Origin of the sequence: Vibrio fluminensis (assembly GCF_015278125.1) — a bacterium.
GTDB lineage: Bacteria > Pseudomonadota > Gammaproteobacteria > Enterobacterales > Vibrionaceae > Vibrio > Vibrio fluminensis.
Genome location: NZ_JADILO010000033.1, coordinates 1 through 47,244, shown reverse-complemented (window position 1 = coordinate 47,244; position 47,244 = coordinate 1). Strand labels below are relative to the sequence as shown.

Sequence of the window (47,244 nt, the reverse complement as noted above, 5' to 3'; positions counted from 1 at the left end):
CAATCAAGTCGACCGTGTTTTCGGAGCCACACTAATACTGTAGAACAACCTTGTATGCCGTACTTCTCTTGAGCCTGTTTATAAGTCAGTTCACCTCTTTCAACTTGGTCAACAACATCCAATTTAAAAGCGARTGAATAGTCACGTTGGGTTCGTCTAGCTGTTGATTTCATAACACTCTCCAATTTTCTGATTGGGTTGTGTCAACCTTATTTAGGACGGGTCAGGCAGATACAAAAAAGCCAGCTAAGTTAGCTGGCTTTTTTCTTCAGACTTCTTCGTCTTCAACCTCGTCGTCATCTAACTCGAGGTCAATATTGAGCGGTTCTTGAGACAGAATGACACCGGTATTGTCTGCATAAAGGTAATCTTCAGGGATAAACGTGACACCACCAAAGTTCACTGGCACATCAATCTCCCCCTCACTTTTGTTGGTTGCACCAACCGGAATAGAAGCCAAAGCTTGAATACCTATGCTCATATCTTCCAACTCATCAACTTCGCGCACACTGCCATAAACAACAATGCCTTCCCACTCATTTTCTTCTGCGAGAGCAGCAATTTCTGCATCAACGAGTGCGCGACGTAAAGAGCCACCGCCATCAACTAGTAATACTCGACCAACGCCATCTTGCTCTAGGATATCGCGGATAAGACCATTGTCCTCAAAGCACTTAACAGTGGTGATTTGCCCCGCAAAGGATGCACTACCGCCAAAATTACTAAACATAGGTTCCACAACATCGACTTGATCTAAGTAGATATCGCATAATGCTGAAGTATTGTATTCCATAGCATTTCTTCTCATAGCATTGGTCATATTAATCGAGTATATCCAGTCACTTTATCATTGCAATGACTAGCTGAAATTAACTCACTAGAGTTTGAGCTATAACCACTCCTGCGAACAATAGGTTGGTCACAAGAGAGCACTTAACGACAACGGGCATCATCGGTGCAATTTGCGCAGGCTGCTCCGCGAGCCATACCGCTTTGCCGTGTTTGTATGTCACCATCAGACTGAATAAAAACGGCAACATCACCCACATTGGCGATGGTTGCAATAACAAGTAAGCGATAAATGCCGTTACAGCACCGGCGAGTAACACAAAGTGATACTGCTTCGCACGTTTTTGCCCAAGGCGCACTGCCACAGTGCGTTTACCACAACGTTCATCATTCTCAATATCACGCATATTGTTGATATTCAGCACGGCTACCGCTAAGAGGCCGCAGCCTACTGCCGGTAAAGCAAGGGATAAGTCTACTATCCCTGTGTGTAAAAAGTAGGTACCTGCAACACCCAATAGGCCAAAGAAAGTAAATACCGATATGTCACCCAAACCTACATAACCATATGGCTTGTTGCCTACGGTATAGGCGATGGCTGCACCGATAGCCAATAAACCAAGACCAATAAAGGCGAGAATACTCTCCCAACTCGTGAGTGCATGAAGCACTAGCACTAAACCTGCAATCATCGTCAATATCACGTTGACGATAATGGCTTGCTTCATGGTTTTAGGCGTTACCGCGCCCGATTGAATTGCCCTTGTTGGACCTAAGCGTGCTTCGTTGTCGGTTCCTTTGACTGCATCTCCATAATCATTGGCCAGATTCGATAAGATCTGTAACAGAGTTGCGGTAACAAATGCCAATACCGCAACTGATAGTGAAAAATGGTGGCTTGAGAACGCCAAAACACTACCGGTCAAAATAGAGACCAGCGCCAGAGGCAAAGTTTTTGGTCGAGCGGCATCAAGCCAAATTTGCAGCGTTTGTTTCATACTCGTCAGTTTAGTGAGATATCTAATAATTGGGATTGTGTCATATCAAAGTTAGCAGAAAAATAAAAAGGCCACCGAAGTGACCTTTTTATTTTTGCATCGATTATTTTACGCGGCTTACGTATTCTGCTGAACGAGTGTCAACACGAATCACTTCACCGATAGCGATGAATAGTGGAACACGTACTACTGCGCCAGTAGATAGTGTTGCAGGCTTACCACCAGTACCTTGTGTGTCGCCTTTCAGGCCTGGATCAGTTTCAACAACTTCTAGCTCAACAAAGTTTGGTGGAGTAACAGCGATTGGGTTACCGTTCCAAAGTGTTAACATACAAGTATTGTTTTCTACTAGCCACTTAGAGTTCTCGCCTACAGCTTTCATATCTGCCGCGATTTGCTCGAACGTTTCATTGTTCATAAAGTGGTAGAATTCACCGTCGCTGTATAGGTAGTCTAGATCGATATCCATTACGTCAGCCACTTCTACAGTGTCGCCAGACTTAAATGTTTTCTCTAGAACTTTACCTGATAGCAACTTACGGATTTTAACGCGGTTGAATGCTTGACCCTTACCTGGTTTTACATACTCGTTTTCGAGAATGACACAAGGCTCGTTATCAAGCATAATTTTAAGACCGCCTTTGAATTCATTCGTGCTAACAGTAGCCATTTTTTCCTCTTACCATTCTTCGAGTTAAATTTAATGCCGCACATCATAACCCGAAATGTCGATTCTGTTGAGCAAAACTGGCTCAAACAGCTAGCGAATGGGATCTCTGATCCTGCAAAACTGCTAGAACAACTAGAGATAGATCCATCACCATGGCAACACGGATTTGAAGCGAGAACGCTTTTTGCACAGCGTGTGCCGCAAAGTTTTGTCGATAGAATGGAAAAAGGCAATCCTTTTGATCCGCTTTTACGCCAAGTTTTACCGTTATCAGAAGAATTTGCGGTACATGAAGGCTACTCGACTGATCCTCTAGAAGAACAAGATAATCAAATCCCAGGGCTACTGCACAAATACCGCAATCGAGCGTTAATGATTGTCAAGGGTGGCTGCGCGGTAAACTGTCGCTATTGTTTTCGCCGTCACTTCCCTTACCAAGACAATAAGGGCAGTAAAGCGGTATGGCAAACAAGCTTGGATTACATCGCTGCACATAGTGAGCTTAATGAAGTGATCTTTTCCGGCGGTGACCCTTTAATGGCAAAAGATGATGAACTGCGTTGGCTCATTGAACGCATTGCCGCCATTCCGCACATCAAACGTCTGCGTATTCACTCTCGCTTACCCGTGGTGATCCCGGCGCGTATTACAGAGGAACTACTGGAAATCTTCCGTTCTACCCGCTTGCAAGTGGTATTGGTTACTCACATCAACCACGCCAATGAAATAAACCAAGAGTTGACAGACAAAACCGCGGTCCTCAAAAAGGTAGGAGTGACACTGCTCAACCAAGGCGTGTTGCTCAAAGGAGTGAATGATAATGTTGGCGCGTTAGTCGCACTCAGCGAAGCGTTATTCGATGCCAATATTTTGCCTTATTACATACATGTGCTAGACAAGGTGCAAGGTGCGGCGCACTTTTGGGTGAGTGACCAAGAAGCCAAACGATTGATGGCAGGTCTCATTGAAGAGGTCTCGGGTTATCTGGTACCAACTTTGACCCGAGAAATCGGTGGTCGCCCGAGCAAAACACCACTTGATCTGCACTTGGAGTAATTTTCACACCACGCGCACAGTAAACGGGCAGCAGATGTTGTTACAATACTACAGCCTGTTTACTATCCATCATAAAACTAACCATGCTTAAAAGATCAATTGGTTTCACCCTTATCGAACTTGTTATCGTGATTGTCGTTCTTGGCATATTGGCTGTCACAGCTTTACCTCGCATGGTCAATCTACAGACGGATGCCCGTATCTCCGCACTACAAGGGTTAAAAGCGGGCATGCAAAGTGCCGCTGATATGGTGCACCCAATTGCAATACGAGAAGGATATGGCAGCGTCAGCCATGCAGAGATGACGATTGAAGGTGAAGAAATCACACTCGCTTACGGTTATCCTGCGGCTATCGCTAGTGATACTTGGGCGAAGCTGATTCAAACAACCTTTGTCGATGGTGAGCATGATGCAAACATTCCGAGCGAATGGTACTTCCATAATCCGGGAGGGAATGAGGATGGTTGGATACGTTTTATGCCAAAATCTCGTAAATCGTCCAGTGAACAGTGCTACTTCACCTACTTTGAAGCCAGCGACACTGAACCACCACACTTTGAATTTACCACTAGCGGTTGCTAGCGCTATCAACTAAATCGATCGAGAGTAAGTAAACCGGCAAATGTGATTGGTAAGTCTCAGATATAAAAAAACCACCTCAAGCGGTGGTTTTTTTATATCAATCAAAGCGGCTTAGAATAGTTCTTCAGCAACTTTGTATAGATCGTTACGTACTGGACGCTTCATGTTCTCGATCGCATCAATGATATCGTGGTGAACAAGCTGTTCTTTAACGATACCAACACAACGACCACCATGACCTTCTTGTAGTAGATGAACTGCGTAGTTACCCATACGAGATGCAAGAACACGGTCAAATGCAGTTGGACGACCACCACGTTGAATGTGACCTAGAACGGTTGCGCGAGTTTCACGACCCGTTGCCGATTCAATCTCTTTCGCCAGTTCATTCGCATCCATCATTAATTCAGTTAGAGCGATGATTGCGTGCTTTTTGCCTTTTTCGATGCCGTCTTGGATATTACCAATTAGCTTCTCTTTATCTAGGCCGGTTTCAGGAGTAATGATGTACTCACAACCACCAGCAATCGCAGACATTAGCGTTAGGTCGCCACAGTGACGGCCCATGATTTCAACGATAGAAATACGTTGGTGAGATGATGATGTATCACGAAGACGGTCGATTGCATCAATAACGGTGTTTAGCGCCGTTAGGTAACCGATAGTGTAATCAGTACCTGCGATATCGTTATCGATTGTGCCTGGTAGACCAATACATGGGTAGCCCATTTCAGTGAGCTTTTTCGCACCCATGTAAGAACCGTCACCACCGATAACAACCAGTGCATCAATATCGTGTTTCTTCAGGTTTTCGATCGCTTTTTCACGAACTTCTACGTCTCTAAATTCAGGGAAACGTGCAGAACCTAGGAAAGTACCACCTTTGTTGATCACATCAGACACGCTAGAGCGGTCTAGTTTCACGATGCGGTCTTCGTATAGACCTAAGTAACCATCTTGAACGCCGTAAACTTCCAAACCTTCAGATAACGCGGTACGTACTACGCCACGGATAGCTGCGTTCATACCAGGTGCATCACCACCACTCGTTAAAACACCGATCTTTTTAATCATGCTCACCCTCGATTTTTGGGAATCTTGTTTCAATTTTTACGTTAGAGGCTTTCAAAACAAGCCGCTAACCAGATTCTTTAGTTGTGCAATATGTTACCTTGCCTTGTAAGGAATACTACTTTTATTTGCACGAAATTATGTAAGTTTTCTACTTATGTAAGAGTATTACAGTTTTACTCGTTAACTTTGTTGATACATATCAGTATCACGTTTATTTGTCGTATCGTTGAAAAGATAGTCAATTAACTTGCGCAATCCAACCTCTGTTTTGTTACCAATCTGCGGACTTTTGTAGCCGCTCAGAAGTATGTACAACTGAGTACGGGTCTTGATGTATTAGGATATCCGCTTGGGGAAAGGCTGCCAGTAAACTTAGTTCAACCTGATCAGAAATACGATGCGCTTCTATTAATTTTAATTCATCTTCCAATTCGAGATGAAGCTGGATAAACCGCACCGGACCTGACATACGAGTTCGTAACTGATGCACCCCAAGCACCCCTTCAACTTGTAAGCAGACCTGTTTTATTTTCAGAAGCTCTTCCTCCGGGAGTTGGCGGTCAAGCAAAGTTTGAATCGCCTCAAGTACCATTTTGAACGCGCTATACAAAATATAGATGCCAATACCCACAGCAAATACGGCATCCGCCTGCCCAAGACCCGCCCAACTTAACCCCAACGCCAACATAATCGCCGCATTCATATAAAGGTCCGTTTGATAATGGAGGGAATCTGCCGCAATGGCTTGGCTACCCGTTTTGCGCACGACGCTCTTTTGGAAACGCACCAAAGCAAAAGTGACCAAGATGGCAAACAAACTCACATAAACCCCGAGCTCGGGTGACTGTAAGTCTTGTGGTCTAAAGAAGCGCTCAATACCGTTAAGGATCAAAAATACTGCGGAGCCCGAGATAAACATAGCCTGTGCTAACGCGGCAAGCGACTCCGCTTTGCCATGACCAAATCGGTGCTCTTTGTCTGCCGGTTGCAACGAAAAGCGAATCACCACTAAGTTAACGACTGATGCCGCAATATCGAGCATAGAATCAATCAGTGAAGCAAGTAAACTCACCGATCCTGTGACCCACCAAACCACTAGTTTAATAATTAATAGAAAAGTCGCGACTAGGGTCGCAGCCCATGCCGCCATAGTGACAAGCTTTGCGTAATCTTGTTTCATCGTTGTTTTTTCATCATTTGTGATGCCGCAATTATAACCAGCTTAGTCAAAAAGCAACAAGGCAGCCATTTGGCTGCCTTGGGATCATCTCTAATTTAACTAGCTGCGGTGTTTACGCTTTTCACCACATTTGTCCATGCGCTCTTTGCTCAGTTCAACAAACTTCGCTTTTTGCTCTGGCGTCAAAACACTTAGCATTTGGTGCTGCTTCTCTAGCATTTTAACTTTACGCTCAGTTTGCTGCTCAACCATTTGCTTCGCCAAGTCATTGGCAGCCGCTTGATCGAAGTTATCCGCCAATACCAATTGCTGCACTTTCTCGTGATGAGCTTGACGCTCTGCTTTACGCGCTTCAAAGTTCGCTTGATAGTGCTCTTTCATCTGCGCTTTGTTTGCTTCACGCAACTCTTTTAGCTGATCTTTTTGCGCATCGGTTAAGTCCAGTTGCTTCATGATGCCGCGATCCATGCCACCTTGACAAAGACCACCTTTATGCTCGCCTTTACCGCCAAATGCCAATGCGCTTGCTGATGCAAATACCATTGGAACAACCGCCGCAGCCAATACAATTTTCTTAACAGCTTTCATAATCTATACCCTTTAAGTGTGTTAGTGAGGCTGCGATTGCAGCGCTTGAACATAGAATAGATCTCTGGAGGTAAATTGGCGTCTAGAGAGCGTAAAGATACGTAAAGAGCAAAATTTACGCTAATGCTTAACGGCAATAATCAGTAATATAATCAAGGTAACGCTTATATTAAGGGCAACGTAATGGCGCATATCTTACTGATTGATGACGATACTGAATTAACCAGTCTTCTCAAAGAAGTTCTTAGCTTTGAAGGTTTCACTGTTTCTGAAGCCAATGACGGTGAAGCTGGCTTAGCGACACTCACCAAAGAGATCGATCTGATTCTACTGGATGTGATGATGCCGAAACTCAATGGCACAGAAACCCTCAAGCGCATCCGTGAAAAATGGGAGACCCCAGTTTTAATGCTTACCGCCAAAGGGGAAGAGATTGATCGCGTTATCGGTTTAGAGCTCGGCGCAGATGATTACTTACCCAAACCATTTAGCGATAGAGAGCTGCTTGCGCGCATTCGCGCTATTTTACGTCGCACACAGAATACCAACAGCAAATCAAGCGATTGCCTTGAGTATCAAGACATCAAAGTCTATCCAGGCAAGCAGGAAGCATACTGCCAAGAGCAACTGATTGATTTAACGACGACTGAGTTCGCTCTATTAAGTCACTTTATCGCACACCCTGGTGCGACAGTAACAAAAGAAGAACTCAGTTTAGACGTGCTCGGCAAGCGCCTCGCAGCCTTTGACCGCGCGATTGATATGCACGTGTCTAATCTGCGTAAGAAGCTGCCTGAGCGCACTGATGGTAAACCGCGAATTAAAACTCTACGTGGTCGTGGTTATTTATTAGTGGAGGAAGATTAATGCGCTTTCCGCGTTTCACCAGCCTGTATGGGCGAATCTTTGCCATTTTCTGGCTCACCATGCTTTTGGTAGTGATTGCCGTACTGGCGCTACCACATCTTGACCCACGAAAGCCTCATGCCATTCCGGCCGAAAACTACAAACAGATGCAACTTTTCGCAGCATCGGTGGAAAAACGCTATCAAGGTGAAACCAACTTCAAACGACTACTGCGCAAAATAGAGGCGGATCGCCCTGCCCCTTATCACTCGAAGTCAGATTCACGTGATGCTAAATCTCGTTCTCGAACGCCAAAACCACTCTACTTTCTCACCGATCTCGATGGCAATATCGTCAGTATTCAAAAGCAACATGACTTCAAAATTCGCGCTCTACAGAACCTAATCTCAACCATCGAGTCACCTGAGCAACCGAAACAGCGCCTATATGGTCGCTTTATGGTCGCAGGCCCAGTCCCTGTCACCCTAGCGAATCAGCCATTGCATATGTACATTTCATTCAAGTGGGATGAGCCGCCACCATTTTTACTGCGACTATTTGACCATCCACTGCAACTGCTACTGACTGTAATGCTAGTGAGCACCCCATTTTTGTTATGGCTTGCTTGGGCATTAAGCCAACCAGCTCGTAAACTAGAACGCGCGGCAAAACGAGTGGCAAAAGGTGAATTCATAGCCGATCCAAGTTTGGAAAAAGGCACCTCAGAGTTTCGTCAAGCGGGGACGGCATTTAACCAAATGGTGCAAGACGTTAATCAGATGATTTCAGGTCAGCAGCGCTTGTTATCGGATATCTCCCATGAGTTACGTTCGCCATTGACCCGCTTACGCATGGCTACCGCACTCGCTGCTCGCAAACAAGGTGAAAGCCCTGAACTTGCTCGAATTGACACTGAAGCGCAGCGCCTAGAGCAAATGATCTCTGAACTTCTAGAGCTTTCACGCACACAATTGGATAGTCATACCGATAGAGAGCCACAACCACTTTCCAGCTTATGGGAAGCCATATTAAGTGATGCGCAATTTGAAGCGGAACAGATGAGTAAAACGCTGACCTACTCACCAATTCCTGAGCGAACCATTTCGGGCAAACCCAAGCTATTAATGAGTGCGCTAGATAATATTGTGCGCAACGCGATCCATTATGGTAAAGATCAAATCGAAGTATCAATTTTCGCCGATCGAGAACAAGTCATCGTCCATGTCGATGACAATGGCGAAGGTGTACCGGAGCAAGAATTAGAAGCCATTTTCCGTCCGTTCTACCGGGTATCGACCGCACGGGATCGAGTCAGTGGTGGGACTGGATTAGGACTAGCGATTACTCAAACCGCCGTTCGTCAGCATAGTGGTAATATTGAAGCAACCCGCAGCCCGTTAGGAGGCTTACGAGTGACGATATATTTACCATTATTGGTTGAATAAATGGTGATTAATTCAATACCCTTACAAAAGTACAGTTGATAATCGATCTCATTATCATTTAAAGTAAATCCTTCAACAAGGAGGATTTACTATGTCACATTTATTTCCGGAGCTTCCTTATGCTTATGACTCATTAGAGCCATACATCGACGCTAAAACAATGGAAGTTCATTACAGCAAACACCACCGTACCTATTACGATAAATTTGTTGCCGCTATCGCAGGTAGCGATCTTGAAGCCACCAAACTAGAAGATATCTTCGCGAATATCTCTAAGCTCTCACCGGCTGTGCGCAATAATGGAGGTGGTTATTACAATCACATCCTTTATTGGAACTGTATGGCACCGAATGGTGGCGGCCAACCTAGCGGCAAGCTAGCAGAGGCGATTACCCAAACCTTCGGTAGCTTTAGCGACTTTCAAGAGCAATTCGCACAAGCCGCAGTCAATACCTTTGGTTCTGGCTTTGTATGGTTGATTGTCAAAGATGGTCAACTAGAGATTGTCTCCACCCCCAACCAAGACAATCCACTGATGGATGTGGCTTCCGCTCAAGGTGAACCCATCCTTGCTTTAGATGTGTGGGAACATGCTTATTACATCAGCTACCAAAACCGTCGCCCAGAATACATTGATGCTTGGTGGAACGTGGTCAACTGGAACGCAATTGAAGATAACTATAACCAAGCTATCGCCTAATCCGTTTACAAATAGTCTCAATCAGCGGCGTGCCTAACGTCGCTAAATTGGTCCTATCTATCCCCCACATCCTTGCATACTGTTATACTCGATACAGTTTTCTTCACTATACCGATAGATTCCATGTTTGATATCGCTCTATACGAACCGGAAATTGCGCCAAATACAGGCAACATTATTCGACTGTGTGCCAACTGTGGCGCCAACCTACACCTAATCGAGCCACTTGGTTTCGATTTAGAAGAGAAAAAAGTACGCCGCGCTGGATTGGATTACCACGATCTTGCCCGCGTGAAACGTCATAAAAACCTACAAGCATTCCTTGACTATTTACGTGATGAACATGAAGGCGATTACCGTATTTTCGCTTGTACGACCAAAACAACTGGCCACCATGTTGATGCAAAATTCCAGCAGGGTGATGTGTTGCTATTTGGTCCAGAAACACGCGGATTACCCGCTGAAGTGATCGATGGCTTGCCAATGGAACAACGAATTCGCATCCCTATGATGCCAGATGCGCGTAGCCTGAACTTGTCGAATGCAGTGGCGATCATCGCGTATGAAGCGTGGCGCCAGATGGGATTTGACGGTGCGAAATAAGCGCAGCTTTTCGATTTAACTTCGATATAGCTTCGATATAAAAGGGCGCCGAAGCGCCCTTTGTGTGAATGAATACCAAGTTTAGTTGAGCTTGTGACGATCATTGTCATCGTCATCTTTACGCTCATATTCACCTTCAAAGGTATTGCCATTATCACCACGTTGATCAAACGGATTACGCTGAAATGGATCTTGGTCGAAACCACCTTGACCACCAAATCCACTTTGGTTACCAAACCCGCCATGGAAACCACCACCGACAGATTTCACCACCATTTTGCTCATCAGATACTTAGCAATTACAGCGCGAGGCGCAGGCAGCAACACTAACATACCCAAGGCATCGGTCATAAAACCCGGAGTCAGCAGCAATACACCCGCAACGGCTAACATTACCCCTTCGAAAATTTGCTGAGCAGGCAATTCACCTTGCTGCAGACGATTTTGCACATTCATCAACGTTTGCAAACCTTGACTGCGCACTAATGATGCCCCGACAAACGCGGTGATCAACACCAGCGCAATGGTAGGCCATAAACCAAGAAACCCGCCCACTTGGATAAATAGGCCAATTTCAATAATCGGTACTAAGATAAATAGTAAAAGTAAGATAGGAAACACAGGCCCTCCTTTGTTACGCACACATTAGCGCTAACTCACCATTGCGACAACTGTTTCCCAATTCGAAATGTTAGAAATCGTGACCGTTCATCTTAAGTGTACGAAAACTGACAGATATCACATCATCAATAGAGTTAAAACTGATTGGAAAAGTCCATCACGGCCGAAAAAACATCCCAAAATAGCGGATGATATTAACAATAAAAATGCCTAGTTTTCGACTCTGCTTAACAAGCGGGGGCCACTTGATGAAGTACGTCAAAGCAATGAAATATTTTTCATTACTTTGGCGCAAATAGTGATCCAGTTACTATTTTTATGAATTCGCTCCAGTATCATGTGGCACATAAGTCAGGACGGATTTTCAGCCAACATTTCTGGCGAATGGATTCTTAATTTCAGAATTGGCATGACATTCAGCTTAATTTGATAATAATTCTTAAAGGATCCACCTATGGCTACCCTTACAGCGACTAATTCAGCTACTCGTATCGAAGAAGATCTACTGGGCGAGCGTCACGTTCCAGCAGATGCCTACTACGGTATCCACACGCTACGCGCAATCGAAAACTTCAACATTTCTAACATGACCATTTCAGATGTGCCTGAATTTGTGCGCGGTATGGTGATGACGAAGAAAGCTGCAGCACTAGCCAACAAAGAGCTAGGCGCAATTCCAAAAGAAGTGGCTGATTACATTCTTCAAGCGTGTGATTTGATCCTTGAAACAGGTAAGTGCATGGATCAATTCCCATCAGACGTCTTCCAAGGCGGCGCGGGCACTTCGGTAAACATGAACACCAACGAAGTGATTGCTAACGTTGCGCTTGAACTGATGGGTAAAGAGAAAGGTGAATACCACTTCATCAACCCAAATGATCACGTAAACAAGAGCCAATCAACCAACTGTGCTTACCCAACCGGTTTCCGTATCGCAGTTTACAACAGCGTACATAAACTAATGGACGCAATTGAGTACCTAAAAGGCGCATTTGAACTGAAAGCTCAAGAGTTTAAAGGCGTGCTTAAAATGGGCCGTACTCAGCTTCAAGACGCAGTACCAATGACCGTTGGTCAAGAGTTCCACGCATGGGCAGTGACACTAAACGAAGAGATTCGTGCTCTAGACTACACCTCAAAGCTACTGCTTGAAATCAACCTAGGTGCAACAGCCATCGGTACAGGTCTAAACGCACCTGCTGGTTACCAAGGTCTTGCGGTAAAACACCTAAGTGAAGTCACTGGCTTAGAAGTCGTGCCAGCTGAAGACTTGATTGAAGCGACATCAGACTGTGGCGCTTACGTAATGACGCATGGCGCCCTAAAACGCCTAGCGGTTAAACTGTCTAAGATCTGTAACGACTTACGTCTTCTTTCTTCTGGTCCGCGCTCAGGTCTAAATGAGTTGAACCTACCTGAACTACAAGCAGGTTCATCAATCATGCCAGCAAAAGTAAACCCGGTAATTCCAGAAGTGGTAAACCAAGTGTGCTTTAAAGTACTCGGCAACGACAACACCATCTCATTTGCCGCAGAAGGCGGTCAGCTACAGCTGAACGTAATGGAACCGGTTATCGCACAAAGCATGTTTGAGTCTATCTCTTTGCTACACAACGCATGTGTGAACCTACGTGACAAGTGTATTGACGGCATCACAGTGAACAAAGAAATCTGTGAGAACTACGTTTACAACTCAATCGGTATCGTTACTTACCTAAACCCATACATTGGTCACCATGAAGGCGACATCGTGGGCAAAATCTGTGCAGAAACCGGTAAGAGCGTGCGCGAAGTGGTGCTGGATCGCGGATTATTGACCGCCGAGGAGCTTGACGAGATCCTTTGCGTTGAAAACTTCATGCATCCAACGTATAAAGCCAAACGTTACGAATAACAAATACCAGAAGGGTCCCGCAAGGACCCTTTTTTAACGCCGCAATTTGGCGATTAAATTTACCTTGTGGTGTATTGCGCGTTTTGCCTAAGCACTTTTTGCTTATGCCGCTAACATCATGGAATAAAACTTAAAAAGACGGGGGTCATTTTATGGTAGCAGTCGAACTGTTCGTCGTTCTGCTCTTTATTTTCTTGGGAGCAAGAATCGGGGGCATTGGCATTGGTTTCGCAGGTGGTGCTGGTGTTATCGCTCTATCACTGGGATTAGGTGTACCAACCAGCCAAGCGTTCATCCCAATCGATGTAATTTTAATCATCATGTCGGTGATTACCGCTATCGCAGCCATGCAAGTCGCCGGTGGTTTAGAGTGGCTAGTACAAGTCGCGGAAAACTTTCTGCGTAAAAATCCTAAGCGAATCACCTTCTATGCGCCAATTGTGACTTTTCTAATGACGCTTATGGCAGGTACAGGTCACACCGCATTTTCAACCTTACCTGTGATTGCAGAAGTAGCAAAAGGTCAAGGCGTGCGCCCGTCTCGCCCACTGTCTATCGCGGTCATTGCATCACAAATCGCTATCACAGCTTCGCCAATTTCAGCGGCGGTAGTGGCTTTCGCGGCGATGCTAGCACCAGTTGGTGTTGATTACCTCACGCTGCTGGCAGTGTGCATTCCAACCACTTTCATCGCTTGTATGATCGGCGCATTCGTCGCGAACTTCATGGGCAGCGAACTCAAAGATGATCCTATCTACCAACAACGTTTGGAACAGGGTCTTATCAAGCTTGCCAGCGAAGAAAAACGTGACATCCTGCCGACAGCAAAAAAAGCGACCTACATTTTCTTAACCGCAATCGCGCTTGTGGTGTGTTACGCAGCGATGATCTCTGACTCAATCGGTCTTATTGATAACCCTGCACTTGGTCGTAATGAAGCGATCATGACCGTTATGCTAGCCGCGGCAGCTGTGATTGTGATGACCACGAAAATTGATGCCAACCAAATTCCATCTGCCAGCACCTTCCGATCAGGTATGACAGCTTGTGTGTGTGTTCTTGGTGTGGCTTGGCTTGGTGCAACATTTGTTAACGCACACGTTGATGGCATTAAAGAGCTCGCAGGTGAACTGTTAGCAGATTACCCATGGATGCTCGCGCTGGTGCTATTTTTCGCCTCGATGCTGCTCTACTCTCAAGGGGCGACCACGGTTGCACTCATGCCAGCAGCGCTTGCAATTGGTGTGGCACCGCTAACGGCCGTTGCATCATTTGCCGCCGTCAGTGCCCTATTCGTTCTGCCTACCTATCCCACTCTACTCGCCGCAGTAGAAATGGATGACACTGGCTCAACGCGCATTGGTAAGTATGTATTCAACCACCCATTCTTTATTCCGGGTGTGGTCACGATTACCTCTGCGGTGACGCTCGGTTTTATCTTTGGCGGCATGGTGATTTAACTCACCTCGCACAAACTGACGAAACTCAAGTCAACACAACATCTCAAAAGGCGCTGCGGCGCCTTTTTTCTTTCCCCTTACACTCATCACTCGACAATAAAAAGCCTCAATACTGAAACTATTTGGCTGTTTTCTCTGTCCTATAAAGTCAAATGAAGGTTGCATTGGATAAAAATCCAACCTGTACGTAAAATACCCGCAAGTTAAATTAAGTGATTTTTATATGCGCTCAGTTTTTTCCATTCTGATTTTATGCCTAAGTGTCGTGGCGACACCCGCGATGGCGCTGTTTAACAACAACAGCGGCACCCCAAGCTTTGCCACTGACAACAACCGCTTTGTGCCGGTTGATGAAGCATTCCCATTCAACCATTTTCAACAAGGCAACCGTGTTTTCCTCGACTGGCAGGTCAAACCGGACTATTACCTATACCAAGAACGAATCTCCGTTAGCGCAGAAAATGTCACTATTGGCGAGCTCACCATGCGCAATGGTAAGCCATACACAGATGAGTTTTTTGGTGACGTACACATCTATACCGAACCGCTATTTGTAGAAGTGCCACTTGAACAATTTCAAACTGGCGCGCGTTTGATCATCCAATACCAAGGATGTGCCAAAGCCGGTTTTTGCTACCCACCAGAAACACGAATTATTGATGTTGAGCCTTTCGTCGCGAGCAAGTCTGAACCCGCTAAAAGCGCAACTGATAACTTAAAGTCAGAAACAGACACCGCAACAGCTCAAACCACTGCGACTCAATCAAGCGCACCGCAGTCACAAGAGAGCTCTCTTGCCAGCAAGCTTGCCGATAACTGGTGGACACCACTGCTATTTTTAGCTTTGGGGGTTGGTCTGGCTTTCACACCATGCGTACTACCGATGTACCCAATTCTTACTAGCATCGTATTAGGCAGTGGCAAGCTCAGCCATCGCCGAGCACTAAGCTTATCGTTTATTTATGTGCAAGGTATGGCGCTCACTTATACCCTGCTGGGGTTAGTCGTGGCTTCCGCTGGCATGCAATTTCAAGCGGCGATGCAACATCCATATGTATTGATTGGTCTTAGCATCATGTTCGTTGCTCTTGCCCTGTCGATGTTTGGTGCTTACACCTTACAACTGCCTGCCAGTGTGCAAACTTGGCTAAGTGGTTTAAGTAACAAACAGCAAGGTGGCAGCAACGCTGGCGTATTTGCAATGGGGGCGATATCAGGCTTAGTCTGCTCACCTTGCACAACAGCGCCGCTTTCTGGTGCTCTACTTTATGTTGCACAAAGTGGCGATCTTCTGACTGGCGCGGTGGCACTCTATGCTCTGGCATTAGGCATGGGTATTCCACTGATGCTCGCGGCAGTGTTTGGCAACAAACTGCTACCAAAAGCCGGCGGCTGGATGGATCGCGTTAAAATCCTGTTTGGTTTCGTGCTCCTTGCTGCGCCGATTTTCTTACTTGAACGTATCTTGCCAGAGAGTTGGGCGACGACACTTTGGTCTGTGCTCGGTATTGCGGCGTTTGGTTGGCTCTACCATGTAAAAAACAGCCTCACATTTGGTGGGTGGAAGCAGAGCATGGTCGGCATTATCGCGGTACTTGGCTTAGTCACTTCGGTACAACCGCTATACAGCACCTGGATAAACCCACCCTCACAAGAGCATCAAGCGCGAGTTGAGTTTATCAAGATTACGACAGTCAGCGAGCTGGAAGCACAACTGGCAAAAGCGAAACAAGCAGGTAAACCTGTGATGCTCGACTACTACGCAGACTGGTGTGTCGCCTGTAAAGAGTTTGAAAAATACACCTTCCATACGCCAGAAGTCGAAGCCAAGTTGCAAGACTTCATCTTGCTGCAAGCCGATGTAACGAAAAATCAGATGCAAGATATTGAATTACTTCAGCGCCTTAACGTACTTGGACTGCCGACTATCGAGTTTTGGGACCACAGTGGTCAGCACTTAGTTAATGCTCGCATTACTGGTTTTATGGATGCGCCAAGCTTCATTCAGCATCTTGATAACCACCAGCTCTAAGCGCAATCATGGTTAAGTTAAACGCCCCAGTTTGTCTGGGGCGTTTTTATTTCTAAGACAAAAGTCGATTTAGTTCAGACTTTTAGCGTACAAACATTGTTCAATCAGTCAAACAACATAATAATTCTATTAACCAAATAACAATAAGTGATTAACGTCATGGATTCGACTTACACGATTATTATTGCTGACGACCACCCGCTATTTCGAAATGCCTTGTTTCAAGCCATTCATATGGCTATCAGTGGCGCGAACTTGCTTGAAGCGGACTCGTTGGAAGCACTGCTAACATTGTTGGCGAAAGAGTCGGATCCGGATCTGTTGTTACTTGATCTAAAAATGCCGGGGGCAAATGGCATGTCAGGCTTAATTCAGCTTCGAGCTGAATACCCTGATCTACCGATTGTCGTCGTTTCCGCCAGTGAAGAACCATCGGTTGTCACTCAAGTGAAAAGCCACGGTGCGTTTGGTTTTATCCCTAAATCGAGCGATATGCGCGAGCTGATCAGTGCGCTCAATCAGGTACTCAATGGCGAACCTTTCTTCCCCGAGGGATCCATTACCAATAACGCAGCGTGTACCGATCTCGCGGAAAAAATTGCCACCCTGACACCGCAGCAATACAAGGTACTGGGCATGCTGTCTGATGGCTTGCTCAACAAACAGATCGCGTACGAACTCAATGTATCTGAAGCGACCATCAAAGCGCATATGACGGCGATTTTCCGTAAGCTCGGAGTAAAAAACCGAACTCAAGCGGTAATTTTATTGCAGCAGCTTGAGTCTGAAGGTTAATTCACTCAACGCTAACTTTCTCTTGCATGACTTTTGCTACACTTAGCTTGTTGGTGTTTTAACACACCTATCCCTCTGTTAATTCCTGAGATAATTCGTATCGTTATAGCTCGCCTTTTTGCCCGATGGCAATTTGAGTGGGTTCTCACGTCACAATAGTCTCACCCATCTAACTAATACCAATCAGGATAAGTAAGTGGTCAGAAAATTGCGCAAGGAAAATCGCTTAGAACTAGGCGCAGATTGCCGATAACTAGTTATTCTAATTACAAAATCTGCAACAACGTTATCAGCGATTTTAATCAGCAAGAATGATCAAAGACTTATGCTGATTGGTATAACTCTGGGAGATCACTTTGCTTAGTATTGTGCTTACTCAATTCGTCGTCTTGTGGGCAGTCATCGATCCGGTCGGAACCGTGCCTGTTTACTTATCACAAACTCAACATTTGTCTGTTAAACAGCGCCGCCTCGTGGCACTCAAGGCTGTCGCCATCGCAACCGGTTTGTTGCTGTTTTTCTTAATTGCCGGTCAATTGTTACTGGAAGCGATGCAAATTCCGTTGCCTGCTTTTCAAGCAGCGGGTGGGTTAGTGTTACTCCTGTTTGCACTCACCATGATCTTTGGGGAGAGTAAGCCCGATCAAGAAAAAAAATTGACCCAAGAATTAAGCCACTCTGAATTAGCTGATCTCGCCGTCTACCCTCTCGCAATGCCTTCGATTGCCTCTCCGGGTGCCATGATGGCAATTGTGATGCTGACCGATAACCACCGCTACTCACTTATCGACCAAGCAATCACCGCCGGTGTCATGCTCTCCGTATTGATCATTACACTGTTATTTCTGTTAATGGCTAGCCATATCCACAAGCTGATCGGTAGCGTAGGCGCGGCGATCATTAGCCGTGTCATGGGGCTGATTTTGGCAGCTGTTGCACTGAATAATCTATTAATGGGGATTCGCGACTTCTATTTTGTGTGATCGATCCACCATTACTGGTGCTACAGCATTAGACCTTTGGCTTAGTTAACACAAAATTAACATTCATAAAATGCCAGTAAATATTTTAAGCTCATGTTTTAAAACAATTTAATCAAAAAACATTGCCGACTAAAGTTGAAAAGAGATCTTGTTACGACGCTGCTATTGTAAATCGTGAAACAAATTCTTAACAACAAACATGCGTAAGGAGACGGCAATGGCGTTTGAAAGTCAGGAACGAGCCAAAGCCTATTGGGAAAAGAACGTAAGACTAATGATCGGTTTAATGGTTGTTTGGTTCTTCGTATCTTTTGGCTGTGGCATCTTATTTGTTGATGTGCTTAACCAATTCCAGATTGGTGGCTACAAACTTGGCTTCTGGTTTGCTCAACAAGGCTCCATCTATACCTTCCTAGGGATCATTTTCTACTATGCGTGGAAGATGCGTCAGATCGACCGCGAATTTAATGTAGATGAGTAAGGAGTAGCTCAGATGGATTTGAAAACTATCACTTACCTAGTTGTAGGGGCGACATTTATCCTCTACATAGGTATTGCAATCTGGGCTCGTGCTGGCTCAACGAAAGAATTCTACGTTGCTGGCGGCGGTGTAAACCCAATTGCAAACGGCATGGCGACAGCCGCTGACTGGATGTCAGCAGCATCGTTCATTTCAATGGCGGGTCTAATTGCGTTTATGGGCTACGGTGGTTCCGTATTCCTAATGGGTTGGACTGGTGGTTACGTACTACTTGCTCTACTACTGGCCCCTTACCTACGTAAGTTTGGTAAGTTTACCGTGCCAGAATTCGTGGGCGAACGCTTCTACTCAAACACTGCACGTATCGTTGCGGTTGTGTGTCTTATCATCGCCTCGGTAACTTACGTTATCGGTCAGATGAAAGGTGTGGGTGTAGCATTTGGTCGTTTCCTAGAAGTTGATTACTCAACAGGTCTACTGATCGGTATGTGTATCGTATTTATGTACGCGGTAATGGGCGGCATGAAAGGTATTACGTACACGCAGATTGCTCAATATTGCGTACTCATTCTTGCTTACACTATCCCTGCAATCTTTATCTCTCTGCAGCTAACTGGTCACCCTCTGCCACAAATCGGGCTTGGGAGTACCATTTCCGGCACCGATGTCTATCTACTCGACCGGCTCGATCAGGTGGTGACAGAACTTGGCTTTAGTGAATACACCACACAAGTTCGTGGCGATACACTCAACATGTTCGTCTACACCATGTCACTAATGATTGGTACCGCAGGTCTACCGCACGTAATCATCCGTTTCTTCACTGTACCTAAAGTACGTGATGCACGAACGTCAGCAGGTTACGCGCTACTATTCATCGCAATCCTATACACAACAGCTCCTGCTGTATCTGCGATGGCTCGTCTAAACCTAATGGATACTGTGAATCCTGCTCCTGGTCAGCACCTTGCTTATGATGAGCGTCCTGACTGGTTCAAGAACTGGGAAAAAACAGGTCTACTAGGCTTCGATGACAAAAACAATGATGGTCTGATTGAGTACACCTCAAACCCAGCCACCAATGAGTTGAAAGTTGACCGTGACATCATGGTACTGGCTAACCCTGAGATTGCGAAACTGCCTAACTGGGTAATCGCACTTGTCGCAGCGGGTGGTCTGGCAGCGGCACTGTCTACCGCAGCGGGTCTACTGTTGGCTATCTCCTCGGCGATATCCCATGACTTAATTAAAGGCGTTATCAACCCAAATATTTCTGAGAAGAAAGAGCTACTCGCTAGCCGGATATCGATGGCGGTGGCCATTGCGGTGGCAGGCTACTTAGGTCTCAATCCACCAGGCTTTGCCGCCGGTACGGTAGCCCTCGCCTTCGGTCTTGCCGGATCCTCCATCTTCCCTGCATTGATGATGGGTATCTTTAGCAAGAGCATCAACAAAGAAGGTGCGATTGCCGGTATGATCGCAGGTATCAGTGTGACGCTATTCTACGTATTCCAACACAAAGGCATCCTATTTGTTGCCGATTGGACTTACCTAGAAAGCTGGGGTAGCAACTGGTTCTTCGGCATCGAACCAAATGCATTCGGTGCGATTGGTGCGCTATTCAACTTCATCGTGGCATTCGCTGTATCGAAAGTAACCGCGGAAACACCACAAGAAGTGAAAGATCTGGTTGAGCACGTACGTGTACCAGCTGGTGCAGGTGACGCAGTCGACCACTAAAATCTAACCTAAAGCACAAAAGCCCCTACGGGGGCTTTTTTATTCCTCTTAGTCTGTTTAAATAAAGTTCTATACCCAATAACTTAACTCAGTAAGCTTATGAGTTATTAGGTATAAAATTTTAGCCCGTCGTAGTAGCAAGGAAGCCCTATGTTTAAAAACAAACACATCATCATCGCCCTGTTGGTCGCGCCAATTCTTTCTATTATCGCTTACTTTGGTACCGACTTAGCTCTGAGTGAGAAGCCTCACGCGGCTAAAGAGGGGCAAAGCTACAAGCTGCTGAGCAAATCAAACTGCCGCTACACCAGTGGTATCTGTGATATGGAAAATGGCGAATTTAAAATCAAGTTCCGTTCAGAGAGTCTGACCGCCGAAGGATTAGAGCTATCGCTAACATCCGCTTTTCCGCTAGAAGGCATCAAGCTATCTCTGGTTGACGATGCTGATCAGCAAGCTAAACCTCTCGATATGCAGCCTGCAAGTGAGGACAGTAAAAACTGGTTTATCAAACTACCTGCACCGGCATCAGAACAAAGTTGGTTACGTGTTGCGGCGCAAGCAGACGGCGTGCTGTATTACGGTGACACTCAAACAGCGTTTGTAAAATACGAAACGCTGCTAAGTGAACAATAACAAGATATCCATCCTAGGCGATACGGTTGAGTATCGCCCTGAGTTTGAGTGGCTTGACTGGTTTAGGGATAAAGCTAAAGCTGTTCGACTCGATGCCTGCCAACATATCAGGGGTGCGATCAGCACTGATGATCACCCCGATAAAGCTATCCCCAAGACGTAAACGACATTGTTGCAATACCTCAAGCCCGGTACGGCCATTATCAAGACGGTAATCGGAGAGAATCACATCCGGCTGCCAAGTATCGTCAATCGCTTGCATGCTCTCGACAATATCGACAGCACAACGCACATCGCATCCCCAGCGAGCCAGTAATTTTTCCATCCCTACCAAAATATTACTTTCGTTGTCGACGCACAGCACCTTGATATGACTGAGATCCGATGCGGCTTGAACAGAAGAAACTACCGCTTGCGGCGCAACAAAAGCAGCGCGTCTTAAGCGAATCGAAAAAACGCTACCACTGCCCGGCCAAGAACGCATCGCAATCTGATGACCAAGCACATTGGCAATCCCTTTGGAGATCGCAAGACCTAACCCCAACCCTTGGTCCGAGCGAACCTGATTGCCTCGGTTAAACTCTTCAAAGATCTCTTGCTGTTTATCTTCGTTGATCCCTTCACCGTTATCCCAAACTTCAATACGAACATCATCGCCATCACGGCGGACTCCTAACACCACCTTTCCACGTGGACTGTAGCGGAACGCGTTAGTCAGAAAGTTCTGAACCACACGGCGCAGTAATTTGGGATCAGATTCCACCAGCAACTGACTCGGCACCATACTAAACTCAATACCCTGCTGCTTAGCCAAGGCACTGAACTCAGCATTAAGATTGGAGAGCACATCGTTAATCGCGAAACCGTGCACATTAACGTCTAACTTGCCGGACTCGAGGCGAGAAATATCCAAAAGATCGCCAATCAAGTCTTCGGCAGCGCCAAGAGCACTTTCAATGTGATTGGCCAATTGCTTGGTTTCACTCTCCTTCGCCACTTCAGAAAGAGATGAAGCAAACAAGCGCGCGGCATTAAGCGGCTGCATTAAGTCATGACTGACCGCGGCTAAAAAGCGGGATTTCGAACGCGACTCATGCTCAGAGCGCTGAGTCGCCGTGACCAGTTGCTTGTTGAGACGTTCTAACTCTTGCGTACGTGCCTGCACACGCTCTTCAAGCGTTTCATTGGCCTCTTTCAAGGCTTGCTCAGCATCGCGGAAGACGGTGATATCGGTAAAACTCATTACAAACCCACCACCAGGCATCGGGTTTCCTTGCACCTCAATCACACGCCCATCGGGCCGAATCCGCGAAGAAGTATGGCGTGTACCTTGCTCCAAGTGATATATCCGGCGCCGCACATGATCCTCTGGGTCACCAAGACCACACAAACCTTGCTCGGCATTATGACGAATCACGTCAGCAATCGGGCGACCGACTTGAATCAACCCAGGGGGAAATTCGAACAACTCTAGATAGCGCTGGTTCCATGCCACCAACCTTAACTGCTTGTCGACAACCGCAATCCCTTGGCCAATATGTTCAATCGCACCTTGCAGTAAACCACGACTAAAGTCATACAGTTCAGAGGCTTCGTCGACAATGGTCGCCACCTCTTCCAACTGCATGTTTCTGCCTTGCAAAGCAGAAGTAAGCACTAACTTAGCGGAAGAGGCACCAAACACCCCAGCTAAGACACGCTCGGTATGGCGGATCAAACTTGAAGGTGCTTGCTGATTGGGCATTAACGTTTGTCGTTGCTGCCCCCAATATTGTTGAAAGGCGCTGCGTACTCGATGTCGACCGACAAACCGTGAAGCGAGCATCTCTAGTTCAGCCACCGTCACTCGGCTTTGGTAGAGGCTCATGTTCTCACTTTCCGGCAACGGCGTACCAATAAACGAAGCCGATTGCAGTCGCTCACTCAAACTGGCGCGTGTCAGGATAGAAATCAATATATAGCATAAGGTGTTGGCACTTAAGCTCAGCACTATCCCCCATTCTGAAGCTTGTAAGCCCACCTCACGCAAGATGGTCGGTGGATCGATTAACCAAAGCAGTACATTGTTATGGCTATCACCGGCCAATAAGCCTGTCGCATTCATTAGCGTGATTAGCCACACCGTGAAGCCAAATAGCAGCCCGACGTAAACACCCTTACGATTACCTTGGCGCCAATACATACCGCCAATCAATGCTGGCGCAAACTGACCTATCGCCGCAAACGAGAGAAAGCCTATCGCCGACAGCGAAGGGATGTTACCCAGTACCTGATAAAAACCCCACGCCCCCAAGAGCAACAACAAAATCAAACCGCGTCGGATCACCAATAGCAGTCCTGAGAACTGGCGATGACCCCGATTGCTCAAACGCATCCGACGCAGCAGCAATGGCATCACTAAGTCGTTAGACACCATGATAGCTAGCGCAATGGTTGAAACGATAACCATACCACTAGCAGCCGATGTGCCGCCTAAAAACGCCAACAACGCCATATCGGTCGCGCCGACAGACATTGGCAAACTGATCACGTAAGTGTCAGCACTCACGCCAGCAAGTAGCCCTTGCCCAACCCATGCAATCGGCAAGACAAACAAACCCATTAAGATCAGATAGAGTGGAAATAACCAGCGCGCGGTGTGCAAATCTTGTGGGCGTTCATTCTCCACCACCATGGTATGGAACTGGCGCGGTAAGCAGAGAATGGCTAACATGGTCAACACCGTATGGATAATCAATGTTGGCCAATTGGGTGCCTGATAGGTTTGCGCCGCCAAATCCATTAAGACAATGTCACTGCGGTTTAAGGCGAGGAAGAGAATGAAACAGCCGACGGTCATAAATGCCACCAGCTTTACAATCGACTCAAACGCTATCGCCATCATCATGCCACGATGATGTTCGGTATTATCGATATGGCGAGTACCAAACAGCATGGTAAATATAGCCAGCGCCAAGACCACAAACCACGAAGCATCAACGCCAGCAAGTAGCCCTTGTTCTTTCAAGGTTGGCGCAACAACTTCAAGCCCCATGGTAATACCACGCAGCTGCAGAGCGATATAAGGCAAGATACCGACTACCGCGATTAAGGTGATCACAACCGCCAGCCCTTGTGACTTACCATATCGAGCCGCGATAAAGTCCGCTATCGACGTAATGTGCTCACGCTTAGCAATAATGATCAGTCTAGCGAGGATTCGCCAACCTAAGGTGAAAACGATAATGGGGGCAATATAGATAGGAAGGAAGGACCACGGGTTACTGCTCGCTTGCCCTACCGTGCCGTAAAATGTCCAAGAAGTACAATATACTGCAATGGATAAACTATATATCCAAGGGCGCCACTTAGCGAGCCAACTGCGTTTTTGATCGCCATACCACGCGATCCAAAACAGCAGACCGAGATACAATATTGATACGGGAATCACTAGCCATCCTTGCATGCGATATCCTTAAATTACACTCTGTTAGATAAGGCTATTAAACTAACAGAGTGTATAAATATCAATCAGATGAGGTTAATTCTGTGCTTCAAGCTCCGCTTTATTTAACTCATCGTGACGCTGACGCGTTTTCGGCTCTGCACGAATGAACAGTGCCAGTACTCCCATCGCCGCCATTGCCCAAAAGACATTCGCGCCCCAGTTTTCATATCCCCAGCCACTTAACGCGGTCATCAAAGCAATAAACGCCCCGAGAGGAATTGCATTGTAAAGCGCTTGTAGCGCTACCATACGATTTGGCGCCGATGCTTGGATGTATTGAATGGCTGCAATATGAGCGACCGCAAACGTCACACCATGCAATAGCTGGATAGCGACAAGCGCCAGCAGTGCCGTGGTCGATGCCGTTAGGCCCCAGCGTACAATAACTCCGACGGATGCAACTAAAAACAAAGCGCGTAAACTCCACCCAACAAACAGACGTTTACTTAAGGCAAAGATGGCAATCTCAGCCAGCACACCTAGACTCCATAAGTAACCAATCGTTGCTTCCGAGTAGCCTGCTTCTTTCCAATAAATGGTACTGAAACTGTAGTAAGCGGCATGACTACCTTGAATTAGAGCCACCAGAGCCAAAAAGCGAATCACGCTATTTTCACGCAGCAGCGCGAGCACTTTCGGACGCTCCATCTGCGCTTCACTCTCCGTCACTGGCATAGGATTAATCGCACGCATCGAGAACAGTAATGCAGCTAACATCCCCACCATTGCGGTGTAAAGGATCATATCCGTGCCGTATAGAGAAACGAGATAACCCACCACAGTTGAACCTGCGATAAAGGCAATCGATCCCCATAGACGAGTACGACCATAATCGAGCATTTTTAAGCGAGCATAATGGTTCGCCATTGCATCCGAGATCGGCACGATAGGACCACAGCAAAGGTTAAATAACACCGTCGCTACTGCCATGAGCCAGAAGCTCCCACCAGTAAAGAAGTGGAAACCAACAAATAGTAAGCCTGCCAAACTGAATGCACGCAAAGCCGGCATGAGATGCTCAACTTTGTGAATACGCGGTGTGATGACTAAGTTGGCAACACAACGCGTTGCAAAACCAATACCAACCAAAAGACCAATATCAGCTGGTGATACACCTTGGTTTTCAAACCAAAGTGACCAAAATGGGAGATAGACACCATAGGCGAAAAAGAAACCGACTAGGTATTGAGAAATCCAGCCGTAAGGCGAAGGGGTAAACATGGTGACCTCTAATTCAAAACATTAAGCTGACGATATTATCCACGCAACTGGAATGGATAAAAAGGGAACATTCAAAAACACGTATTTCCTCTTTGCAAAGATGGACTTTGCTTCGACCAAAGTCGTCTGGCGAAAACAGCGTGATTTGTCACACTAGACGGTAGTTCGATTGTCTTTGTAGGTGCTCTATGCCAGATAAATTCAACATGCAATCTCCCCCATTTGACCGACTCGATGAAGCCCAGCAACAAACCTTGAGAGCTTCACTGGATGTCGCCTATTTTCGTGGGCGAGATACTATCCTCAAAAGTGGGACGACCAGTCGACACCTGCACATTTTGATCAAAGGCGTGGTTGAAGAGCAATCCAGTGATGGAAAAGAGATCTTTGCCCACTACGCGAATGATGATCTATTCGATGTACGCGCTTTATTTGAGGGAGAAGCGCGCCACAACTACATTGCGCTTGAAGATACGCTCTCCTATTTGCTGCCCAAAGAAGTATTTCTCGACTTGTATGAACAGAACGGTCAATTTGCGGCGTACTTCGACAATAACTTATCAAAACGCCAAGCTTTAATTGAAGCGGCTCAACAGCAGCAAAACCTCGCCGAATTCATTCTGACTAAAGTCGACAGCGAGATCTATCACCCACCGCGCATTCTAAAATATGACCAACCATTGGATGAGGTCACGCAGTTCCTGAAATCGAATTCGGTCGATTCTGCATTAATTGAATTGGCAGACGATGATCAACGCCGGCAAGCGCACCCTAACGAACTACCTTACGGCATTATTACCCGCACCAATATGCTGCATGCGGTCATGCTAGACCGTTTACCACTTGATACCCCCGTGGGGGAAGTGGCCACTTTTCCCGTGATGCATGTTGATGAAGGGGATTTTCTATTCAATGCGATGATTTCCATGACGCGAAATCGCATGAAGCGTCTCATGGTGTGTGACGGCAATCAACCCGTCGGTATGTTGGATATGACGCAAATCCTCAGTGCCTTCTCGACTCACTCACATGTGCTCACCCTGAGTATTGCACGCGCCACCAGCGTTGATGAACTGGCTATTGCCTCCAACAAGCAGCGCCAACTGGTGGATAGCTTACTTAGCAACGGCATTCGTACTCGTTTCATCATGGAGCTCATTTCTGCGGTCAATGAACAGATCATCGAAAAAGCATTCGAGCTAATTGTCCCTCCAGCCCTCCACGATCACTGTTGCTTGATTGTTTTAGGCTCAGAAGGACGTGGCGAGCAAATCCTAAAAACCGATCAAGACAACGCCTTGCTCCTCAAAGATGGTTTGGAATGGTCGCAATGTGGCAATGTCATGAATGAGCTGACTCATACACTGCAGCAGTTAGGTTACCCGCTCTGTCCTGGCAATGTCATGGTCAACAATCCAGAATGGGTTAAGTCGCAATCTGATTGGCAGAAGACCCTAAAACAGTGGTCGAAAGCCACCAATGCCGAACAAGTGATGAAACTCGCTATCATGGCTGATGCCCACGCGGTTGCGGGCAATGAAGATTTACTTCAGCCAGTAAGTGAGCACTTACATAAAATTATGTTCAATAACATGCTCACCCTACAGGGTTTTTCTCGACCAGCACTACAATTCTCCTTGCCTCTGACATTATTTGGCAACGTGAAGAATGATAAGCAAGGGCTCGATCTAAAAAGCGGTGGTATCTTCCCCGTGGTACACGGCATCCGTACGTTAGCGCTTGAATATGGCATCAATGAAAACAACACCTTTGAGCGTATTGAAGCACTGCGTCATAAGAAAATACTCGAACCCGAGACAGCCGATAACCTCAATGAAGCATTAAAACTGTTCTTTAAGCTTCGCCTTGCACAGCAACTATCAAACCAGCATAGCCATAACCGAATTGACCTCAAACTGCTCGACAGAAGCGAACGAGATCTGCTGCGCCACAGTCTGCATGTGGTGAAAAAATTTAAGCAATTCTTAGGCTATCATTATCAAATAAGAGATTAGTGAGGACGAGTATGAACTGGCTTCAAAGACGTTACTGGTACTACAAACTCAAAGGATCTCCTTTTCAGCACTACTTTGGGGCTGTCGCTAAAGGCGAGTACGTCTCGCTCGATTGTGAGACCACCAGCTTAGACCCTAATCGGGCTGAGTTAGTGACCATCGCCGCGACTAAGATCATTGATAATCGCATTATTACCAGCCAGCCTTTTGAGGTGCGCTTGCGCGCGCCCCAATCTCTCGATTCCGGCTCAGTAAAGATCCACAAGATTCGTCATAAAGACCTCGAAGATGGCATCGACGAGAAACAAGCACTGCTCAAGCTGCTTGAGTTCATTGGCAATCGACCTTTAGTCGGCTACCACATTCGCTATGATAAGAAGATCCTCGATTTAGCCTGCAAGAAGCAACTTGGCTTTCCACTGCCAAATCCATTGATTGAGGTGAGCCAGATCTACCATGACAAATTAGAACAGCATTTACCCAATGCTTACTTCGACTTAAGTTTAGATGCGATCTGCAAGCACTTAGACCTGCCCCTGCAAGATAAACATGACGCACTGCAAGATGCCATCTCTGCGGCGCTGGTCTTTGTACGGTTGACCAAAGGCGACCTACCCAACCTAAGCATTCCTTATCAGCGCTAATTATTTGAATTCATTAAATGGGCGCTGAAATGCGCTCTCAATCACTCTCCCTATTTCGCATTAATCCTAAAGTCTAATTGAGAAAATAGGCGCTGTGATTGAAAGTTATAGCATTGCTAGGTTCAAGCTAATCGGCTTAGAGCTTGAAGATTAAAGATGTGATTTTAAACGCTCACCCTACAATTTCGCGTTTAAATTATCGCTCAATTCACAAGGAGAGAAGCAATGAGTGAAGTCCACGTTTATCCGGTAAAAGAGAATATTAAAGCGACAACGCATGCGGATAATGACACCTACCTTGCCATGTATCAGCAGTCAGTGTCTGATCCAGAGGGATTCTGGAGTGAACACGGGAAAATCGTCGATTGGATCAAGCCTTTCACTAAAGTGAAAAGCACCTCATTCGATACTGGTCATGTTGATATCCGTTGGTTTGAAGATGGCACACTTAACGTTTCTGCTAACTGTATTGACCGTCATCTTGCTGAGCGCGGTGATGAAGTGGCAATTATCTGGGAAGGCGATGACCCTGCCGATGACAAAACACTGACCTTCAAAGAATTACACAAAGAAGTGTGTAAGTTTTCAAACGCGCTAAAAGAGCAAGGCGTGCATAAAGGCGATGTGGTTTGTCTTTACATGCCAATGGTACCAGAAGCCGCTATCGCAATGCTGGCTTGTACGCGTATTGGTGCCGTTCATACCGTGGTATTCGGTGGTTTTTCACCAGAAGCTCTTTCTGGTCGTATTATCGACTCAGACTCTAAAATCGTTGTTACCGCAGATGAAGGTGTTCGCGGCGGTCGTGCCGTACCACTGAAAAAGAACGTAGATGAAGCATTGACTAACCCTGACGTTAAAACCATTGAGAAAGTAATGGTATTTAAACGCACGGGCGGTGATATCGACTGGCATGAACACCGTGATGTTTGGTGGCACGAAGCAACGGCAAATGTATCGGACGTTTGCCCACCAGAAGAAATGAAAGCCGAAGACCCGCTATTTATTCTTTACACTTCAGGTTCAACAGGTAAACCAAAAGGCGTACTGCACACCACTGGTGGCTACCTGGTTTATGCCACCATGACATTCAAGTACGTGTTTGACTACCAAGCTGGTGAAACCTTCTGGTGTACTGCCGATGTAGGTTGGATCACCGGTCATACTTACCTAATCTATGGTCCACTCGCCAATGGCGCGAAGACAATCCTATTTGAAGGCGTACCAAACTACCCTAGCACTGCGCGTATGAGTGAAGTGGTCGATAAGCATCAAGTGAACATTCTTTACACCGCACCAACGGCTATCCGCGCGCTAATGGCGAAAGGTAACGAAGCGGTTGAAGGCACTTCTCGCTCAAGCCTACGCGTTATGGGTTCAGTTGGTGAGCCAATCAACCCTGAAGCGTGGGAGTGGTACTATAAAACCATCGGTAATGAAAAATCACCAATTGTTGATACTTGGTGGCAAACTGAGACAGGCGGCATCTTAATTGCTCCACTACCAGGTGCTACTGATCTTAAGCCGGGTTCGGCAACACGTCCATTCTTCGGCGTACAACCGGCACTTGTCGACAACATGGGTAACATCATTGAAGAGACAGCAGCTGAAGGTAACCTAGTGATCCTAGATTCATGGCCAGGTCAGATGCGTACTGTCTACGGAGACCATGAACGCTTTGAGCAAACGTACTTCTCAACCTTTAAAGGCATGTACTTTACCAGTGATGGCGCGAGACGTGATGAAGATGGTTACTACTGGATCACCGGCCGTGTTGATGACGTACTGAACGTATCGGGTCACCGTATGGGTACCGCTGAAATTGAGTCCGCACTGGTTGCACACGACAAGATTGCGGAAGCGGCAATTGTTGGTATCCCTCACGATATTAAAGGTCAAGCTATCTACGCTTATGTAACGCTTAATGATGGTGAATTCCCATCAGCAGAGCTACACAAAGAAGTCAAAGATTGGGTGCGTAAGGAAATCGGTCCAATCGCAACACCAGACGTGCTGCACTGGACGGACTCTCTACCGAAAACCCGTTCAGGTAAGATCATGCGCCGCATCCTACGCAAGATTGCCACCGGCGACACCAGTAACTTGGGTGACACTTCAACACTAGCGGATCCAAGCGTGGTAGAAAAACTGATCGCGGAAAAAGCCGAATTGGCTTAATTCCCGCTCTTAATCTGCAAAGGAACCTGCAAAGGCCGTCACTGAGTGGCGGCCTTTTTTGTGCTCAGATCTGATTATTTGTCACCTATCTGACTCTTCTACACGACTTTTCTGTTATCTCTGTTACAGAAAACAAAAGCAATTGTGGGTGATTAGACCAGTAAATTGCTGCTAATTGCGCTGAATTAGCTATAATCGTGGACGATTTTTTAAAAATCGCTCGATTTGCACTGAAAAATCGCGTTGATTTATCGTATATTAGGAAACCGACTCGTTTCACTCACGATAAAGGAAGATAGCCACATAATGTCAGCAAAATCACGAATTCTACTTCTGAACGGACCGAACCTTAATTTGTTAGGGCTTCGCGAGCCTGCACATTATGGGTCGCAAACTCTCGACCAAATCGTCACGACTCTGGTGCAACAAGCGGCAGATGCAGACATTGAACTCGAGCATCTTCAATCCAATCGCGAATATGAGCTTATTGAGGCGATTCACGCTGCATACAACCAAGTGGATTTTATCATTATTAATCCCGCGGCATTTACTCACACCAGCGTAGCGCTGCGTGATGCCTTACTTGGCGTAGCAATCCCATTTATAGAAGTACATTTGTCCAATGTGCACGCACGAGAACCATTTCGTCACCACTCTTACTTGTCTGATAAAGCACAAGGCGTGATATGTGGTTTAGGTGCACAAGGCTACGAATTTGCATTGTCTGCCGCGATCAAGCACCTGCAGGCAAAGTAACCTAACACTCTGCAACCCTAACGGGTTGTCTTACTCACAAGATAAAAGAGAAAGCAAACATGGATATCCGTAAAATTAAGAAGCTGATTGAATTAGTAGAAGAGTCTGGCATCGCTGAGCTAGAGATTTCTGAAGGTGAAGAGTCAGTACGAATCAGTCGTCACGGCGCAGCTCCTTTACAAGCAGCACCAATTCAATACGCGGCAGCACCGGCTCCAGTAGCAGCACCGGCAGCAGCGCCAGTGGCAGCAGCAGAAGAAGCGGCTCCAGCAGCACCTGCGGGTCACCAAGTTCTTTCTCCAATGGTTGGTACTTTCTACCGCTCACCAAGTCCAGACGCGAAGTCATTCGTAGAAGTGGGTCAAAGCGTAAAAGCGGGTGACACACTTTGTATCGTTGAAGCGATGAAAATGATGAACCAAATCGAAGCAGATAAATCTGGTGTAGTAACTGCAATCCTAGTAGAAGATGGTCAACCAGTAGAATTCGACCAGCCGCTAGTAGTAATCGAATAATCGAGGCTAAAGCTATGCTAGATAAATTAGTCATCGCGAACCGAGGTGAAATTGCTCTTCGTATTCTTCGCGCATGTAAAGAGCTCGGCATTAAAACCGTAGCAGTACACTCTACTGCTGACCGTGACCTTAAGCACGTATTGCTAGCAGATGAATCTATCTGTATCGGTCCTGCGCGCGGCATTGATAGCTACCTAAACATTCCACGCATCATTTCAGCAGCTGAAGTGACTGGCGCAGTAGCGATTCACCCAGGTTACGGCTTCTTGTCTGAGAACGCAGACTTTGCTGAGCAAGTTGAACGCAGTGGCTTTATCTTTGTTGGACCTAAAGCGGACACTATCCGCATGATGGGTGACAAGGTTTCAGCGATCAACGCCATGAAAAAAGCGGGCGTGCCATGTGTCCCTGGTTCTGACGGTCCACTAGACAACGATGAAGTAAAAAACAAAGCACACGCAAAACGCATTGGTTACCCAGTAATCATTAAAGCGTCTGGCGGCGGCGGCGGTCGTGGTATGCGTGTTGTGCGTAGCGAAGCTGAGTTAACTCAAGCTATCGCGATGACTCGCGCGGAAGCAAAAGCAGCATTTAACAACGACATGGTTTACATGGAAAAATTCCTAGAAAACCCTCGTCACGTTGAAGTTCAAGTGATTGCTGACGGCCAAGGTGGCGCGATCCACCTAGGTGAACGTGACTGTTCAATGCAGCGTCGTCACCAAAAAGTGGTTGAAGAAGCTCCAGCGCCGGGCATCACAGAAGAAATGCGTAAATACATCGGTGAGCGTTGTACTCGCGCTTGTCTTGAAATCGGCTACCGCGGTGCGGGTACGTTCGAATTCCTATACGAAAACGGCGAGTTCTACTTCATCGAAATGAACACCCGTATTCAGGTTGAGCATCCTGTAACTGAAATGGTCACTGGCGTTGACTTGATCAAAGAACAGCTGCGTGTAGCAGCTGGCCAGCCACTGTCATTCACTCAAGATGACATTAAGATCCGTGGCCATGCGATCGAATGCCGTATCAACGCAGAAGATCCGGAGCGTTTCCTACCATCACCAGGTAAGATTGAACGCTTCCATTCGCCAGGCGGCATGGGTGTACGCTGGGAATCTCACATCTATGCAGGTTACACAGTGCCACCGCACTACGATTCGATGATCGGTAAGCTGATCACTTACGGTGAGAACCGCGATGTTGCTATCGCGCGCATGAAAAATGCATTGAGTGAAATGATTGTCGAAGGCATTAAAACCAACGTGCCATTGCAAATGGCAATTATGAATGACGAGAACTTCCAACACGGTGGTGCAAACATCCACTACCTAGAGAAGAAGCTTGGTCTGCAATAATCGCCTCGCTTAATCGCGTTAAATGCCCACATTACGTGGGCATTTTTGCTTCTGGCTGCTAAACTCTGCGCCAATATCCTGATTCAACCACGTTAAGAGCACATACTCATGCCTTGGATTCAAATCAAACTCAATGCGACCAATGAAAACGCCGAAATGATCGGTGACATGCTAATGGAAGAGACTGGCGCGCTATCCGTAACCTTTTTAGATGCGCAAGACACACCAGTATTTGAACCTCTACCAGGCGAAACGCGCTTATGGGGTGATACCGATATTCTGGCTCTGTATGATGCCGAGGCTGATACTCAGTTCGTTCTAAGTCAAATCAAAGCAAGCAACATGCTAGCGGAAGACTTTGCTTACAAAGTTGAGCAAATTGAAGATAAAGACTGGGAACGTGAATGGATGGATAACTTCCACCCTATGAAATTCGGTGAGCGTCTATGGATCTGCCCAAGCTGGCGTGAAATCCCAGAGCCAGATGCGGTCAATGTTATGCTCGATCCTGGTCTTGCTTTTGGCACAGGTACTCACCCGACAACTGCGCTGTGCCTAGAGTGGCTTGAAGGTTTAAACCTACAAGGTAAAACGGTCATCGACTTCGGTTGTGGCTCTGGCATTCTCGCGATCGCAGCGATCAAACTGGGCGCAGAAAAAGTTGTCGGGATCGATATTGATCCTCAAGCACTATTGGCATCTAAAGATAACGCTGAGCGCAACGGCGTAGCAGAACACCTTGAAGTGTTCCTTCCTCAAGATCAACCTGAAGGCCTAATCGCAGATGTGGTTGTTGCTAACATTTTGGCAGGCCCATTACGTGAACTGGCTCCAATCATTAAAGGTTTGGTTAAAGAAAATGGTCTGCTAGCAATGTCTGGTGTGTTAGACACTCAAGCGGAAGATGTGGCTGACCATTACCGTGACGAGCTTCACATTGATCCGATTAAAGAGCAAAGTGAATGGTGTCGCATCTCTGGTCGCAAGCAAGGCTAGACAAGGTTTTTGCGGCTAATAGCCTGAAATTTAAACAAATTAACAAAACAATTTGTAAATGCTCAAATATTAGTCTTTTCACGCAGTGAAAAAATGCGTAAAATGCGCGCCCTTGCTGGTACAGAACTGTGAAGACGTTTTGAAAATAGGTAATTATCAACTTAAGAACAAACTAATCGTTGCTCCAATGGCGGGCGTTACGGATAGACCTTTTCGAGAGTTGTGTCTCCGATATGGTGCGGGTATGGCTGTCAGTGAAATGATGTCGTCAAACCCAAAGCTTTGGAAGACTGCGAAATCAAAACAGCGCATGGTACACGAAGGCGAATCGGGCATTCGTTCGGTACAGATCGCAGGCGCTGATCCCCAGCTTATGGCTGAAGCAGCTCAGTTTAGCGTTGAAAACGGTGCGCAAATCATCGATATCAATATGGGCTGCCCAGCTAAAAAAGTGAATAAGAAGCTAGCCGGTTCTGCATTACTTAAGTATCCAGATATCATCGAAGATATTCTGAAAACGGTAGTCAATGCAGTCGATGTTCCTGTGACATTGAAAACCCGTACTGGCTGGGACCCAGAAAATAAAAACTGTGTCCACATCGCTAAATTAGCCGAAGACTGCGGCATACAAGCTTTGGCCCTTCACGGGCGCACCAAAGCGTGTATGTACAAAGGTGAGGCAGAATACGACAGCATCAAGGCGGTAAAACAAGCCATCTCAATTCCGGTTATCGCTAACGGTGATATCGATAGTCCTGAGAAGGCAAAATTTGTACTGGATTATACCGGTGCAGACGCTCTGATGATTGGACGCCCTGCCCAGGGTCGTCCTTGGATTTTCCAGGAAATCCAGCACTATTTGGAAAACGGCACCGTAATGCCACAGCTTCCTCTCGAGGAAGTCAAAGGCATTATGCTTGGTCATGTGAATGCTCTGCATGAATTTTATGGAGAGTTCTTAGGCCCTCGCATTGCTCGCAAGCATGTGGGTTGGTACCTAAAAGAACATGAACAAGCTAACGAGTTTCGCCGTACCTTCAACGCGATCGAGATTGCTGCAGAGCAACTTGAGGTGTTAGAAGGTTATTTTGATAACGTTGCACCATAATTACGAGAAGAGCTAGACCGAATATGTTCGAACAAAATCTAACTTCAGAAGCATTAACAGTAACTACAGTAACTTCACAAGATCAAATCACGCAAAAGCCACTACGTGATTCTGTTAAAGCGTCTCTTAAAAACTATCTTGCTCAATTAAACGGTCAAGAAGTTACAGAACTATACGAATTAGTTCTAGCTGAAGTTGAACAGCCACTACTAGACACCATCATGCAGTACACTCGCGGTAACCAAACTCGCGCAGCAACTATGATGGGCATCAACCGCGGTACTCTTCGTAAGAAACTGAAAAAATACGGCATGAACTAATCTTTGTTGGTTCATCATTAATTAAGAGGTCATGTTAGCAATAACATGGCCTTTTTCTTTTCTGTCGTTTAAATATTGATAAATCACTCACCTGAACTCTCATCACTTCTAGCACGTAAATCCATACATTTTGTACACTCTTTTCGCATGTCCGCGTGATTGACTACTCGATCGCAAAACTGAACATTACTTTTACATTGAACAATTCTCATTTGAAGCGCAAGTTTTTATTAATCGCACAAAGGTTTGTCAGACCCGAGCAATCAGGATTGGTTGTCGGCTAATTAAAACAAACGGAGAATAACAATGATGAAAGCAGCAGTAGTAAGTGAATTTAAAGGGCCACTGGTCATTAAAGAAATTCCACTACCTAACGTGAAACCACGCGACGTCCTAGTCAAAGTCCATGCTTGTGGCGTCTGCCACACCGATTTACACGCTTGTCATGGTGATTGGCCAGTTAAACCCAAAATGCCTCTTGTACCAGGCCATGAAGGCGTAGGTGAAATTGTTGAGGTTGGCAGTGAGATCCATCACCTTAAAGTCGGTGACCGTGTCGGTGTACCATGGTTATACAGTGCTTGTGGCCACTGTGACTACTGCTTAGAGGGACAAGAGACTCTCTGTCTCGACCAACACAATGCCGGCTATTCCGTTGATGGTGGTTATGCTGAGTACTGTCTCGCCAACGGCGAATACGTCATTAAGATTCCTGAGGGATTAAACTACGTTGATGCTGCGCCTCTTTTCTGTGCTGGCGTGACCACTTATAAAGCGCTAAAAGTGACTGGCGTAAAACCAGGACAATGGGTTGCCGCGATTGGTGCCGGCGGTCTTGGCCACCTCGCCATTCAATATGCTGTCGCAATGGGGATGAATGTGATAGCTGTCGATACTGGCGACGAAAAGCTAGCACTTGCGAAAGAGCTGGGCGCGCAACACACCATCGACTTTATGAAAGAGAAACCATCAGAACGTATTCGAGAAATCACTGATGGTGGTGTACATGGCGTGGTATGTACCGCAGTGTCTCAACCCGCATTTAAAGAAGCTTACGCCTCTATTCGCCGTGGCGGAGCCTGCGTGCTAGTTGGCCTACCACCAGAAGAGATGCCAATCCCGATCTTTGATACCGTGCTTAATGGCGTTAAGGTCATTGGATCAATTGTTGGGACGCGTAAAGATCTGCAAGAATGCTTACAATTTGCTGCGGAAGGTAAGGTCAAGGCCATTACGCAAGTGAAGCAGCTGGAAGACATTAACGAGATCTTTGCCGATATGGAGAAAGGTGAAATTACTGGTCGCATCGTCATGGACCTAAGCTAATTCTCTCCTAAAGCAGGCAGCCATTAGCGCTGCTTGCTTTGTCTAAAATTAAACAAGCATATGCCGTGCTATCCGTCTCATCCATTTAGCTAATAACTCTTCTGTCTATAAACAAAATTGTCATATGCAAATAATCCGTTACAATGGCAAATTCCGATTTTGATAAGAGATAGGCGTAATATGGTCAAAAGTAGAGAGGAATGGCTAGATTTTATTCTCAATTCCTTACCTGATCACGTCTTTATCTTAGATGAAGAAGGGAACTACATTGATAGCTATGGTGGCCAGTACTACGCAGCGAATTTTAATGCGAAAAGTTACATCGGTCTCAAGTTAGATCAAGTGCTATCTGCAAGTAAAGCAGCGGAACTACAAACCCATATCGATCAGGTTATTGCCTCTAAACAGACGCAAGTCGTCCGCTACAGCATCAAGCTGCAAGATCACCTTCTGCTCTCTCTTGAAGACCTGCAAAATCCAGGTCTACCAGAAGAAAGTTGGTTTGAAGCGATCATTAACTATGTAGAGCCAATAGGCCACCAGCAACAAGTGATGTGGTCTGTCCGCAATGTCACCCAAACTCACTTACTCGAGAAAAAACTTAAAAAGCTCTCAGAGACAGATGAACTCACAGGGGTGCTCAATCGCCGTGCATTTCTATTAGAGTTAGAACGTGAATTTGAAAAGCAACACCAACAGAAACGCCATTTGGTGTGCTTAATGATCGACATTGATCACTTTAAAGAGATCAATGATATGGTCGGTCACCTATCCGGTGACGAAGCAATCAAGCACGTTGCTGAGATCTGTCAAAAGCAAATTCGAGGTACTGACCATATTGGTCGCTTAGGTGGTGAAGAGTTTGGGGTGGTTTTGAGTAATACCAACGCAATTCAAGCATTTGATATTGCAGAGCGCATTCGCACTTCGATCCGATCGACCGCTTGTTTAGTTGATGATCAGGAAATCTTCCCAACAGTAAGTATTGGTATCGCTGAATGCAGCCAAGAAGTCGATTCGGTGAAGGCTTTATTAATCAATGCTGATAAGGCGATGTACTATTCGAAACGAATGGGACGCGATCAAGTGACTATTTATCACGATAATCTGCCGGACCTAAAAGTGCACTCAGCAGCTAAATCACAAATACTACGCGCTTGCTAACCACTAACCCTTTCTCTAGTCATGGTGATGACAACAACCTTCGCTCTTTTCTTGACTCGCTAAAGCGCCAAGAATAGAGCAGTGACTGGCATCGTCATCCACATCACCACAACACGCATCGTTAATTTTCTTTAAAGCGGTTCTGATACGCGTTAACTCTTCAATTTTGTCGTCAATCACTTGCAGTTTCGCGGTAGTGATCGCTTTGACCTCAGCACAGCTATGCTCTGTCGCTTCAAGCTTAATCTCGAGCAACTCTTTAATCTCTTCCAAACTCAGACCTAAGTCTTTGGCTTTAAGTACAAACGTAACTTGCTCTTGGTTTTTTTCGCTATATACGCGATAGCCAGATTCACTACGCCCGGCAGGCTGTATCAAACCATTTTTCTCATAAAACCTAAGCGTATCAGTGGTTACACCACAGCGTTTTGCCAATTCTCCAATTTGGAACATAACTTTTCCTATTAACTGTTTCGTTACTTATCACGCTAAAGATGGCGGAAATTACAATTATTTTTGCGATGCCAAACGATTGCGCGAGCTTTTTTGTAATAAATTAGTTAGAATGTGCGCCATCAAATTCAGAGCATCGCAAATGCTCTTTGAAATGGCAAAAGGTCTTTACCAAAACTGGCCAATATTCTAACTGTAGTTAGAAACAAGTTCATTTTTGGCAAGCATCTTTTAATTCGTGAATTTGAGGAAAATGGAAGCATGAATAACGCTCGTCCTATTCGCCGCGCGCTTATCAGCGTATCAGACAAAACAGGTATTGTTGAGTTTGCTCAAGCTCTAGCTGAGCGTGGTGTCGACATTCTGTCAACTGGTGGTACCGCTCGCCTATTGGCTGAAAAAGGTATCTCAGTAACAGAGGTATCTGATTACACTGGTTTCCCAGAGATGATGGACGGTCGCGTTAAGACCTTACATCCAAAAGTTCACGGTGGCGTCTTAGGTCGTCGCGGTCAAGACGATGACGTAATGGAAAAGCACGGCATCAATCCAATTGATATGGTTGTCGTTAACCTATACCCATTTGCTGAGACTGTCGCGAAAGAAGGCTGCACACTTGCTGATGCAGTTGAGAACATCGATATCGGCGGCCCAACGATGGTTCGCTCTGCCGCTAAAAACCACAAAGATGTGACGATTGTGGTTAACGCCAACGACTACCATCGCGTTATCACTGAGATGGACGCCAATGAGTCGTCACTAACACTAGAGACTCGTTTTGATCTCGCAATTGCAGCTTTCGAGCACACTGCTGCGTATGACGGCATGATTGCTAACTACTTCGGCACTATGGTTCCTTCCTATGGAGAGAACAAGGAAGGCGACGCAGAAAGCAAATTCCCTCGTACGTTCAACCAGCAATTCATTAAGAAGCAAGACATGCGTTACGGTGAAAATAGTCACCAAGATGCCGCATTCTATGTTGAAGAACATCCACAAGAAGCCTCTGTTTCGACCGCTCATCAAATCCAAGGTAAAGCGCTTTCTTACAACAACATCGCCGACACTGATGCCGCATTAGAATGCGTCAAAGAATTCAGTGAGCCTGCATGTGTGATCGTAAAACACGCCAACCCTTGTGGTGTCGCGCTGGGTAAAGATATTTTAGAAGCCTACAACCGCGCTTACCAAACAGATCCAACCTCTGCATTTGGTGGCATTATTGCGTTCAACCAAGAGCTTGATGCCGAAACCGCTACGGCAATCGTCGAGCGCCAGTTCGTTGAAGTGATCATCGCTCCGTCAGTATCCGCTGAAGCAATCGAAGTAGTTGCAGCGAAGAAAAACGTTCGCCTACTCGAGTGCGGTCAATGGTCAACTCAAACAACCGGCTTTGATGTTAAACGTGTTAACGGTGGCTTGTTAGTTCAAGACCGAGACCAAGGCATGGTAAGCATAGGCGACCTAAAAGTTGTCTCAAAACGCCAACCGACAGACGAAGAACTAAAAGACGCATTGTTCTGCTGGAAAGTAGCAAAATACGTTAAATCAAACGCAATTGTTTACGCCAAAGGCGATATGACGATTGGTGTCGGCGCAGGTCAAATGAGCCGTGTCTACTCAGCAAAAATAGCGGGTATTAAAGCGGCAGATGAAGGCCTAGAAGTAGCAGGCAGCGTCATGGCATCAGATGCTTTCTTCCCATTCCGTGATGGCATTGATGCGGCAGCGGAAGCGGGCATCAAATGTGTGATTCAACCTGGTGGTTCAATGCGTGATGACGAAGTTATCGCAGCAGCAGATGAACATGGTATGGCGATGATCTTTACTGGCATGCGTCACTTCCGCCACTAATTTCCTCTTCGTAATTGGCACAGTGGCGTTGTTAACGGCTTTCGCCCACCCCGGTCACATAGCGGGCTATGCTCCCGGAGATGGGCTCAATTGCTGCCTAGCCACATCACCAATTACTTTGAGCAAGACTTATAATTTTGTTTTTTAAATATTCCGATATTTGAAATACGTAGAGCAAGTCAGTGACTTTAGTTCAAGGAAAACACGCGGAGCTTATAACCATAAGTGAGCATGTTTGACATAGCAATAAAGGCTCTGAAGCAGCTATAAGGATTTTAAAACATGAATGTATTGATTATTGGTGCCGGCGGTCGTGAACATGCACTGGGTTGGAAGGTTGCACAAAACCCTAACGTAGAAACCATCTTTATTGCCCCTGGTAACGCAGGCACCGCTCTTGAACCTAAGCTTGAAAACGTCAACATCGGTGTAGAAGACATTGACGCCTTAGTTAGTTTCGCCAAAGAAAATTCAATTGAGCTAACCATCGTTGGCCCTGAAGCACCATTAGTGATTGGGGTGGTTGATGCATTCCAAGCGGAAGGTCTTGCGATCTTTGGTCCAACTCAAGGCGCTGCGCAACTGGAAGGTTCTAAAGCCTTCACTAAAGATTTCTTAGCTCGTCACCAAATCCCTACTGCCGCTTACGCTAACTTCACTGAAATCGAGCCAGCACTGGCCTACGTTCGTGAACAAGGTGCGCCTATCGTGGTGAAAGCAGATGGTCTCGCGGCAGGTAAAGGCGTGATTGTCGCAATGACGCTACAAGAAGCTGAAGATGCGATTCAAGATATGCTGGCTGGTAATGCATTTGGCGATGCCGGTAGCCGTGTGGTAATCGAGGAGTTCCTTGACGGTGAAGAAGCGAGCTTTATCGTGATGGTTGATGGTGAGAACGTTCTTCCAATGGCCACCAGCCAAGATCACAAACGTGTTGGCGATAAAGATACTGGGCCAAATACTGGTGGCATGGGCGCATACTCGCCAGCACCAGTGGTGACGACTGAGATCCACAACCGCATTATGGACGAAGTGATTTACCCAACGGTTCGCGGCATGGCTGCCGAAGGCAACCCATACACAGGTTTTCTGTATGCGGGTCTAATGATCGATAAAGATGGCACACCAAAAGTCATTGAGTACAACTGCCGTTTTGGTGACCCTGAAACTCAACCAATCATGATGCGTATGCAGTCAGATATGGTTGAACTTTGTCTTGCGGCGCTAGACAAGAGACTTGACCAAGTTGAATCGAAGTGGGATCCACGAGCATCGATTGGCATTGTGCTCGCTGCGGGTGGTTACCCAGCCGCTTACAACAAAGGTGATGTTATTTCCGGTCTACCGCAAGTAGAAATTGAGGGTGAGAAGGTTTTTCACGCCGGTACCGATAACAACGCCGGCGATATCGTCACCAACGGTGGTCGCGTCCTGTGTGCAACAGCTTTGGGTAATACGGTTTCTGAAGCCCAGAAACGCGCCTACGAGCTTACTCAGCAAATTAGTTGGAAAGGTATGTTCCACCGCAATGACATTGGTTATAGAGCGATTGAGCGCGAAAATAACGCATAATCACAACTCTAATAGCTATTCCGGTAATAAAAAGGCGCTCATTGAGCGCCTTTTTACATCTATTCTTCGAGGAGCTTCGGTCGCTCAATACAAGATTGATTATCGTCTTTGAGCATCAAAAGATCTTCGATCACCAGCTTGTCGCCTTCTTTACTACCAACAAATGCAACAAAGCTGTCTATGCCCGCTAAGCGCTCTACAACAAAACTAGGTAAACTCTGATTAAATGCGAGTTTGTGATATTCCTCTCCCGAGCAAGTCTCAAACTCACTGCCATCCCAATAGCCTTGGATTAACTCAAGACCATCTTTATGCTGTTTCTTGGTTTTTGTCGCAACGTTGTTCGCTTCACCCAGCAACTGAGAGAGCATTGCGTTTTTCATCGGTAGCACTTTGCCATCTAGACGGTATTGCTGATAAACCGCTTCACCTTGTTGATTGAAGCGCACATGCAATTTATAAGGAACGAGTCCTTGGTTGCCTTTCAGCTGTTCACCTTCACGAATCAACTCTCTTACGGTCCCCTCTTCCCAGCGATATTGACTCTGATACCAGCCATAGTCGCCGGCAACGACATAGTCTGCCGCACTCAATGGGATGGAGAGCCTATCGGTAAACCAATAGAGGCTTGCAGCGTCACCCATACTTTGACCACCAGAACTGTTCAATGTGGTTTCAAGAGTGGTATTTGAAATATCAGCTGAGCAGCCAAGAAGAAAAGAAGTGATTAGTGAAGATAAAAGAAGTTTTTTCATAGGATTTTGCAAACGCCAAGACCACTACGATCTTGGCGTTAATTTAATTATTTCACTGCGTCTTTAAGTGCTTTACCAGCAACGAAAGCAGGAACATTTGCAGCTGCGATTTGAATCTCAGCACCAGTCTTAGGGTTACGACCAGTACGTGCTGCGCGGTGGTTTACTTTGAATGTACCAAAACCAATTAGTTGAACTTGGTCACCCTCTTTAAGTGCGCCTGATACGCCCTCAAGAGTAGCTTCAAGAGCAGCTTTAGCTTGTGCTTTTGATAGGTCTGCTTTCTCAGCGATAAAGTCGATTAATTGGGTCTTGTTCATTAGGTTTCCCTTCTCATATGTTATCGAATTCAACTCACTCTAAAACATAAATGCCCCATCTGGCAAAGGTTTGTAAGCATTCTTTCGCTTTAATGCGTGACTTTTAACCATAATATGAGTATTAACTCACAAATTGTTACTGGTTGAGTCATAATCAATACTTGTTTTTCAACCAATTTAACCTTATTTATAAACCGCTCAAGTCATGTGAAGCCTGATATTACGGGGCTTGAGCGATGACAAAATACACACACCAATAATGCCCAGGTATACCGAACGTGCACTCATTGAGAACAGTGATAGCATTTCGCAGCAAAATTAGGTCGTGGTAATAACTTTTATAGGAACAATATGTTGCTGCTAACTATATACGTCACTGTCGCGATTGGCGTATCTTTTATCTGTTCAGTTCTCGAAGCGGTCTTACTAAGTATTACTCCGAGCTTTATTGCTCAAATGCGTCAACAAGGACACCCTGCAGCCGATAGACTGACTGCTCTGAAACAGGATATTGACCGTCCACTGGCATCAATCCTGACACTAAACACCATTGCTCACACCATTGGTGCGGCAACCGCAGGTGCACAAGCTGCTGTGGTATTCGGTAGTGAGTGGTTAGGCGTATTCTCAGGCGTGCTAACACTAGCAATTCTAGTGCTATCTGAAATCGTACCAAAAACGATTGGTGCGACATACTGGCGTCAACTAGCGCCATTTGCTGCAACAACTTTACGCTGGATGGTATGGTTACTGACTCCATTTGTTTGGTTCTCAGAACAAATTACCAAACGCCTTGCGCGTGGCCATGAAGCGCCAAAAATGCGTGATGAATTGTCAGCAATGGCACTACTAGCAAAAGAAAGTGGTGAGTTTGCAGAAGGTGAGTCGAAAATCCTAAGCAACTTGCTAGGCATTCAAGATGTACCAGTAACACAGGTAATGACACCGCGCCCAGTCGTATTCCGTGTCGACGCTGAAATGACCATCAAAGAGTTCCTAACCGAACATCGTGATACGCCATTCTCACGCCCGCTGGTTTATAGCCAAACCAATGACAATATTGTTGGCTTTGTTCATCGCCTAGAGCTATTCAAACTAAAACAGTCGGGCAGCGGTGATAAGCAGCTTGGCTCTGTAATGCGCCCTGTGCACGTTTTGCTAAATAACATGCCTTTGCCTAAGGCGTTTGACCAAATGCTGTCTAAGCGCCTTCAGCTTGCGCTAGTGGTAGATGAATACGGCACTGTACAAGGTCTACTAACTCTAGAAGACATTTTTGAGCATCTCGTGGGTGAAGAAATTGTCGACGAAGCCGATAATGCAACTGACATGCAAGAGCTTGCTTTTGAACGTTGGGAAAAATGGAAAAAACAACACGGTGTAATTGAAAGCCGTGATGACGACGAAGACGAAGATAAAAAAGAGTCTGAGCCGGTAGATAAAGATAAATAACTAGCTAGTTACATAGAATAACAAAGGGAGCAAATGCTCCCTTTTTAGTATTTATTAAAGACCAATGCCGATATTACTCACGCCTTCGTCTTTAAGCTCAGCGCGTAGATCTTTAATTAAATCAATATCGCGCTCTTCTGCGTCTTTTAATGGGCGGAAAATAGCCCATTGAACATCCCACTCAGCACAAACAGCTTCGTTGTCCTTCTGGTTTTCATCCGTAATCTCAATACCAGTCTGCGCTTCTTCTAATTGCGCTACAGTCACTACCGATTGCTGACTGACTTTCTGCATGCTTTCGAAAAGATCATCACGATCTAAAAGGCCGTGGATCATGGTAGAAAGAGCGACACATGCATCAATAGCAGGGTAAACACCGTAGAAATCGAAATCTTCTGAGCTTGGAATAATCTCTTCTAACTTCTCCAGTTGACGCTCAAAGTTAACCTTTGCCGTTTTCACTGTCAGTTGTTCCCAGATACTATCTAGAATGTCACGATAGGTGCGAGCTGGAGCAAACTGAGTGTTTTCACAAAACATTGCGTAGTTTGGGTACATACGCTCACACAGACAAGCCATAAAGGTTATCTGTTTCCAAGGTTCTAACTTCTCAAGACGAAGCTGAAGTGGGTTTCTTAGCATAATGGCTCAATTGGTTGCAGAAAAATACAGCGGCAGTTTACTTGATAACCAGCAGGGAAAAAAGCAAAGCCTATGAACATTTTTACGAAAAAACTCTATATCTTAACTGAGCAAAACGACACTTATCGACAATTAGTGGAGTCATACCAACTGCCTAACTTAGAGATAACTGACAACAAACAAGAAGCTCAAATAGTCCTTGCGGCACCTCCTCTGCTTACAAAGCGTCTAGATAAATTCCCTAAACTAGAATGGGTTCAGTCAGTCTATGCAGGTATTGATGCTCTAATCAAAGATAGCTTAAGGACTGATTATCTGCTGACAAATGTAAAAGGCGTATTTGGACAACAAATTGCAGAATATGTGCTTGGTCTAAGTATCGAGCACTATCGACACTTTAATCGCTATCATGAACAGCAACTTCGCCAGCAGTGGCAACCGCACTCTTACCAGACGTTAAGTAGCAAAACGATGGTTATTGTGGGTACCGGCGAGATTGGCAGTTACCTTGCTCAAACCGCAAAAGCATTCGGCATTTGCACAATCGGCGTTAATACCCGAGGCATACCAAAAGCTAACTCACCATTTGACCAAATTTATCACATTGATGAGCTTGCGAGCGCGATGGCCCAATCTGACATTGTAGTCAGTACCTTACCGAACACACCATATACGAAAGATGTATTCAATCACCAGTGTTTCTCCGGCACCAATTCAATTCTTTTTTTTAATGTTGGGCGCGGCAATTGCGTGAAACAAGAAGACTTACTTCAAGCTCTCGATAGTGGCAATATTGCCCGTGCATTCCTTGATGTCTTTGTGCAAGAGCCATTACCGAGCGAACATCCATACTGGACACACCCGAATGTGACTATAACCCCTCACATCGCGGCAGTAAGCTTTCCTGAGCAAGTAGCAAAGATCTTTGCTGATAACTATATAGACTGGGAGCAAGGCTACACACTGCAGAACAGCATTGATTTTAGTAAAGGCTATTAATGCTAGAACAACTATTGAATGAAATTAGACAGTGTCGTTTATGTGAATCTGCATTACCACTTGGTGCAAACCCGGTAATTCAGGCGCACAAAGATGCGCGTATACTGATCATTGGACAAGCTCCTGGTACACGGGTGCACAAAAGCTCTATACCGTGGGATGACCCAAGTGGAGATAGACTAAGAACATGGCTAGGGTTGGATAAAGAGGCTTTCTACAATGCCCAAAAAATCGCAATTATGCCAATGGGCTTATGCTACCCCGGAAAAGGACAAAGTGGTGATTTACCACCAAGAAAAGAGTGCGCACCCAGATGGCACCAAGCTGTTCTTGAACAACTCCCCAATATCGAAATGACTCTTTTGATCGGTCAGTATGCGCAAAACTACTACCTTAACGATAAGCCTAAAACATTGACTGAAACGGTGAAAAATTGGCAACAGTGGGCACCGGATTATATTCCTATGCCTCATCCTTCACCCCGCAATACTTTATGGCTTAAAAAGAACCCATGGTTTGAAAAGGAAGTTGTCACTTACATTCGAGAGTATGTGCAGCAGAAGATATAAAGATGGAACGCTTCGCTACGGATGCAGGATACGGACTCGGGAAAGGAGAACGCTGCGCTACAGATGCGGGAGAAGATCAAGAGCAAGAGCGTAGAATTGAGAGTCGAGAAGTACTCGCTAAATGATCGAAGTCGAGCATGCACTCCCGGTTCCCGCATCCGTAAGTGAGGCGCTAGCCGAACGTTCTCACATCCCGAAGCGAGATATCTTCGATATCGAGCGTTCCAATTTTATTTCTGATGGAAATGAAAAAAGCCCTGCTATTTCTAGCAGGGCTTCTCAATAAGTGGCGGAGTGGACGGGACTCGAACCCGCGACCCCCGGCGTGACAGGCCGGTATTCTAACCAACTGAACTACCACTCCG

General features: G+C 46.1%; 44 protein-coding genes, 1 tRNA gene and 1 pseudogene. 31 read left to right on the top strand and 15 right to left on the bottom strand.

Translation table 11 applies throughout. From position 1 onward, the window contains the following. The 4 genes and pseudogenes from IRQ95_RS18175 to efp form a co-directional block, all read right to left on the bottom strand. Positions 1-173: pseudogene (locus IRQ95_RS18175) on the bottom strand (IS3 family transposase); the annotation flags it as partial. A gap of 95 nt (positions 174-268) precedes the next feature. Then, on the bottom strand, positions 269-793 hold the full coding sequence (gene rraA / locus IRQ95_RS18170) for a ribonuclease E activity regulator RraA (RefSeq protein WP_194438557.1): 525 nt from the start codon (positions 791-793) through the stop codon (positions 269-271). A gap of 76 nt (positions 794-869) precedes the next feature. Continuing rightward, the gene (locus IRQ95_RS18165) at positions 870-1,787 is read right to left on the bottom strand and encodes a 1,4-dihydroxy-2-naphthoate polyprenyltransferase (RefSeq protein ID WP_194438555.1); all 918 of its coding nucleotides are present in this window, start codon (positions 1,785-1,787) and stop codon (positions 870-872) included. Between the two features lie 103 nt (positions 1,788-1,890). Continuing rightward, on the bottom strand, positions 1,891-2,457 hold the full coding sequence (gene efp, locus IRQ95_RS18160) for an elongation factor P (RefSeq protein ID WP_194438554.1): 567 nt from the start codon (positions 2,455-2,457) through the stop codon (positions 1,891-1,893). Between the two features lie 33 nt (positions 2,458-2,490). On the opposite strand from efp, the gene epmB reads away from it, so the two are divergent. Both epmB and IRQ95_RS18150 read left to right on the top strand, forming a co-directional pair. Continuing rightward, on the top strand, positions 2,491-3,513 hold the full coding sequence (gene epmB / locus IRQ95_RS18155; RefSeq protein ID WP_194438552.1) for an EF-P beta-lysylation protein EpmB: 1,023 nt from the start codon (positions 2,491-2,493) through the stop codon (positions 3,511-3,513). 83 nt (positions 3,514-3,596) lie between these two features. Then, positions 3,597-4,097, top strand: a complete 501-nt coding sequence (locus IRQ95_RS18150) for a type II secretion system protein (RefSeq protein WP_194438550.1) — start codon at positions 3,597-3,599, stop codon at positions 4,095-4,097. Between the two features lie 111 nt (positions 4,098-4,208). Here IRQ95_RS18150 and pfkA read toward each other — a convergent pair whose 3' ends face one another. From pfkA to IRQ95_RS18135, 3 genes are all read right to left on the bottom strand, one after another. Continuing rightward, positions 4,209-5,171: a 6-phosphofructokinase gene (pfkA, locus tag IRQ95_RS18145; protein WP_194438548.1), complete on the bottom strand. Its 963-nt coding sequence runs from the start codon at positions 5,169-5,171 to the stop codon at positions 4,209-4,211. 271 nt (positions 5,172-5,442) lie between these two features. After that, positions 5,443-6,351 (bottom strand): CDF family cation-efflux transporter FieF, encoded by a 909-nt coding sequence (fieF, locus tag IRQ95_RS18140; protein ID WP_194438540.1) that lies wholly within the window; start codon positions 6,349-6,351, stop codon positions 5,443-5,445. Positions 6,352-6,450: 99 nt separating this feature from the next. Beyond that, positions 6,451-6,939 (bottom strand): CpxP family protein, encoded by a 489-nt coding sequence (locus tag IRQ95_RS18135; RefSeq protein WP_194438538.1) that lies wholly within the window; start codon positions 6,937-6,939, stop codon positions 6,451-6,453. Positions 6,940-7,122: 183 nt separating this feature from the next. Here IRQ95_RS18135 and IRQ95_RS18130 point away from each other — a divergent pair, with 183 nt between their 5' ends. The 4 genes from IRQ95_RS18130 (at position 7,123) to IRQ95_RS18115 (ending at position 10,533) form a co-directional block, all read left to right on the top strand. Beyond that, on the top strand, positions 7,123-7,806 hold the full coding sequence (locus IRQ95_RS18130; protein WP_194438535.1) for a response regulator: 684 nt from the start codon (positions 7,123-7,125) through the stop codon (positions 7,804-7,806). Continuing rightward, positions 7,806-9,230, top strand: a complete 1,425-nt coding sequence (gene cpxA / locus IRQ95_RS18125) for an envelope stress sensor histidine kinase CpxA (protein ID WP_194438532.1) — start codon at positions 7,806-7,808, stop codon at positions 9,228-9,230. The genes IRQ95_RS18130 and cpxA overlap by 1 nt, the downstream gene beginning before the upstream one ends. 91 nt (positions 9,231-9,321) lie before the next feature. Beyond that, a complete protein-coding gene (locus IRQ95_RS18120; protein WP_194438530.1) occupies positions 9,322-9,930 on the top strand; it encodes a superoxide dismutase in 609 nt (202 codons plus the stop codon). A gap of 123 nt (positions 9,931-10,053) precedes the next feature. Next, complete coding sequence (locus IRQ95_RS18115) at positions 10,054-10,533, top strand: tRNA (cytidine(34)-2'-O)-methyltransferase (protein WP_194438527.1); 480 nt, start codon at positions 10,054-10,056, stop codon at positions 10,531-10,533. Between the two features lie 81 nt (positions 10,534-10,614). Here the strand turns inward: IRQ95_RS18115 and IRQ95_RS18110 are convergent, their stop codons facing one another. Next, positions 10,615-11,154 carry an FxsA family protein gene (locus tag IRQ95_RS18110; RefSeq protein ID WP_194438525.1) on the bottom strand — a complete coding sequence of 180 codons (540 nt, stop codon included), beginning with the start codon at positions 11,152-11,154 and terminating at the stop codon, positions 10,615-10,617. Between the two features lie 454 nt (positions 11,155-11,608). On the opposite strand from IRQ95_RS18110, the gene aspA reads away from it, so the two are divergent. The 8 genes from aspA to IRQ95_RS18070 all read left to right on the top strand — a co-directional run bounded on the left by aspA (position 11,609) and on the right by IRQ95_RS18070 (position 21,175). Further along, complete coding sequence (gene aspA, locus IRQ95_RS18105; RefSeq protein ID WP_194438522.1) at positions 11,609-13,048, top strand: aspartate ammonia-lyase; 1,440 nt, start codon at positions 11,609-11,611, stop codon at positions 13,046-13,048. Positions 13,049-13,200: 152 nt separating this feature from the next. Next, positions 13,201-14,508, top strand: a complete 1,308-nt coding sequence (locus IRQ95_RS18100) for an anaerobic C4-dicarboxylate transporter (protein ID WP_123781280.1) — start codon at positions 13,201-13,203, stop codon at positions 14,506-14,508. A gap of 223 nt (positions 14,509-14,731) precedes the next feature. Further along, entirely contained in the window at positions 14,732-16,540 is a 1,809-nt protein-coding gene (locus IRQ95_RS18095) for a protein-disulfide reductase DsbD (protein WP_194438520.1), read from the top strand. Between the two features lie 159 nt (positions 16,541-16,699). Further along, positions 16,700-17,335 carry a response regulator gene (locus IRQ95_RS18090; RefSeq protein WP_075649462.1) on the top strand — a complete coding sequence of 212 codons (636 nt, stop codon included), beginning with the start codon at positions 16,700-16,702 and terminating at the stop codon, positions 17,333-17,335. Positions 17,336-17,691: 356 nt separating this feature from the next. Continuing rightward, positions 17,692-18,318, top strand: coding sequence for a MarC family protein (locus tag IRQ95_RS18085; RefSeq protein WP_123781099.1), 627 nt, complete (start codon positions 17,692-17,694; stop codon positions 18,316-18,318). Positions 18,319-18,535: 217 nt separating this feature from the next. Next, positions 18,536-18,799: a DUF4212 domain-containing protein gene (locus IRQ95_RS18080; RefSeq protein ID WP_075649464.1), complete on the top strand. Its 264-nt coding sequence runs from the start codon at positions 18,536-18,538 to the stop codon at positions 18,797-18,799. Positions 18,800-18,811: 12 nt separating this feature from the next. Continuing rightward, positions 18,812-20,539 carry a sodium:solute symporter family protein gene (locus IRQ95_RS18075; protein WP_075649465.1) on the top strand — a complete coding sequence of 576 codons (1,728 nt, stop codon included), beginning with the start codon at positions 18,812-18,814 and terminating at the stop codon, positions 20,537-20,539. Positions 20,540-20,689: 150 nt separating this feature from the next. Further along, positions 20,690-21,175, top strand: a complete 486-nt coding sequence (locus IRQ95_RS18070; RefSeq protein ID WP_194438518.1) for a hypothetical protein — start codon at positions 20,690-20,692, stop codon at positions 21,173-21,175. 13 nt (positions 21,176-21,188) lie between these two features. Here the strand turns inward: IRQ95_RS18070 and IRQ95_RS18065 are convergent, their stop codons facing one another. Both IRQ95_RS18065 and IRQ95_RS18060 read right to left on the bottom strand, forming a co-directional pair. After that, positions 21,189-24,620 carry a hybrid sensor histidine kinase/response regulator gene (locus tag IRQ95_RS18065; RefSeq protein WP_194438516.1) on the bottom strand — a complete coding sequence of 1,144 codons (3,432 nt, stop codon included), beginning with the start codon at positions 24,618-24,620 and terminating at the stop codon, positions 21,189-21,191. Positions 24,621-24,695: 75 nt separating this feature from the next. Further along, positions 24,696-25,883, bottom strand: a complete 1,188-nt coding sequence (locus tag IRQ95_RS18060) for a 3-phenylpropionate MFS transporter (RefSeq protein ID WP_194438514.1) — start codon at positions 25,881-25,883, stop codon at positions 24,696-24,698. Positions 25,884-26,071: 188 nt separating this feature from the next. On the opposite strand from IRQ95_RS18060, the gene IRQ95_RS18055 reads away from it, so the two are divergent. From IRQ95_RS18055 to IRQ95_RS18005, 11 genes are all read left to right on the top strand, one after another. Then, complete coding sequence (locus tag IRQ95_RS18055; protein WP_194438512.1) at positions 26,072-27,898, top strand: DUF294 nucleotidyltransferase-like domain-containing protein; 1,827 nt, start codon at positions 26,072-26,074, stop codon at positions 27,896-27,898. An 11-nt stretch (positions 27,899-27,909) separates the two neighbouring features. Then, the gene (locus IRQ95_RS18050; protein WP_194438510.1) at positions 27,910-28,542 is read left to right on the top strand and encodes a 3'-5' exonuclease; all 633 of its coding nucleotides are present in this window, start codon (positions 27,910-27,912) and stop codon (positions 28,540-28,542) included. Positions 28,543-28,767: 225 nt separating this feature from the next. Further along, on the top strand, positions 28,768-30,720 hold the full coding sequence (gene acs / locus IRQ95_RS18045) for an acetate--CoA ligase (RefSeq protein ID WP_194438509.1): 1,953 nt from the start codon (positions 28,768-28,770) through the stop codon (positions 30,718-30,720). Positions 30,721-31,026: 306 nt separating this feature from the next. Beyond that, positions 31,027-31,476 (top strand): type II 3-dehydroquinate dehydratase, encoded by a 450-nt coding sequence (gene aroQ / locus IRQ95_RS18040; RefSeq protein WP_194438507.1) that lies wholly within the window; start codon positions 31,027-31,029, stop codon positions 31,474-31,476. Between the two features lie 59 nt (positions 31,477-31,535). Next, positions 31,536-31,991, top strand: coding sequence for an acetyl-CoA carboxylase biotin carboxyl carrier protein (accB, locus tag IRQ95_RS18035; RefSeq protein WP_194438506.1), 456 nt, complete (start codon positions 31,536-31,538; stop codon positions 31,989-31,991). Between the two features lie 14 nt (positions 31,992-32,005). Beyond that, entirely contained in the window at positions 32,006-33,349 is a 1,344-nt protein-coding gene (accC, locus tag IRQ95_RS18030; RefSeq protein ID WP_194438504.1) for an acetyl-CoA carboxylase biotin carboxylase subunit, read from the top strand. 108 nt (positions 33,350-33,457) lie between these two features. Next, positions 33,458-34,345, top strand: a complete 888-nt coding sequence (gene prmA / locus IRQ95_RS18025) for a 50S ribosomal protein L11 methyltransferase (RefSeq protein WP_194438502.1) — start codon at positions 33,458-33,460, stop codon at positions 34,343-34,345. 139 nt (positions 34,346-34,484) lie between these two features. Beyond that, a complete protein-coding gene (dusB, locus tag IRQ95_RS18020) occupies positions 34,485-35,453 on the top strand; it encodes a tRNA dihydrouridine synthase DusB (RefSeq protein WP_194438500.1) in 969 nt (322 codons plus the stop codon). 23 nt (positions 35,454-35,476) lie between these two features. Beyond that, entirely contained in the window at positions 35,477-35,773 is a 297-nt protein-coding gene (gene fis, locus IRQ95_RS18015; protein WP_000462885.1) for a DNA-binding transcriptional regulator Fis, read from the top strand. A 309-nt stretch (positions 35,774-36,082) separates the two neighbouring features. Next, entirely contained in the window at positions 36,083-37,099 is a 1,017-nt protein-coding gene (gene adhP, locus IRQ95_RS18010) for an alcohol dehydrogenase AdhP (protein WP_194438561.1), read from the top strand. A gap of 180 nt (positions 37,100-37,279) precedes the next feature. After that, positions 37,280-38,263 (top strand): sensor domain-containing diguanylate cyclase, encoded by a 984-nt coding sequence (locus IRQ95_RS18005; protein ID WP_194438498.1) that lies wholly within the window; start codon positions 37,280-37,282, stop codon positions 38,261-38,263. Between the two features lie 15 nt (positions 38,264-38,278). Here the strand turns inward: IRQ95_RS18005 and zntR are convergent, their stop codons facing one another. Continuing rightward, entirely contained in the window at positions 38,279-38,716 is a 438-nt protein-coding gene (gene zntR, locus IRQ95_RS18000; RefSeq protein ID WP_194438490.1) for a Zn(2+)-responsive transcriptional regulator, read from the bottom strand. Positions 38,717-38,977: 261 nt separating this feature from the next. On the opposite strand from zntR, the gene purH reads away from it, so the two are divergent. Continuing rightward, entirely contained in the window at positions 38,978-40,570 is a 1,593-nt protein-coding gene (gene purH / locus IRQ95_RS17995) for a bifunctional phosphoribosylaminoimidazolecarboxamide formyltransferase/IMP cyclohydrolase (RefSeq protein ID WP_194438488.1), read from the top strand. Between the two features lie 282 nt (positions 40,571-40,852). Continuing rightward, positions 40,853-42,142 carry a phosphoribosylamine--glycine ligase gene (gene purD, locus IRQ95_RS17990; RefSeq protein ID WP_194438486.1) on the top strand — a complete coding sequence of 430 codons (1,290 nt, stop codon included), beginning with the start codon at positions 40,853-40,855 and terminating at the stop codon, positions 42,140-42,142. A 59-nt stretch (positions 42,143-42,201) separates the two neighbouring features. On the opposite strand, the gene IRQ95_RS17985 is transcribed toward purD, so the two are convergent. Continuing rightward, the gene (locus IRQ95_RS17985; RefSeq protein ID WP_194438484.1) at positions 42,202-42,897 is read right to left on the bottom strand and encodes a DUF1481 domain-containing protein; all 696 of its coding nucleotides are present in this window, start codon (positions 42,895-42,897) and stop codon (positions 42,202-42,204) included. Positions 42,898-42,944: 47 nt separating this feature from the next. After that, complete coding sequence (gene hupA, locus IRQ95_RS17980; protein WP_075649482.1) at positions 42,945-43,217, bottom strand: nucleoid-associated protein HU-alpha; 273 nt, start codon at positions 43,215-43,217, stop codon at positions 42,945-42,947. 351 nt (positions 43,218-43,568) lie between these two features. Between hupA and IRQ95_RS17975 the strand changes: the two genes are divergently transcribed. Beyond that, positions 43,569-44,669 carry a CNNM domain-containing protein gene (locus tag IRQ95_RS17975; RefSeq protein WP_194438482.1) on the top strand — a complete coding sequence of 367 codons (1,101 nt, stop codon included), beginning with the start codon at positions 43,569-43,571 and terminating at the stop codon, positions 44,667-44,669. Between the two features lie 54 nt (positions 44,670-44,723). Here the strand turns inward: IRQ95_RS17975 and IRQ95_RS17970 are convergent, their stop codons facing one another. Continuing rightward, positions 44,724-45,311, bottom strand: coding sequence for a YjaG family protein (locus IRQ95_RS17970; protein ID WP_075649484.1), 588 nt, complete (start codon positions 45,309-45,311; stop codon positions 44,724-44,726). A gap of 72 nt (positions 45,312-45,383) precedes the next feature. Here IRQ95_RS17970 and IRQ95_RS17965 point away from each other — a divergent pair, with 72 nt between their 5' ends. The 3 genes from IRQ95_RS17965 to IRQ95_RS22310 are packed head-to-tail and all read left to right on the top strand — an operon-like array spanning position 45,384 to position 47,004. After that, entirely contained in the window at positions 45,384-46,310 is a 927-nt protein-coding gene (locus tag IRQ95_RS17965; RefSeq protein WP_194438480.1) for a D-2-hydroxyacid dehydrogenase, read from the top strand. Beyond that, the gene (locus tag IRQ95_RS17960) at positions 46,310-46,879 is read left to right on the top strand and encodes a uracil-DNA glycosylase family protein (RefSeq protein WP_194438478.1); all 570 of its coding nucleotides are present in this window, start codon (positions 46,310-46,312) and stop codon (positions 46,877-46,879) included. The genes IRQ95_RS17965 and IRQ95_RS17960 overlap by 1 nt, the downstream gene beginning before the upstream one ends. A gap of 2 nt (positions 46,880-46,881) precedes the next feature. Next, positions 46,882-47,004: a hypothetical protein gene (locus tag IRQ95_RS22310; RefSeq protein WP_267254612.1), complete on the top strand. Its 123-nt coding sequence runs from the start codon at positions 46,882-46,884 to the stop codon at positions 47,002-47,004. A 162-nt stretch (positions 47,005-47,166) separates the two neighbouring features. Here the strand turns inward: IRQ95_RS22310 and IRQ95_RS17955 are convergent. Next, positions 47,167-47,243, bottom strand: a tRNA-Asp gene (locus IRQ95_RS17955). Position 47,244 lies beyond the last annotated feature (1 nt).

Coding starts and splice junctions, on each gene's coding strand:
- IRQ95_RS18120 (WP_194438530.1), top strand. CDS start 9,322: ATGTCACATTTATTTCCGGAGCTTCCTTATGCTTATGACTCATTAGAG.
- aspA (WP_194438522.1), top strand. CDS start 11,609: ATGGCTACCCTTACAGCGACTAATTCAGCTACTCGTATCGAAGAAGAT.
- IRQ95_RS17970 (WP_075649484.1), bottom strand. CDS start 45,311: ATGCTAAGAAACCCACTTCAGCTTCGTCTTGAGAAGTTAGAACCTTGG.
- purH (WP_194438488.1), top strand. CDS start 38,978: ATGAATAACGCTCGTCCTATTCGCCGCGCGCTTATCAGCGTATCAGAC.
- prmA (WP_194438502.1), top strand. CDS start 33,458: ATGCCTTGGATTCAAATCAAACTCAATGCGACCAATGAAAACGCCGAA.
- epmB (WP_194438552.1), top strand. CDS start 2,491: ATGCCGCACATCATAACCCGAAATGTCGATTCTGTTGAGCAAAACTGG.
- rraA (WP_194438557.1), bottom strand. CDS start 793: ATGGAATACAATACTTCAGCATTATGCGATATCTACTTAGATCAAGTC.
- accC (WP_194438504.1), top strand. CDS start 32,006: ATGCTAGATAAATTAGTCATCGCGAACCGAGGTGAAATTGCTCTTCGT.
- IRQ95_RS18055 (WP_194438512.1), top strand. CDS start 26,072: ATGCCAGATAAATTCAACATGCAATCTCCCCCATTTGACCGACTCGAT.
- IRQ95_RS17965 (WP_194438480.1), top strand. CDS start 45,384: ATGAACATTTTTACGAAAAAACTCTATATCTTAACTGAGCAAAACGAC.
- pfkA (WP_194438548.1), bottom strand. CDS start 5,171: ATGATTAAAAAGATCGGTGTTTTAACGAGTGGTGGTGATGCACCTGGT.
- IRQ95_RS18005 (WP_194438498.1), top strand. CDS start 37,280: ATGGTCAAAAGTAGAGAGGAATGGCTAGATTTTATTCTCAATTCCTTA.
- purD (WP_194438486.1), top strand. CDS start 40,853: ATGAATGTATTGATTATTGGTGCCGGCGGTCGTGAACATGCACTGGGT.
- IRQ95_RS17985 (WP_194438484.1), bottom strand. CDS start 42,897: ATGAAAAAACTTCTTTTATCTTCACTAATCACTTCTTTTCTTCTTGGC.
- fis (WP_000462885.1), top strand. CDS start 35,477: ATGTTCGAACAAAATCTAACTTCAGAAGCATTAACAGTAACTACAGTA.
- acs (WP_194438509.1), top strand. CDS start 28,768: ATGAGTGAAGTCCACGTTTATCCGGTAAAAGAGAATATTAAAGCGACA.
- accB (WP_194438506.1), top strand. CDS start 31,536: ATGGATATCCGTAAAATTAAGAAGCTGATTGAATTAGTAGAAGAGTCT.
- IRQ95_RS18060 (WP_194438514.1), bottom strand. CDS start 25,883: ATGTTTACCCCTTCGCCTTACGGCTGGATTTCTCAATACCTAGTCGGT.
- fieF (WP_194438540.1), bottom strand. CDS start 6,351: ATGAAACAAGATTACGCAAAGCTTGTCACTATGGCGGCATGGGCTGCG.
- IRQ95_RS18095 (WP_194438520.1), top strand. CDS start 14,732: ATGCGCTCAGTTTTTTCCATTCTGATTTTATGCCTAAGTGTCGTGGCG.
- IRQ95_RS18150 (WP_194438550.1), top strand. CDS start 3,597: ATGCTTAAAAGATCAATTGGTTTCACCCTTATCGAACTTGTTATCGTG.
- IRQ95_RS18065 (WP_194438516.1), bottom strand. CDS start 24,620: ATGCAAGGATGGCTAGTGATTCCCGTATCAATATTGTATCTCGGTCTG.
- IRQ95_RS18130 (WP_194438535.1), top strand. CDS start 7,123: ATGGCGCATATCTTACTGATTGATGACGATACTGAATTAACCAGTCTT.
- IRQ95_RS18100 (WP_123781280.1), top strand. CDS start 13,201: ATGGTAGCAGTCGAACTGTTCGTCGTTCTGCTCTTTATTTTCTTGGGA.
- IRQ95_RS18115 (WP_194438527.1), top strand. CDS start 10,054: ATGTTTGATATCGCTCTATACGAACCGGAAATTGCGCCAAATACAGGC.
- IRQ95_RS18080 (WP_075649464.1), top strand. CDS start 18,536: ATGGCGTTTGAAAGTCAGGAACGAGCCAAAGCCTATTGGGAAAAGAAC.
- IRQ95_RS17960 (WP_194438478.1), top strand. CDS start 46,310: ATGCTAGAACAACTATTGAATGAAATTAGACAGTGTCGTTTATGTGAA.
- IRQ95_RS18075 (WP_075649465.1), top strand. CDS start 18,812: ATGGATTTGAAAACTATCACTTACCTAGTTGTAGGGGCGACATTTATC.
- IRQ95_RS18165 (WP_194438555.1), bottom strand. CDS start 1,787: ATGAAACAAACGCTGCAAATTTGGCTTGATGCCGCTCGACCAAAAACT.
- hupA (WP_075649482.1), bottom strand. CDS start 43,217: ATGAACAAGACCCAATTAATCGACTTTATCGCTGAGAAAGCAGACCTA.
- IRQ95_RS22310 (WP_267254612.1), top strand. CDS start 46,882: ATGGAACGCTTCGCTACGGATGCAGGATACGGACTCGGGAAAGGAGAA.
- IRQ95_RS18070 (WP_194438518.1), top strand. CDS start 20,690: ATGTTTAAAAACAAACACATCATCATCGCCCTGTTGGTCGCGCCAATT.
- efp (WP_194438554.1), bottom strand. CDS start 2,457: ATGGCTACTGTTAGCACGAATGAATTCAAAGGCGGTCTTAAAATTATG.
- IRQ95_RS18050 (WP_194438510.1), top strand. CDS start 27,910: ATGAACTGGCTTCAAAGACGTTACTGGTACTACAAACTCAAAGGATCT.
- IRQ95_RS18090 (WP_075649462.1), top strand. CDS start 16,700: ATGGATTCGACTTACACGATTATTATTGCTGACGACCACCCGCTATTT.
- zntR (WP_194438490.1), bottom strand. CDS start 38,716: ATGTTCCAAATTGGAGAATTGGCAAAACGCTGTGGTGTAACCACTGAT.
- aroQ (WP_194438507.1), top strand. CDS start 31,027: ATGTCAGCAAAATCACGAATTCTACTTCTGAACGGACCGAACCTTAAT.
- cpxA (WP_194438532.1), top strand. CDS start 7,806: ATGCGCTTTCCGCGTTTCACCAGCCTGTATGGGCGAATCTTTGCCATT.
- IRQ95_RS18135 (WP_194438538.1), bottom strand. CDS start 6,939: ATGAAAGCTGTTAAGAAAATTGTATTGGCTGCGGCGGTTGTTCCAATG.
- IRQ95_RS17975 (WP_194438482.1), top strand. CDS start 43,569: ATGTTGCTGCTAACTATATACGTCACTGTCGCGATTGGCGTATCTTTT.
- adhP (WP_194438561.1), top strand. CDS start 36,083: ATGAAAGCAGCAGTAGTAAGTGAATTTAAAGGGCCACTGGTCATTAAA.